44 protein-coding genes, 3 tRNA genes and 1 pseudogene (1 of these 48 running past the window's edge) are annotated in these 57,545 nt (G+C 73.5%); 29 read left to right on the plus strand and 19 right to left on the minus strand.

Annotated elements, in window-relative coordinates; all coding sequences use genetic code 11:
* Positions 1–215: 215 nt before the first annotated feature.
* On the minus strand, positions 216–713 hold the full coding sequence (locus tag ACZ6ZR_RS13045; RefSeq protein ID WP_465642159.1) for an NUDIX hydrolase: 498 nt from the start codon (positions 711–713) through the stop codon (positions 216–218).
* Positions 714–793: 80 nt separating this feature from the next.
* Here ACZ6ZR_RS13045 and ACZ6ZR_RS13050 point away from each other — a divergent pair, with 80 nt between their 5' ends.
* Positions 794–1,684 (plus strand): ATP-grasp domain-containing protein, encoded by an 891-nt coding sequence (locus tag ACZ6ZR_RS13050; protein ID WP_465642160.1) that lies wholly within the window; start codon positions 794–796, stop codon positions 1,682–1,684.
* Positions 1,685–1,696: 12 nt separating this feature from the next.
* Here ACZ6ZR_RS13050 and ACZ6ZR_RS13055 read toward each other — a convergent pair whose 3' ends face one another.
* From ACZ6ZR_RS13055 to ACZ6ZR_RS13070, 4 genes are all read right to left on the minus strand, one after another.
* Positions 1,697–2,227 carry a MarR family winged helix-turn-helix transcriptional regulator gene (locus ACZ6ZR_RS13055; RefSeq protein ID WP_465642161.1) on the minus strand — a complete coding sequence of 177 codons (531 nt, stop codon included), beginning with the start codon at positions 2,225–2,227 and terminating at the stop codon, positions 1,697–1,699.
* Positions 2,228–2,314: 87 nt separating this feature from the next.
* Complete coding sequence (locus ACZ6ZR_RS13060; protein ID WP_465642162.1) at positions 2,315–3,607, minus strand: MFS transporter; 1,293 nt, start codon at positions 3,605–3,607, stop codon at positions 2,315–2,317.
* Between the two features lie 181 nt (positions 3,608–3,788).
* Complete coding sequence (locus tag ACZ6ZR_RS13065; protein WP_465642163.1) at positions 3,789–7,583, minus strand: ABC transporter ATP-binding protein; 3,795 nt, start codon at positions 7,581–7,583, stop codon at positions 3,789–3,791.
* A gap of 171 nt (positions 7,584–7,754) precedes the next feature.
* Complete coding sequence (locus ACZ6ZR_RS13070) at positions 7,755–8,378, minus strand: SACE_7040 family transcriptional regulator (protein ID WP_465642164.1); 624 nt, start codon at positions 8,376–8,378, stop codon at positions 7,755–7,757.
* 212 nt (positions 8,379–8,590) lie between these two features.
* Between ACZ6ZR_RS13070 and ACZ6ZR_RS13075 the strand changes: the two genes are divergently transcribed.
* From ACZ6ZR_RS13075 to ACZ6ZR_RS13090, 4 genes are all read left to right on the plus strand, one after another.
* On the plus strand, positions 8,591–10,231 hold the full coding sequence (locus ACZ6ZR_RS13075; protein WP_465642278.1) for a carboxyl transferase domain-containing protein: 1,641 nt from the start codon (positions 8,591–8,593) through the stop codon (positions 10,229–10,231).
* A gap of 131 nt (positions 10,232–10,362) precedes the next feature.
* Positions 10,363–12,642, plus strand: a complete 2,280-nt coding sequence (locus tag ACZ6ZR_RS13080; RefSeq protein WP_465642165.1) for an acetyl/propionyl/methylcrotonyl-CoA carboxylase subunit alpha — start codon at positions 10,363–10,365, stop codon at positions 12,640–12,642.
* 92 nt (positions 12,643–12,734) lie between these two features.
* The gene (locus ACZ6ZR_RS13085; RefSeq protein ID WP_465642279.1) at positions 12,735–13,709 is read left to right on the plus strand and encodes a hydroxymethylglutaryl-CoA lyase; all 975 of its coding nucleotides are present in this window, start codon (positions 12,735–12,737) and stop codon (positions 13,707–13,709) included.
* An 88-nt stretch (positions 13,710–13,797) separates the two neighbouring features.
* Complete coding sequence (locus ACZ6ZR_RS13090) at positions 13,798–14,988, plus strand: acyl-CoA dehydrogenase family protein (protein WP_465642166.1); 1,191 nt, start codon at positions 13,798–13,800, stop codon at positions 14,986–14,988.
* 87 nt (positions 14,989–15,075) lie between these two features.
* Here ACZ6ZR_RS13090 and ACZ6ZR_RS13095 read toward each other — a convergent pair whose 3' ends face one another.
* Both ACZ6ZR_RS13095 and ACZ6ZR_RS13100 read right to left on the minus strand, forming a co-directional pair.
* Positions 15,076–15,849 carry a bestrophin-like domain gene (locus ACZ6ZR_RS13095; protein WP_465642167.1) on the minus strand — a complete coding sequence of 258 codons (774 nt, stop codon included), beginning with the start codon at positions 15,847–15,849 and terminating at the stop codon, positions 15,076–15,078.
* A 95-nt stretch (positions 15,850–15,944) separates the two neighbouring features.
* Positions 15,945–16,121 (minus strand): hypothetical protein, encoded by a 177-nt coding sequence (locus ACZ6ZR_RS13100; RefSeq protein ID WP_465642168.1) that lies wholly within the window; start codon positions 16,119–16,121, stop codon positions 15,945–15,947.
* Between the two features lie 321 nt (positions 16,122–16,442).
* Between ACZ6ZR_RS13100 and ACZ6ZR_RS13105 the strand changes: the two genes are divergently transcribed.
* A complete protein-coding gene (locus ACZ6ZR_RS13105; RefSeq protein WP_465642169.1) occupies positions 16,443–16,607 on the plus strand; it encodes a hypothetical protein in 165 nt (54 codons plus the stop codon).
* A 1,104-nt stretch (positions 16,608–17,711) separates the two neighbouring features.
* On the opposite strand, the gene ACZ6ZR_RS13110 is transcribed toward ACZ6ZR_RS13105, so the two are convergent.
* Positions 17,712–18,221, minus strand: a complete 510-nt coding sequence (locus tag ACZ6ZR_RS13110) for a universal stress protein (RefSeq protein ID WP_465642280.1) — start codon at positions 18,219–18,221, stop codon at positions 17,712–17,714.
* Between the two features lie 882 nt (positions 18,222–19,103).
* On the opposite strand from ACZ6ZR_RS13110, the gene ACZ6ZR_RS13115 reads away from it, so the two are divergent.
* On the plus strand, positions 19,104–19,988 hold the full coding sequence (locus ACZ6ZR_RS13115; protein WP_465642170.1) for an HAD family hydrolase: 885 nt from the start codon (positions 19,104–19,106) through the stop codon (positions 19,986–19,988).
* Here ACZ6ZR_RS13115 and ACZ6ZR_RS13120 read toward each other — a convergent pair.
* Positions 19,969–20,820, minus strand: a complete 852-nt coding sequence (locus ACZ6ZR_RS13120) for a GNAT family N-acetyltransferase (protein WP_465642171.1) — start codon at positions 20,818–20,820, stop codon at positions 19,969–19,971. The genes ACZ6ZR_RS13115 and ACZ6ZR_RS13120 overlap by 20 nt on opposite strands.
* 1,002 nt (positions 20,821–21,822) lie before the next feature.
* On the opposite strand from ACZ6ZR_RS13120, the pseudogene ACZ6ZR_RS13125 reads away from it, so the two are divergent.
* From ACZ6ZR_RS13125 to ACZ6ZR_RS13140, 4 genes and pseudogenes are all read left to right on the plus strand, one after another.
* Positions 21,823–22,828, plus strand: a pseudogene (locus tag ACZ6ZR_RS13125) (helix-turn-helix domain-containing protein); the annotation flags it as partial.
* Positions 22,829–23,425: 597 nt separating this feature from the next.
* Positions 23,426–24,028 (plus strand): oligoribonuclease, encoded by a 603-nt coding sequence (gene orn, locus ACZ6ZR_RS13130; protein ID WP_465642172.1) that lies wholly within the window; start codon positions 23,426–23,428, stop codon positions 24,026–24,028.
* 115 nt (positions 24,029–24,143) lie between these two features.
* A tRNA-His gene (locus tag ACZ6ZR_RS13135) sits at positions 24,144–24,219 on the plus strand.
* A 108-nt stretch (positions 24,220–24,327) separates the two neighbouring features.
* Positions 24,328–24,774 (plus strand): DUF4442 domain-containing protein, encoded by a 447-nt coding sequence (locus tag ACZ6ZR_RS13140; RefSeq protein ID WP_465642173.1) that lies wholly within the window; start codon positions 24,328–24,330, stop codon positions 24,772–24,774.
* A gap of 132 nt (positions 24,775–24,906) precedes the next feature.
* Here ACZ6ZR_RS13140 and ACZ6ZR_RS13145 read toward each other — a convergent pair whose 3' ends face one another.
* Positions 24,907–25,977, minus strand: a complete 1,071-nt coding sequence (locus tag ACZ6ZR_RS13145; protein WP_465642174.1) for a LacI family DNA-binding transcriptional regulator — start codon at positions 25,975–25,977, stop codon at positions 24,907–24,909.
* A 290-nt stretch (positions 25,978–26,267) separates the two neighbouring features.
* Between ACZ6ZR_RS13145 and ACZ6ZR_RS13150 the strand changes: the two genes are divergently transcribed.
* The 5 genes from ACZ6ZR_RS13150 (at position 26,268) to ACZ6ZR_RS13170 (ending at position 31,962) form a co-directional block, all read left to right on the plus strand.
* On the plus strand, positions 26,268–27,596 hold the full coding sequence (locus ACZ6ZR_RS13150) for an ABC transporter substrate-binding protein (RefSeq protein ID WP_465642175.1): 1,329 nt from the start codon (positions 26,268–26,270) through the stop codon (positions 27,594–27,596).
* 102 nt (positions 27,597–27,698) lie between these two features.
* Positions 27,699–28,673 carry a carbohydrate ABC transporter permease gene (locus tag ACZ6ZR_RS13155; protein WP_465642176.1) on the plus strand — a complete coding sequence of 325 codons (975 nt, stop codon included), beginning with the start codon at positions 27,699–27,701 and terminating at the stop codon, positions 28,671–28,673.
* A 3-nt stretch (positions 28,674–28,676) separates the two neighbouring features.
* Positions 28,677–29,591 carry a carbohydrate ABC transporter permease gene (locus ACZ6ZR_RS13160; protein WP_465642177.1) on the plus strand — a complete coding sequence of 305 codons (915 nt, stop codon included), beginning with the start codon at positions 28,677–28,679 and terminating at the stop codon, positions 29,589–29,591.
* A 38-nt stretch (positions 29,592–29,629) separates the two neighbouring features.
* Positions 29,630–31,099 (plus strand): GH1 family beta-glucosidase, encoded by a 1,470-nt coding sequence (locus ACZ6ZR_RS13165; protein WP_465642178.1) that lies wholly within the window; start codon positions 29,630–29,632, stop codon positions 31,097–31,099.
* 62 nt (positions 31,100–31,161) lie between these two features.
* Positions 31,162–31,962, plus strand: a complete 801-nt coding sequence (locus ACZ6ZR_RS13170; protein WP_465642179.1) for a hypothetical protein — start codon at positions 31,162–31,164, stop codon at positions 31,960–31,962.
* Positions 31,963–31,990: 28 nt separating this feature from the next.
* Here the strand turns inward: ACZ6ZR_RS13170 and ACZ6ZR_RS13175 are convergent, their stop codons facing one another.
* Positions 31,991–32,917 carry a spermidine synthase gene (locus ACZ6ZR_RS13175; protein WP_465642180.1) on the minus strand — a complete coding sequence of 309 codons (927 nt, stop codon included), beginning with the start codon at positions 32,915–32,917 and terminating at the stop codon, positions 31,991–31,993.
* Between the two features lie 127 nt (positions 32,918–33,044).
* Positions 33,045–33,485: a hypothetical protein gene (locus ACZ6ZR_RS13180; RefSeq protein ID WP_465642181.1), complete on the minus strand. Its 441-nt coding sequence runs from the start codon at positions 33,483–33,485 to the stop codon at positions 33,045–33,047.
* A gap of 287 nt (positions 33,486–33,772) precedes the next feature.
* Here ACZ6ZR_RS13180 and ACZ6ZR_RS13185 point away from each other — a divergent pair, with 287 nt between their 5' ends.
* Positions 33,773–35,200 (plus strand): tetratricopeptide repeat protein, encoded by a 1,428-nt coding sequence (locus ACZ6ZR_RS13185; RefSeq protein WP_465642182.1) that lies wholly within the window; start codon positions 33,773–33,775, stop codon positions 35,198–35,200.
* A gap of 16 nt (positions 35,201–35,216) precedes the next feature.
* On the opposite strand, the gene ACZ6ZR_RS13190 is transcribed toward ACZ6ZR_RS13185, so the two are convergent.
* Together ACZ6ZR_RS13190 and ACZ6ZR_RS13195 are read right to left on the minus strand one after the other, a co-directional pair.
* Complete coding sequence (locus ACZ6ZR_RS13190; protein WP_465642183.1) at positions 35,217–35,858, minus strand: histidine phosphatase family protein; 642 nt, start codon at positions 35,856–35,858, stop codon at positions 35,217–35,219.
* 136 nt (positions 35,859–35,994) lie between these two features.
* Positions 35,995–36,963: an SDR family NAD(P)-dependent oxidoreductase gene (locus tag ACZ6ZR_RS13195; RefSeq protein WP_465642184.1), complete on the minus strand. Its 969-nt coding sequence runs from the start codon at positions 36,961–36,963 to the stop codon at positions 35,995–35,997.
* A gap of 156 nt (positions 36,964–37,119) precedes the next feature.
* Between ACZ6ZR_RS13195 and ACZ6ZR_RS13200 the strand changes: the two genes are divergently transcribed.
* The 8 genes from ACZ6ZR_RS13200 to ACZ6ZR_RS13235 all read left to right on the plus strand — a co-directional run bounded on the left by ACZ6ZR_RS13200 (position 37,120) and on the right by ACZ6ZR_RS13235 (position 44,610).
* On the plus strand, positions 37,120–38,328 hold the full coding sequence (locus tag ACZ6ZR_RS13200; RefSeq protein ID WP_465642185.1) for a sensor histidine kinase: 1,209 nt from the start codon (positions 37,120–37,122) through the stop codon (positions 38,326–38,328).
* On the plus strand, positions 38,325–39,026 hold the full coding sequence (locus tag ACZ6ZR_RS13205) for a response regulator transcription factor (protein WP_465642186.1): 702 nt from the start codon (positions 38,325–38,327) through the stop codon (positions 39,024–39,026). The genes ACZ6ZR_RS13200 and ACZ6ZR_RS13205 overlap by 4 nt, the downstream gene beginning before the upstream one ends.
* A gap of 58 nt (positions 39,027–39,084) precedes the next feature.
* A complete protein-coding gene (locus tag ACZ6ZR_RS13210) occupies positions 39,085–40,287 on the plus strand; it encodes a hypothetical protein (protein WP_465642187.1) in 1,203 nt (400 codons plus the stop codon).
* On the plus strand, positions 40,284–41,855 hold the full coding sequence (locus tag ACZ6ZR_RS13215; RefSeq protein WP_465642188.1) for a hypothetical protein: 1,572 nt from the start codon (positions 40,284–40,286) through the stop codon (positions 41,853–41,855). Before ACZ6ZR_RS13210 ends, ACZ6ZR_RS13215 begins: the two co-directional genes overlap by 4 nt.
* Before the next feature lie 8 nt (positions 41,856–41,863).
* Complete coding sequence (locus ACZ6ZR_RS13220) at positions 41,864–43,252, plus strand: AAA domain-containing protein (RefSeq protein WP_465642281.1); 1,389 nt, start codon at positions 41,864–41,866, stop codon at positions 43,250–43,252.
* A gap of 133 nt (positions 43,253–43,385) precedes the next feature.
* Positions 43,386–43,790 (plus strand): hypothetical protein, encoded by a 405-nt coding sequence (locus ACZ6ZR_RS13225; RefSeq protein WP_465642189.1) that lies wholly within the window; start codon positions 43,386–43,388, stop codon positions 43,788–43,790.
* 154 nt (positions 43,791–43,944) lie between these two features.
* Complete coding sequence (locus tag ACZ6ZR_RS13230) at positions 43,945–44,484, plus strand: bifunctional DNA primase/polymerase (RefSeq protein ID WP_465642190.1); 540 nt, start codon at positions 43,945–43,947, stop codon at positions 44,482–44,484.
* 52 nt (positions 44,485–44,536) lie between these two features.
* Positions 44,537–44,610 (plus strand) — tRNA-Lys (locus tag ACZ6ZR_RS13235).
* Positions 44,611–44,729: 119 nt separating this feature from the next.
* Here ACZ6ZR_RS13235 and pgi read toward each other — a convergent pair.
* Positions 44,730–46,382, minus strand: a complete 1,653-nt coding sequence (gene pgi / locus ACZ6ZR_RS13240; RefSeq protein ID WP_465642191.1) for a glucose-6-phosphate isomerase — start codon at positions 46,380–46,382, stop codon at positions 44,730–44,732.
* 220 nt (positions 46,383–46,602) lie between these two features.
* Entirely contained in the window at positions 46,603–48,165 is a 1,563-nt protein-coding gene (locus ACZ6ZR_RS13245; protein WP_465642192.1) for a Na+/H+ antiporter, read from the minus strand.
* Between the two features lie 164 nt (positions 48,166–48,329).
* On the opposite strand from ACZ6ZR_RS13245, the gene ACZ6ZR_RS13250 reads away from it, so the two are divergent.
* Both ACZ6ZR_RS13250 and ACZ6ZR_RS13255 read left to right on the plus strand, forming a co-directional pair.
* Entirely contained in the window at positions 48,330–49,244 is a 915-nt protein-coding gene (locus tag ACZ6ZR_RS13250) for an NADP-dependent oxidoreductase (protein WP_465642193.1), read from the plus strand.
* A 47-nt stretch (positions 49,245–49,291) separates the two neighbouring features.
* Positions 49,292–49,365, plus strand: a tRNA-Lys gene (locus tag ACZ6ZR_RS13255).
* A 23-nt stretch (positions 49,366–49,388) separates the two neighbouring features.
* Here ACZ6ZR_RS13255 and ACZ6ZR_RS13260 read toward each other — a convergent pair.
* Positions 49,389–49,982 carry a hypothetical protein gene (locus tag ACZ6ZR_RS13260; RefSeq protein ID WP_465642194.1) on the minus strand — a complete coding sequence of 198 codons (594 nt, stop codon included), beginning with the start codon at positions 49,980–49,982 and terminating at the stop codon, positions 49,389–49,391.
* 106 nt (positions 49,983–50,088) lie between these two features.
* Positions 50,089–51,741 carry a chitinase gene (locus tag ACZ6ZR_RS13265; RefSeq protein WP_465642195.1) on the minus strand — a complete coding sequence of 551 codons (1,653 nt, stop codon included), beginning with the start codon at positions 51,739–51,741 and terminating at the stop codon, positions 50,089–50,091.
* Between the two features lie 180 nt (positions 51,742–51,921).
* Between ACZ6ZR_RS13265 and ACZ6ZR_RS13270 the strand changes: the two genes are divergently transcribed.
* Positions 51,922–55,134 carry a S41 family peptidase gene (locus ACZ6ZR_RS13270; RefSeq protein ID WP_465642196.1) on the plus strand — a complete coding sequence of 1,071 codons (3,213 nt, stop codon included), beginning with the start codon at positions 51,922–51,924 and terminating at the stop codon, positions 55,132–55,134.
* 169 nt (positions 55,135–55,303) lie between these two features.
* Here ACZ6ZR_RS13270 and ACZ6ZR_RS13275 read toward each other — a convergent pair whose 3' ends face one another.
* Positions 55,304–55,501 (minus strand): hypothetical protein, encoded by a 198-nt coding sequence (locus tag ACZ6ZR_RS13275; RefSeq protein WP_465642197.1) that lies wholly within the window; start codon positions 55,499–55,501, stop codon positions 55,304–55,306.
* 206 nt (positions 55,502–55,707) lie between these two features.
* Here ACZ6ZR_RS13275 and adhE point away from each other — a divergent pair, with 206 nt between their 5' ends.
* Positions 55,708–57,545, plus strand: partial view of a bifunctional acetaldehyde-CoA/alcohol dehydrogenase gene (gene adhE, locus ACZ6ZR_RS13280; RefSeq protein WP_465642282.1) — the 5' portion only. It continues 802 nt past the right edge of the window; 1,838 of the gene's 2,640 nt are visible here — the first part of the coding sequence; it begins with the start codon at positions 55,708–55,710; the stop codon falls past the right edge of the window.

Consider the following 57,545-nt stretch of genomic DNA (forward strand, 5'->3'; position numbering starts at 1 on the left):
GTTCCAGCACTGCCCACTGGGCGTCCGTCAGATCTCCCCGAGCCATGGATCAAGATCATCGCATGACCTTGATCCACTTCTGAAACAGGCCCTAGGACGGCCACCAGTTGAGGCACGGCTGAAGCTTCATGCGGTCCAGGCTACCCCGGTGGCCCGGGCCCGGACAGGGACTTTCCGCCCGGTGTCCCGAGCTGCGGCCGACTGCGGTGCCCGGATCAGCGGTTGGGCACGTACCCGAGGTCGACCGGGGTCACGGTGCCGCGCCCGGCCAGCCAGTCCTGGCGGACCGCGGCCAGCAGCTCGGGCAGTTGCGGGGGCCAGAGGGCGTCGGCGGCCGGGTCGGCCAGCTCGTCCGGGGACCACCAGCGCGAGTCGAGGATGCGGTCGGTGGCGTGCACCGCGCTGACGTCCCCGACGGTGCCGCGGCGAGGGCCCCTGCTGAGGTAGACGTGCTCGTGCTGGCGGACCGGGATGCCGTGCCAGGTGAAGTCGTGCTCCCAGGTGCAGAGCAGCGGGCCGGGGGCCAGGTCGGTCCAGCCGGTCTCCTCCCAGAGCTCCCGGCGGGCCCCGGTGACCGGGGACTCGCCCTGCTCGATGCCGCCGCCCGGCATGGTCCAGTGGACGCCGACCTCGCTGTTGTCCGAGCGGAGCAGGAAGACCGCGCCGCCCGGTTCCAGTACGGCGGTCCGGGCCGCGCGTCGTGGGGTTCGCATCAGGTCACCCTGGCAGACCGCTCCGACCGTGACCACGGCATTTCCGTTGCACCGCCCGCTCCCGGCCCTACCCTGAGCGCATGATCCTCTTCCCCGTCGATCCGCTCACCCCCCGCCGCCCCGATCCGCACTTCCTGCTGGAGGCCCGCCGGGTCACCGAACTCGGCGGCGGCACCGTCCTGTTGGACCACGACGCCCTGCTGGCCGGGGACGTCCGGGAGGCGGTCCGGCAGGTCCCGGCGGGCGGCGGTCCGCTCTGGTACCGGGGGTGGATGATCCCGACGGCCCGGTACGCCGAGCTGGCGGAGGCGCTCACCGCGCGCGGGCGGCCGCTGCTGACCAGTGGCGCCTCCTACGCCGATGCCCACGAACTGCCGGGCTGGTACCCGGTGTTCGAGGGATCCACGCCGGAGAGCGTCTGGCTGCCGGGCGGCCCGGACCGTGGCGGAGCGGTCGACGGGGACGTGCTGGCGGAGGCGGCGCAGCGGCTGGGCGGGCGCGGGCCGGCCGTGGTGAAGGACTACGTGAAGTCCCGCAAGCACGAGTGGGACGAGGCCTGCTACGTGCCGGAGCTGGCGGACACGGCCGGGCTGCTGCGGGTGGTGCGGCGGTTCGAGGAACTCCAGGGGGAGTTCCTGGCCGGGGGTGTGGTGCTGCGACGGTTCGAGGAGTACCGGCGGGGTGCGGACGGCCGGGCGGTGGAGGCCCGGGTGTGGTGGCTGGACGGCGATCCGGTGCTGGTCGGCCCGCACCCGGACCAGCCGGACGCGCTGGTCCGGCCGGAGCTCGGCGGGGTGCAGCCGCTGGTGCGGTCGCTGGGCTGCCGCTTCGTCACCACCGATCTGGCGCAGTCGGCGGGGGACGGGGCGTGGCGGGTGGTGGAGGTGGGTGACGGGCAGGTGAGCGAGCTGCCGCGCGGGGCGGACCTGGGGCGGCTGCTGACGGCGTTGCTCTCCCGCACCGGCGGCTGACGGGGGCTCAGCTCAGCCGGTGGCCGGGGCCCTGGAGACGGCAGGGGCCCGGGACGGGGCGGGGGTTCGGTCCTCGGGCAGGTGGTGACCGCAGGAGAGGAAGACCACGGGGGCGCCGTTCTGCTCCACCATGCGGTCGAGGAGTTCCGCGAGCGCCTCCCGCCCGGGCGCGCCGACCCCGTTCACCAGCGCGCCGATCCGGCGGCGGGCCTCGGCGTAGAAGAGCTCCGCGAGCCCGGTGCCCTCGGGCGTGAGCACGACCCGGACGGCGCGGGCGTCGTCCGGTGCCGGTTCCCGGCGGACCAGTCCGCGCTGCGAGGTGCGGTCCACCAGCCCGGTCAGGCTGGACCGGGCCAGACCGAGCACTCCGCCCAGCTCACCCATCCCGTGCGGCCGGGCCATCAGCACGCAGAGCAGCTGCCCCTGTTGCGGGGTCAGGCCGAGCCCGCGGGCGGACTCGGCGTACACCTCGTTCACCAGGAAGGCGGACCGCACCAGGGTGCTGACCAGGTCCGGCCGCCCACCCGAGGAGGTCTTGGCCATCCGGCCAGGCTAGCACCGGCCGGACGGGCACCGGGGTACGAACTACCGCCCGCACCAACGGAATCCGGGCATCCGGTCCGGAGGTGGTCAGCGCCCGGCCCCGGCCAGCTCCGTCTGGACCTCCGCCGTGCGCCGTGCCGCCGTCCGCTGTGCCGCCGTCCGCTGCGCCGGGACGAACACCCGGCCGGCCGTCGGTGCCGTGCTCCGGCGGGCGACCAGCACCAGCGGGACGCCCACCCCCGCGAGCAGGCCGCCGAGCACCAGCCCCATCCCCGGGTACCCGGCGGTCGCCGCCAGGGCGGCCCCGGCCACCGGGCCGGCCGCCACCCCGAGCGAGGAGCCCGCCCCGGCCAGCACGGCCCACCGTCCGGCCCGGTCCAACCCGGCGGCCAGCGCGATCAGGTGACTGAGCACCAGCGGGTAGCAGGTGTTCCAGAGCACCTCGCCGACCGCGAACGGCAGCACCGATCCGGCGCCGCCCGCCAGCACCATGCAGAGCGCGATCACCGCCGTACCCGCCCCGATCGGCAGCGCCCTCCCGAAGCGGGAGCCCACCGCGCTCGCCACCGTCACCCCGAGCAGCCCGCCACCCAGCGCGGCGGCGAAGACCAGGCCGAGGGTCTGCTCGTCCAGGCCGACCCGGGCGGTGCCGATCTGGCCGCTCACGCCCCAGAGCGCGTTCTGCCCCATCGACCAGAGCAGCATCCCGCCGGCCAGCACGCAGCCCGCCCCCTTCCGGGGCAGGCCGCTGGTGGTCGACGTGCGCGAGGCCCCGAGGCTCCCCGGCCGCGGGCCGATCGCCGGCTGACCGACCGTCAGCCGACCCGTCGTCAGACCGGCCAGCAGCGCCCAGCCCGCGACGGCCGCGAACGGCATTCCGTGCCCGGCTCCGAGCCGGGGCAGCGCCACGAAGAGCACGGCGGCCACCGCCGAGGTGGTGAGCAGTCCGAGTGCCGAGCCGCGCTGGGGGTCGGCCGTGGCGGCGATGCCGGTGGAGGCCACCGCCGTCGCGGTGCCCGCACCGAGACCGGCGAGCAGGCAGCCGGCGAGCAGCAGCGGCAGGTGGTCGGCGAGCGCGGCCGCGGTGCCGCCGAGCACCAGCAGCCCGACCCCGGCCCGGGCCAGCCGGACGGGGCCGAGGCGTCGCACTCGGCCGGCCAGCAGCAGCCCGGCCGAGGCCGAGGCGAGCAGCAGCGCGCTGCCCACCGCCCCGGCCTGAGGGGTGCTCAGCCCGAAGGAGCCGACCAAGCGGCCCACCACGGTCGGCAGCAGGTAGGCGGGCAGGTACCCGGCGGAGAACAGCGCCACCAGCGCGGTGGTGGCCGCCCCGGAGGAGGGGCGGAGGGTGGTGGACCGTGCCTCGCGGGCGCGCGGAACCATGGGCGTGGCCTCTCGACCAGGGCGGACCGGGGTGGTGCTCCCGGCCTCTCGCGCGGTCGCCCGCCCTGTCTACCAGCCCTCCCCCGGGTGACGGCCCGTCAGAACCGTCCCGCAACCGCCGGGCTGCACAGTTGTGGTCCGCCCGAGATCGCTCCGTGATCGAACGACCTTGCCCCTGCTCCTACACCCGCTCCTTCTCGTACTCCTCGAACTCCTCCTGCTGCCCGTGGTGGTCGGCGACGAAGGCGCGCCACAGGCGGGCGTAGGCGCCGTCGAGCGCGAGCAGGGACTCGTGGGTGCCGTCCTCCACCACCCGGCCGCGGTCCAGGACGACCACCCGGTCGGCCCGCTCCGCGGTGGTCAGGCGGTGGGCGATCACCAGGGTGGTGCGGCCGCCGGCCAAGCGGTCGGCGGCGCGGTTGACGGCGGCCTCGGTGGCCAGGTCGAGCGCGGCGGTGGCCTCGTCCAGCAACAGGATGTCCGGGTCGACCAGTTCGGCCCGGGCCAGTGCTATCAGCTGGCGCTGGCCGGCCGAGAGGTTGCGACCCCGGGCGGAGACCCTGTGGTCGTAGCCGTCGGAGAGCCCGGTGATCATCCGGTGCGCGCCGACCGCCTTGGCCGCCGCCTCCACCTCGGCCTCGGTGGCCTCCGGCCGCCCGTACGCGATCGCCTCGCGCACCGTGCCCGCGAACAGGTACGCCTCCTGCGGCACCACGCCGAGCCGGTGCCGGTACTCGGCCAGGTCGAACGCGGACACGTCGGTGCCGTCCACCAGCACCCGGCCGCCGGTGACGTCGTAGAACCGCGCCACCAGCTTGACCAGCGTGGACTTGCCCGCGCCGGTCTCCCCGACCAGCGCCACGGTCTGCCCCGCCGGGACGTGCAGGTCGATGCCGCTGAGCACGTCCGGCCGTCCCTCGGCGGAGCCGTTGTAGGCGAAGCTGACGTCCTGGAAGGTGATCTCGCCGCGCAGCTTGCCGACCGGGACCGGGTCCTCGGCGGGCGGGGTGCTGGTCGGGGTGCGCAGCAGCTCGCGGATCCGGCCGAGGCCGACGGCGGCCTGCTGGTAGCCGTCGAAGATCTGCGAGAGCTGGTTGACCGGGGCGAAGAAGAGGTCGATGTAGAGCAGGTACGCGACCAGCGCGCCGATGGTCAGGGTGCCCGACTCGACCCGGGCCGCACCGACGATCAGCACCAGCGCGGCGGCCGTGCCGGAGAGGAACTGCACGAACGGGAAGTACAGCGAGATGTAGAACTGCGCGCGGTTGCGCGAGTCCCGGTAGGCGAGCCCGCTGGCCTCGAAGCGCCCGGTGTTGACGGTCTGCCGACGGAACGCCTGGACGATCCGCATGCCCGCGACGTTCTCCTGGAGCTCGGCGTTGACCGTGCTGATCAGCTCGCGGGAGCGCTGGTACTGGGTGCTGGACTTGCGGCGGAAGATCCAGGTCGCGACCGCCAGCAGCGGCAGCACGGCGAACACCACCAGGGCCAGGCCCGCGTCGATCACCAGCAGCGCGCCGAAGATGCCGAAGAAGGTCAGCAGGCTGACCACGGCGGTGACCACGCCGGTCTGCAGGAAGGAGCTGATCGAGTCGACGTCGGTGGTCATCCGGGTCATGATCCGGCCGGACAGCTCGCGCTCGTAGTAGTCCAGGCCGAGCCGGTTGAGGTGGGCGAAGATCTTCAACCGCAGGCTGTAGAGCATCCGCTCGCCGGTGCGGCCGCTGACCTTGGTCTCGGTGCTCTGCACCAGCCAGTCGAGCAGCACGATGGCCAGCGCGGCGAGCGAGGCGACCGCCACCCCGGACATCGCGGCCTTGCTGACGCCGTCGTCGATGCCGTGCCGGATCAGGACCGGCAGGCTGAGGCCGGCGGCCGCGTCCAGCGCGACCAGCAGCAGGGCGAGCAGCAGCGGGAGGCGGAACGGGGCGAGCATCCGGCGCAGGTTGAAGTCCGGGTCACCGGCTTCGGCCTGCTCGACCGGGATCGCGGGGGTGTCGGTGGCGGGGGGCAGTGCGGCGACCTTGGCCAGCAGCTCGGGGTCGGCGCCGGGCTTCTTCTCCGCCTTCTCGGCCTTGTCGGACTCGGCCTTGTCGGCCTTCTCGGCCCTGTCCGACTCGGGCTTGCCGGGCTTCTCGGACTTCTCGGTGAGGACGGCCCGGGTGGGCTCCGCCGGCGGGCGGGGCGTGTCGAGGACCTCGTCGGGGTTGCTGATCAGGGCCCGGTAGAGGGGACATCGGGCCTCGAGCTCCTCGTGCGTGCCGAGGTCGGCCAGGCTGCCGCCGTCCAGGACGGCGATCCGGTCGGCGAGTTGGAGGGTGGAGCGGCGGTGCGCGATCAGGAGGGTGGTGCGGCCGGCCGTGACGCCGTGCAGCGCCTGGTGGATCTCGGCCTCGACCTGCGGGTCCACCGCGGAGGTGGCGTCGTCGAGGAGGAGCACGGCCGGGTCGCTGAGGATGGCCCGGGCGAGTGCGATCCGCTGGCGCTGGCCGCCGGAGAGGGTGAGGCCCTGCTCGCCGACCTTGGTGGCGTAGCCGTCCGGCAGCTCCCGGATGAAGCCGTCGGCCTGGGCGGCCAGGGCCGCGGCCTCGACCTGCTCGTCGGTGGCGTCGGGGCGGCCGTAGGCGATGTTGTCCCGGACGCTCTCGGAGAAGAGGAAGCTGTCCTCCGGGACGATGCCGACGCTGGCCCGGACGGAGTCGAGCGTCAGCTCGCGGACGTCGTGCCCGTAGAGGCGGACGGCACCTGACGCGGCGTCGTAGAAGCGCGGCACCAGCTGGGCCACGGTGGACTTGCCAGAGCCGGAGGCGCCGACCAGGGCGAGCGTCTCGCCCTCGGCCAGCCGGAAGCTCAGGCCGCGCAGGACGTGGCCGCTGCCGCCCTCCTCGTGGGCGCCGTAGGAGAAGTCGACCCGGTCGAACTCGATGGCGGGCACCCCGGCGGTGCGGGGCAGCGCGGTGAGGTCGAGGGCGTCCGGGGTCTCCTGGACCTTCGGGCGCAGGTCGACCAGTTCGAGCACCCGCTCGACGCCGGCCCGGGCCTGCTGGCCGACGGTGATGACCATGGTGAGCATCCGGACCGGACCGGTGAGCTGGGCCAGGTAGGTCGAGAAGGCCACGAAGGTGCCGAGGGTGACCTCGCCCCTGACGGCCAGCCAGCCGCCGAGCGCCAGCACCGCGACCTGGCCGAGCGCCGGGACGGCCTGCATGGCCGGGTTGTAACGGCTGCTCAGCCGGATGGAACGGAGCCGGGCGGCGAACAGCTTGCGGGAGGCCGCCTCCAGCTTGGCCCGCTCCTGGGCCTCCTGCCCGAAGCCCTTGACCACCCGGACGCCGCCGACCGCGCCGTCCACCACTCCGGCCACGGCGGCTGCTTCCTGCTGCGCGGCCCAGGTGGCGGGGAAGAGGCGCTTGCGGCTGAGGGTGGCGGTCCACCAGAGGGCCGGACCCATCAGCAGCGCGATCAGGGTGAGCGGCGGGGAGAGCCAGAACATGACGCCCAGGGACATGCCGAACATCAGCACGTTCCCCGTCATCATCGGGAGCATGAAGAGCAGGCCGACGACCAGCTGGAGGTCGGAGGTGGCCCGGCCGACCACCTGGCCGGTGTCGAGCTCGTCCTGCCGGTCCCCGTCGAGCCGGGTGAGCGAGCGGAACAGGTCGGACCGCATGTCGTGCTGGACGTCGATGGCGAGCTGCCCGCCGAAGTAGCGGCGGACCTGAGTGCAGAGGAAGACCACCGCGGCGGCCACCAGCAGCAGGACCGCCCACGGGGTGAGCGGGCGGCTGTGGGAGGTGATGACGTCGTCGATGATCACCTTGGTGATCAGCGGGATGGTGGAGGTGACGGCCATGCCGACCAGCGAGGCGCCGAAGGCGAGCAGCACGCCGCGGCGGTGGCGCCAGCTGTAGCCCGCCAGGCGGCGCAGCCAGCCGGGCGCCTGGTCTTCGGATGCAGATCCGTGAGTCTCACGCATATTTAGGGATACTAACCATTTCATCGCTCGCCCCCCAGTGCTTATCCGGCGGGCCCCTCGGTGCGAACAGCCCGGCGACCGGACTGCTTCCCGGCCCGACCAGCATCACTCCCCGGCGCGGCGCGGCGGACCGGTCGGACGTACTCCGTACGGACCGCCGTTGGACCTAGGTCAGTGGGCCGACTGCTCGGCGGCGGCGGTGAAGGCCCCCTGGGCCAGGCCGTGCAGCAGGGCGGCCATGGCGGTGCGGGACAGGCCGGTGCGGTCGGCGCTGTGCGGGGTGGAGTTGAGCAGGCCGAAGACGGCGTGCACCACGGTGCGGGCGGTCGGCTCGGCGGCGGGCTCGGCCAGCGCGGGGTGGGTGCGCCGGACGGTGTCCACCCAGAGCTCGACGTAGGAGCGCTGGAGGCGGCGGACCTTGCGGCGGTCCTCCTCCTTGAGGTGCAGCAGCTCGCGGTCGTGCAGGGTGATCAGGTCGCGGTCGTCGAGGGCGAACTCGACGTGGCCGTCGATCAGGGCGTCCAGGGCGCCGTCCGGCGTACCGGCGTCACCCGCCCGGCGGCGGCCCTCCTCCAGCAGTCGCTCGCTGATGCCGATGAGGAGGTCGGCGAGCATCGCGTCCTTGCCGGAGAAGTGGCGGTAGAGCGCGGGGCCGCTGATGCCGACCGCCTTGCCGATCTCGTCCACCCCGACGCCGAGGAAACCCCGGGCGGCGAACAGCCGGGCCGCCTCGCGGCGGATCTGGTCCCGGCGCGGGACAGCGGGGGCTGCGGAGGCTGCGGGGACATTCGACATGACACCCATCGTAGACAGTGGGGTTATCCGTGGTTAACCTGAGGCCAGGAGTTAACGCTCATTAACCTGGGGCGGCTCCGGGCCTCGGGCTACCCGCACCGTCGGCCCGGGCCCGTCCGCTCTCCGAGGGCAAGGGAGCTCTGGGGATGGTCCTCTCTACTGCCGGGCTGCATGGACTGCATGGACTGCAGACCGGCCGGGACAGCAGCGCGATGCCGACGTTCGACCCGGCCGCCGCGCCCGCGCCCCGGCTGGAGAGCTCGGCCGACCCGGGCTCGGCCACGTACCGGGCGAACACCACCGCGCACCAGGCACTGGTCGCCGAACTGCGGACGAAGCTCGCGGCGGCCGCCGAGGGCGGCGGCGCCAAGGCCCGTGCCCGGCACACCGCACGCGGCAAGCTGCTGCCGCGCGACCGCGTCGACACCCTGCTCGACCCGGGCTCCCCCTTCCTGGAGCTGGCCCCGCTCGCGGCGGACGGCCTCTACGACGGCGCCGCCCCGGCGGCCGGCGTGATCGCCGGGATCGGCCGGGTCGCCGGGCGCGAGGTGGTGGTGGTCGCCAACGACGCCACCGTCAAGGGCGGCACCTACTACCCGATGACGGTGAAGAAGCACCTGCGGGCGCAGGAGGTGGCGCTGGAGAACCAGCTCCCCTGCGTCTACCTGGTGGACTCGGGCGGCGCCTTCCTCCCGATGCAGGACGAGGTCTTCCCGGACCGCGACCACTTCGGCCGGATCTTCTACAACCAGGCCCGGCTGTCGGCGGCCGGCATCCCGCAGATCGCGGCGGTGCTCGGCTCCTGCACGGCCGGCGGCGCGTACGTCCCGGCGATGAGCGACCAGGCCGTGATCGTCCGGAACCAGGGCACCATCTTCCTCGGCGGCCCCCCGCTGGTGAAGGCCGCGACCGGCGAGGTGGTCACCGCCGAGGAGCTGGGCGGTGGCGAACTCCACTCCCGCACCTCGGGCGTGACGGACCATCTGGCCGAGGACGACGCGCACGCGCTGGCCATCGTCCGGAACATCGTCTCCGGCCTGGGCCCGCGTGCCGCCAAGCCCTGGCCGCTCACCCCGGTCGAGCCCCCCGCCGTGGACCCGGCCGGGCTGTACGGCGCGGTGCCGGTGGACCCGCGCACGCCGTACGACGTCCGCGAGGTGATTGCCCGTCTGGTGGACGGCAGCCGCTTCGCCGAGTTCAAGGCCGAGTACGGGACCACCCTGGTCACCGGCTTCGCCCACATCCACGGCCACCCGGTCGGCATCGTCGCCAACAACGGCGTGCTGTTCGCCGAATCGGCCCTCAAGGGCGCGCACTTCATCGAGCTCTGCGACCAGCGCGGCATCCCGTTGCTCTTCCTCCAGAACATCACCGGCTTCATGGTCGGGCGGCAGTACGAGGCCGGCGGCATCGCCAAGCACGGCGCCAAGATGGTCACGGCCGTGGCCTGCACCCGGGTGCCCAAGCTGACGGTGGTGATCGGCGGCTCGTACGGCGCCGGGAACTACTCGATGTGCGGGCGGGCCTACTCCCCTCGCTTCCTGTGGATGTGGCCGGGCGCGAAGATCTCGGTGATGGGCGGTGAGCAGGCCGCCTCGGTGCTGGCCACCGTGCGCCACGACCAGCTGGAGGCGCAGGGCGAGGAGTGGCCCGGTGAGGCCGAGGAGGAGTTCAAGCGGCCGGTCCGCGAGCAGTACGAGCGGCAGGGCAACTCCTACTACTCGACCGCCCGGCTCTGGGACGACGGCGTGATCGACCCGATGGACACCCGGGCCGCGCTCGGCCTGGCCCTGACCGCCTGCGCCAACGCCCCGCTCGCCCCGGCCCGGCCGTACGGCGTCTTCCGCATGTGACGCTCCGTCAGGGTGGGTGCCGGGGACACCCGGTGTCCGTCCTGACGCATCGGACCGTCGCACTCCCGACCCGCTCACGAATCGCTCAAGACCCGCTCACGACCCGCTCAAGACCCGGAGGAACGCCTCCCATGTTCGACACAGTTCTGGTCGCCAACCGAGGCGAGATCGCGGTCCGGGTGATCCGCACGCTCCGCCGCCTCGGCGTGCGTTCGGTGGCGGTGTTCAGCGACGCGGACGCCGACGCACCGCACGTCCGGGAGGCCGACCTGGCCGTCCGGCTCGGCCCGGAGGGGCAGAGCGACAGCTCCGCCACCGAGACCTACCTGCGGGGCGACCTGATCCTGGCGGCCGCCCGCCGGACCGGGGCCCAGGCGGTCCACCCCGGCTACGGCTTCCTCGCGGAGAACCCGGCCTTCGCCCGGGCCTGCGCCGAGGCCGGGGTCGTCTTCATCGGCCCGCCGCCGGGTGCGGTGGAACTGATGGGCGACAAGATCAACGCCAAGGAGGCCGTCCGGGCCGCCGGGGTGCCCGTGGTTCCCGGCAGCGTCGGGCGCGGCGACGGGGCCCCGAGCGACGCCGAACTCACCGCCGCCGCGGCCGAGATCGGCTACCCCGTGCTGCTCAAGCCCTCGGCCGGCGGCGGCGGCAAGGGCATGCGGCTGGTCCGCGACCCGGCCGACCTGGCCACCGAGCTGGCCGCCGCCCGCCGGATCGCCCGGACCGCCTTCGGCGACGACACCCTGCTGCTGGAGCGCTGGGTGGACCGGCCGCGCCACATCGAGGTGCAGGTCCTGGCCGACACCCACGGCCGGACCGTGCACCTGGGCGAGCGCGAGTGCAGCCTGCAGCGCCGGCACCAGAAGCTGATCGAGGAGGCTCCCTCCGTCCTGCTGAACCCGGAGACCCGGGCGGCGATGGGCCAGGCGGCCGTCCGCGCGGCCGAGGCCTGCGGCTACACGGGGGCCGGCACGGTCGAGTTCATCGTCCCGGGCCTGGACCCCGACGGGCCCGCGCCCGAGGGCGTCATGGACTTCTTCTTCATGGAGATGAACACCCGGCTCCAGGTGGAGCACCCCGTCACCGAACTGGCCATCGCGGTGGGGGCCGACACCCCGGCCCCGGCGCGGCTGGACCTGGTCGAGTGGCAGGTGCGGGTCGCCTCCGGCGAGCGGTTGACGTTCGATCAGTCGGACATCTCCTTCCTGGGCCACGCGATCGAGGCCCGGATCTGCGCCGAGGACCCCGAGCGCGACTTCCTCCCGACGGGCGGTCAGGTCCTGCTGCTGGAGGACCCGCAGGGCGAGGGCGTCCGGGTGGACTCCGGCATCCAGCGGGGCACCGAGGTCGGCAGCCTGTACGACCCGATGCTCGCCAAGGTGATCGCCTACGGCCCGGACCGGGCGACCGCCCTCCGCCGCCTGCGGGCGGCCCTGGCCGACACCCGGGTGCTCGGCGTCACCACCAACGCCGGCTTCCTCCGGCGGCTGCTGGCCCACCCGGACGTGGTGGCCGGACGCCTGGACACCGGACTGGTCGAGCGCACGGTGGAGCAGACACCGGAGCTGCTGGCCTCCTCCTTCTCGGCCGCTCCGGGCGACGCCGGTGGGGGTACCGGTGCTGACAACGGTGCTGGCACCGGTGTGGGTACGGATTCTGACGGTGTGTCCGGCCCTGGCGCCGACGCCACCTCGGCCGGCCCGGCGGCGGACCGCTCCCCCGCCGAACCGCTCTTCCACGCGGCCGCGCTGGCACGGCAGTTGGGCCTCACCCCGGCCACCTCCGCCACGGGCTGGACCGACCCGTTCGCCGAGGCCTCCGGCTGGCGGCTCGGCGGCACCCCCGCCTGGACCGCCCACCGGCTCCGGCTGCCCGGCCAGGAGCCGGTGACCGTGCGGCTCCGGCCCGCGGCCGCCTCCGCCGGCGCGCCCGCCGCCTGGGACGCCCGCCTCGACGGCGGCCCGATCCGGACCGTCCGTGCCGCCCTGGCCCCCGAGCGGCTCCACCTCACCGTCGACGGTCTGCAGACGACCTTCGCGCACACCACCGACAACTCCGCCGCCGGAACGATCCAGTGGCTCGGCCTGGACGGCGACGCCTGGGCCGTGCACCCGTACGACCCGGTGGCCGACCACTCCCGTGGCGGCGACTCCCACCACGGCGCTCTGACGGCGCCCATGCCCGGCACCGTCACCGTGGTGAAGACCTCGCTGGGCGAACAGGTCCGCCGCGGCCAACCCCTGCTCGTCCTGGAGGCGATGAAGATGGAGCACGTGATCACCGCGCCGCACGACGGCACCGTCAGCGAGCTGCGGGCCGGCGCCGGCAGCACCGTCGCCATGGACGAGCTACTGGTCGTGGTCGAGCCCTCCGACTCGGCGGACGCCCTCACCACCGGGGAGGCGTCGTGACCACGGAGCCCGGCCGCACCGCCGACAGCTCGTCGGCCGCCGACACCTCGGCGGCCTCCGCCCCGGGTGAGCGCGAGCCCGACGCGCTCGATCTGGGCCTGCCCACCGTCGTCCCGGCCCCCGGCCTGCCCGTTCGGGTCAGTATCCACGAGGTCGGGCCACGTGACGGCCTTCAGAACGAGAGTTCACTCGTACCGGTGACGGTGAAGGCCGAGTTCATCGCCCGGCTCGCGGCCGCCGGGCTCGGCCGGGTCGAGGCGACCAGCTTCGTCCACCCCAAGTGGGTGCCCCAGCTGGCCGACGCCGAGGAACTGATGCCCCGGCTGGCCGGGCTGACCGACCGTCACCCGGGCCTGCGGCTGCCGGTGCTGGTGCCGAACGAGCGCGGCCTGGACCGCGCGCTCGCCCACCACGCCACCGAGGTCGCGGTCTTCGCCAGCGCCACCGAGACCTTCGCCCGGCGCAACCTCAACCGCTCGGCGGCGGAGGCCCTGGAGATGTTCAAGCCGGTGGTCGAGCGCGCCGCCGAGGCCGGGGTGCCGACCCGCGGCTACCTCTCGATGTGCTTCGGCGACCCCTGGGAAGGGCCGGTGCCCCAGGAGCAGGTGGTCGGGTTCGGCGTCCGGCTGCTGGAGCTCGGCTGCACCGAGCTCAGCCTCGGCGACACCATCGGCGTGGCCACCCCGGGCCAGGTCACCGCGCTGCTGGAGGCGTTCGACCGGGCCGGGGTGGGGGCGGACAAGCTGGCCGTCCACTTCCACGACACCTACGGCCAGGCCCTGGCCAACACCCTGGCCGCGCTGCGCTCCGGCGTCACCACCGTGGACGCCTCGGCCGGCGGCCTGGGCGGCTGCCCGTACGCCAAGAGCGCCACCGGGAACCTGGCCACCGAGGACCTGGTCTGGATGCTGCACGGCCTCGGCATCGAGACCGGCGTGGACCTGCGCTCGCTGGTCACCACCAGCGCCTGGATGGCGCGGCAGCTCGGCCGGCCGAGCCCGTCCCGGGCCGTCCAGGCCCTCGCGGGCAGCGTGGCGGCCGACTCCGCCGGCACTCCCTCCGCCTGAGCACCGCTCCCTCGCCACGTCACCCGGCCGCCCCGGCCCCGACCGACCCCAACTCCGGGCCCTGCGGCCCCGATCCAGGAGGATCACCATGCTCGACCACCGCTTGGACCGCGAGCACGAGGAACTGCGCCGCACCGTAGAGCAGTTCGCCAACGACGTGGTGGCCCCGAAGATCGGGGAGTACTACGAGCAGAACGAGTTCCCGTACGAGATCATCCGCGAGATGGCCCAGATGGGACTGTTCGGCCTGCCCTTCCCGGAGGAGTACGGCGGCATGGGCGGCGACTACTTCGCCCTCGGCCTGGCCCTGGAGGAGCTGGCCCGGGTCGACTCCTCGGTGGCGATCACCCTGGAGGCCGCCGTCTCGCTCGGTGCGATGCCGATCTACCGCTTCGGCACCGAGGAGCAGAAGCGGGAGTGGCTGCCCCGGCTGACCTCGGGCGAGCTGCTGGGCGCCTTCGGCCTGACCGAGCCGGAGGGCGGCTCGGACGCGGGCGCGACCCGCACCACGGCCCGCTACGACGCGGAGACGGACGAGTGGGTGATCAACGGCACCAAGTGCTTCATCACCAACTCCGGTACCGAGATGACCGGTCTGGTCACCGTGACCGCCCTGACGGAACCGATCGCTCGTTCGAGTGAAGACTCGGCTGGCCCCTCGTCAACTCGCGAGATCTCCTCCATCATCGTTCCCACCGGTACCCCTGGGTTCACCGTCTCCCGCAAGTACTCCAAGGTCGGGTGGAACGCATCCGACACCCGTGAACTCTCCTTCACCGACTGCCGGGTCCCCGCGGCCAACCTGCTCGGCGCCCGCGGCCGCGGCTACGCCCAGTTCCTGCGCATCCTCGACGAGGGGCGCATCGCCATCGCCGCCCTGGCCACCGGCCTGGCCCAGGGCTGCGTCGACCAGTCCATCAGCTACGCCGGCACCCGCCGCGCCTTCGGGCGCACGATCGGCGCCAACCAGGTCATCCAGTTCAAGCTCGCCGACATGGAGATGCGCGCACACACCTCCCGCCTGGCCTGGCGGGACGCCGCCTCCCGGCTGCTGCACTCCGAACCGTTCAAGAAGGAGGCGGCCATCGCGAAGCTGTACTCCTCGGAAGCGGCCGTCGACAACGCCCGGGAGGCCACGCAGATCCACGGCGGCTACGGCTTCATGAACGAGTACCCGGTCGCCCGCATGTGGCGCGACTGCAAGATCCTGGAGATCGGGGAGGGCACCTCCGAGGTCCAGCGGATGCTGATCGCAAGGGAGTTGGGCATCAACTCCTGACCCGGCTGCACGGGTGGGGCCGAACGCCCGGCCGGCCCCACCCCGCCACCGACCCCGCCGATCGTGCCACCGTCCGTGCCGCACCCGTCAGCTCGGTACGAGACCCACGTCGATCTGACCGTAACGGAGCAGAGCCAGGTCGAAGGCGGTCGGCGGCACCTGGATCACACCCGAGTAGGGGCCGCTCAGCTCCACCACCAGACTCACCCCGAAGGCGACCGAGGCGCCGACGAAGCACATCAGGACCAGGTTGCGACCGTTGGCGGTGAGCCCGATCACCGGCGGTGTCGCCAGGACGAAGACCGCCCCGACGAACAGTCCACCCAACACCACGTCCGGCACGACGGCCTTGGTGTCCGCCAGGCGTGCCGTCCGCCGCGCGTACACATCGGTCAGGTTCTTCACCACGTCCGCGCGGGCGGCCACTTCGGCCGCCGTGGTGGCCTCGGCGTGCTCGGCAGCCACCCGGGCCCGGTCGATGGCGTGCCAAGCCTCCGCGCTCCCCCGGCCGTGCTGCATCTCGTCCCACTCGTCCCTCACGACCAGCCCGGTGTAGGCCCGCAGCTGCTTCCTCACCTCGGCCCGGTCGACGTCCGCCAGGCTCTTCGCGGTCCAGTACGTCTCGGTCAGTGCCCTGGACTCCGCGAAGGTGTGCTGACGAGCCGTGTTCAGCTGCTGCCAGGCGCCGGCGATGCTGAACCCGGTGAACAGCGCGAAGAAGCCGAGCACCGCCGCACCCGCGAAGGAGAGGGCCTGCGGCGAGGTCTCACCCGCCCTGGAGCGCTCGGTCCGGCCGAGCAGCAGACCCAGCACCAGCGCCAGGAGCGCACCCGCCAGCGAGACCAGTGCCACCGTCCACATCCGACAACCTTCCCCTTCTTCTCGTCCTCCGCCAATCACCGCGCCGACCGGGAGAGTCTCCGGCTACGCCGGGCCGCCGCCGGGCCGACGACCCGTCAGCGTTGCGGTGACCGGGTCCCGAACGCTGCCGCCAGCACGCACAGCACCGGTAGGAGGATCGCCAACAGCAGCACCATCACCTCGTCCATGTCCCAGTCGTCCTCGTCCTCCGGCACCACTGCGGTCTCCGCCCCCAGGTCGAGGCCCGCCACCGTCGCCTGACCTGCAACCACCGCTGCTCCGGCGGGAGTTGCCCCAGCCCCCGGCCCGGAAGGGGCGGCGGGGGCAGGGGCACCGCCGGAGGCAGCACCCGCCTGGCCCGGGGCCGCCGCCGGTGAGGAGCCCCCCGCCACAGCCGTACCGCCCCCGAGGTCCGCCCGGAACGGACTGCCGAGCCATGGATACCGGTCGGCTCCCGGAAGGTAAGGCGCGAGGAAGCCGAACTGCCCCGGCCTCCCCGGCACCCCGTCGGCACTCACCCCTCCGGCCCCGCCCGTTCCGCCCGCGCCGGCCACGCCACCGACCGCATGGCCCGCCTGGGCTCCGTCCCGCCCTTGCCCATCGACCCCGCTCGCCGCGCCTCCGCCCTGCCCGGCGGTGGCGGCGCTGCCACCTACCTGACCGCCACCGCCCAAGGCGCCACCACCCGAACCACCTTGGGTGCCGGACTGGCCGCCACCCGCTCCACCCGCTCCACCCGCTCCTCCGGCACCACCTGAGCCGCCAGAACTGCCAGAGCCACCCGACCCTGCCGAGCCACCCCCCGAAGGAGCCGACACACCGTCATATCCACCCGCCGCCACGGCCGTCACCCGCCGCACCCCCAGCGGACGGCCGTCCTCCCCCACCGCGCCGTCGTCCACCACGCCCTCGGCCCGGACCGTCCCCGCCTGCCGTCCGGGGCTGGCCGTCCCACGGACCACGCACTCCACCGCATGCCCCGGCGCGAGTGAGTCCAGCACCGCACCGTCCGCGCACGAAACCGCCCCGACACCGGGGAGATCGGAGGAGAGCCTGATCCCTTCCACCGACGACTCCCCCAACACCTCCAGCCGGTAGCGCAGTTCGACAGATCCACGGGTCGGCCGCACCGCCCGTGACCGCGAGACCACTCCCGACCCGACGGGCCCTCCGGCCGGCACGAGGGCCATCCCCGACTCCACGCCCCGGTATCCGGCACGGGCCGTCGCCTCCGCTGCGGGCAACCCGGCCGGAGCCACCCCCTCCATCCGCACGGACGACTCCTGCACCCCGGCTCCGGCCACGAACCGGACACTGCACTCGACCGTTCCGAGCGGCGGCACCGCCACCGCACCACTCCCACCGCAGGCCGGGCGCCCACCGGGCACCTGGGGATCGTCGATCCGAGCGGTCAGGCCGTACTCGGCACGGTTCACGATCCGATAGACCCTCAGAATCGTTTCTCCGGCCCTGACTCTGACCGACACGCCCTCCGCCCCGTTGGTGCGCACGGCGAGCGACAGGGCGTTCCGGGCCTCGCCACCTCGCCGGCCCCCATCCGCGCCAACACTGGTATCAACACCGGCGGCCGGACAGCCCAGCAAGGCCGAGCCGACCACAGCCACCACCAACGAGGAGGAGGCCACACCCCCGCGCAGCCACTGCCGCTTCCGCAGTCGCCGCCGATCGGACGGACAGCTGCGCGGGGCGACAGGGTCGGGCCAGGGTCGAATGATCACTCCGCCATGCTTGCCCCGGTCCGGCCCGTCGCACTACATGCCGACGCCGTGTCAGCAAGCAGATTGACTCGATCGGCCCACCTACACCACCCAGCCAGGAAGGAAACCCGCCGGGGCCAGGGCTCAGGGAATGACGATCACAGGCCGGTTCGCCCGGCGCGCCAGCCGACCCGAGACGGATCCGAACAGCTTGCCCAGCAGCCCGTGCGTGGTCCCGACCACGATCGCGTCGGCGGCGTACTCCCTACCGACCTCCTCGATCTCGTGGCAGATGTCCCCGCCCCGCTCGACCAGGATCCAGGGCACGCCGTTGAGGTAGTCCGCGCACGCGAGCTCCAGGCCGAGGATCTCCGTGCGGTGGTCGGGCAGGTCCACGAACACCGGCGGTTCGCACCCGGCCCAGACGGTCGCGGGGAGCCGGTTGGCGACGTGCACGATCACCAGCCCGCACTGGGACCGGCGGGCCATGCCGACCGCGTACGCGAGCGCGCGCTCGCTGGAGAGCGAGCCGTCGAAGCCGACCACCACACCGTGCTGGAAGACCGGGTCGCAGGTCCGCGCGGGCTGAGCCGCGAGCTCCGGTCCACTGGTCCGCCCCGGGACGGCTCCTGCCGCACCGGTACCACCCGCGATCGTTCCGTCCGTCACCGCAGTCCCCTCACTGCTTCCACCACGACCCCCGCCCCGCCGGCCGAGCCACCGCTGGCGCGGCCACAGCCAGCCCCGGCGCACGACGTCCCGGCCCGGGACGGCCGCGGCCCGAAGGCCTGCGGTCCCTCCGGACCGTTCGGCCTCGTAGGTGTCCAGTTCATCCGACATCCCCGACATCCTCGACGTACCCGAACCACCGGGCGCATTCGGGTTCCCAGGGTGCAGCTCCCTCTCGATCCGGGCACCGAGAGCGGCGTCCGCCGGTTCGGGGAGCTCAAAATCGACCATGGCTCAAAGCTCTTCGAGTGAGATGGGCCGACAGAAGGGGGCACTGATGCCCGGGCGACAGGTCCACCCGAGACACCGAACCGGTCTCCGCCGAGCACCACCGAATGTGACCTGTTCCTCTCAGAGTACGACTGGCCCCGGGCCCCGCCCAGCGGCAGAGCCCGTGAACGGCAAGGAATCCCGCGAACGGAGTCGCGCGTTTCCGGTTCTTCACGCCCCACCTTCGAGCCCGTGCGCCAGGGCCTTCGGGGAAGGTTCCCTGGAGCTTCGCCGAGGAAGCCCCTGGACGCAACAGGGCCCCGGTACACCGTGATCCGACTGTCACCGTCCGATTGGCGCACCGGTAGTGCGGCGGTCCCGCCACCTCCGCCCGGCTCTCCCCTATATACGTGCACGTCACGTGCCCCGACCCTCCGGCGACGGAAACGGCGGCACGTTCCAGCCCCCGCCCCCGGCCAAACCTCCGTCCTCGCCGGACGTCCACCGGGCAACCGCTTCCGGCCAATTCGAGTCGGCACGGAGGGTAACGCGGCAATTGCCTGCTGCATACTCCGGCCTGCTGGCAGCATGCACCGCATGCCGCTGCTGCTGCTCGACCTCGACAACACCCTGCTGCCCCGGGACGCCGCCTTCCGCGCCTGGGCCCGGGACTTCCTGGCCGAGCACCGGCTGCCCGCCAACGACCTGGGCTGGCTCACCACCCTCGACGGCGGCGGCTACGTGCCGCGGAGCACCGTACTCGGGGCCGCCAAGCGCCGCTACGGTTTGGACCGCTCGATGGACTTCCTGCTCGGCCACTACCGACGGGGCATCAACTCACACATCCACTGCCCGTCCTCCCACCTCTCCGCGCTCAACGCCGCCAGGTCCGCGGGCTGGCTGATCGGCATCGTGAGCAACGGAGGCACCGACCCCCAGTTGGAGAAGATCCGGCGGGCCGGGCTGAACGCCCTGGTCGACGGTTGGGTGATCTCCGAGGAGGCCCGCTGTCTCAAGCCGGACCCACGGATCTTCGAGATCGCCGCCCAGCGCTGCGGCGTGACGCCCGCCGGCGACTGGACCGAGCAGACCTGGATGGTCGGCGACCACGCTCCCGCCGACATCGCCGGCGCCGAACTGACCGGCCTGCGCAGCGTCTGGCTCCACCACGGCCGCCCGTGGTCCGAGCCCGGCTACCGCCCGACCCTCAGTGCGGCCGGCCTCCCGGAGGCCGTCGGGCTGATCCTCTCCGCCCGGTCCGCCCCGGGCCCCGCGGCCGCCGCACGCCGCGCCGCCACCGCCTCGGCCGCCCGGGCCCGCCACGAGGCCCGCCACGAGGTCCGTCACGAGGTCCGGTCCAGGAGTCGGGCCGGGGCAGCCGACGTCACCCCGCTCCGTGCACCCACCGCGCCGAACGTACCGAGCCGGCCGAACGCCCCCGCCCCTATCGGGCTGCCGAACGCTAGCGCCACCAGCGCGTAGTGCCGCACTCCACGAACCCCAGCTGCTGGTACAGGGGTTCACCGAGCAGGGTGGCCACCAGGGTGAAGACCCGCCCCGGCTGCGCCGCGAGGGCTGACGAGAGGACGGCCCGTCCCAGTCCCATCGAGCGGTGGGACGCCAGGGTCGCGACCCAGTAGACGCCCACCGTCTCGCCGTCGTCGTACGTCATACAGGCCGCGGCCGGTGTGCCCTCGGCCCGTGCCAGCCAGGCCCGGCACCCCGACTCGGCCAGGATCGTGCTCGGCAGCACCACACCGGCGCGCCACGGCTGGTGGTCCTCCAGCGGAAAGCCGTCCACCACCACCCGCTCCAGCTCGGCGAGTTCGGCCGCGGTGCCGATCTCCTCGACCGTCACTCCCGGACGCAGCCGCGCCGGATCCACCTCCACCGCGGGCAGCTCCGGCTCACGGACCATGACCTTCATCGGACGGGTGGGTGTCTGCCCGCCCGCGGTGAAGTCGAGACCGTCGTACGGGTCCTCCACCACCATCCGCGTGGTGCCCCACTTCTCGAACAGCTCGGCCAGCTCAGCGTGCAGGCCCGCCGCCCCGGCTGACAGCCCGTCAGTCACAGCCGTCCCATCCGCAACCGCCCCGTCCGCAACCGCCCCGTCCATACCCGCCCCGTCCGCGCCCGCGGACCCGTAGGGGCGGGTGACCACCACGCGGTGGGGGTCGGTCGGATTCCTGGTGCACCGAACGGCGGCGAAGCCCTGCCTCCGCTCGGCCTCCCAACCGTGGGCGCGGGCTTGGGCCGACCAGAAGGCGGCGGCGTTGTCGTTGGCCTGTTCGAGTCGACCGATCTCCGTCATGTTCCGACCATACGATCACGACCCGCCGCCCCGTGGCCCAAACGGAACACCAGGTCACACCCCGCTCAGGGCCGGCTCGGCCGCCCTCCACCCCACCGACGCATCCGCGCCACCCAGCGCCCACCGGCGCACAAGCTGACGACGCACGCCCCCTTCACGGACCGGCGGTTTTCAGTCAATCTCGTTACCGGCGAGCACCGTTCGGCAAAGTCGCAGACCAGACCGCACGACGCGGCGCGTTCTCCGGCTCCGCCAGGCGGTCGGTCGTGCGGCAACCAGCCATCGAACTCCCCGCCCTCTTCACAGGGGGGTCGACGCCTGCCACGCTTCGTGATCGAATGCATCACGCCAAATTGCCATGTCGACATAGCGTCGGATGGTGAACTTGTCACAACGGTGACGGTCCACCCAGTAGATTCGATCTTGGCGAGCAAGGCGTGCAGGGCGAGCAGTTGGGCACCACGGCACCACGGCACCACCACACCACACCACCGAGGGGGCTGGAGCGCCTTGAGCAGGGTGAGCAGGAGCGACACGGGTCCTGGCGGCGGCCAGCCGTCGGCCGGCTTCACGATCCGCTCGTCGAGAGACACCGCGTCGCACCAGCCCCACCAAGCGCACCCGCCGTATCCGGGTTCGCACCCCGGCCCGCAGTACGGACCGCCGCACGGACAGCAGTTCGGGCACCCGCACGGACAGCAGTACGGCCCGCCGGCCGGCTCCCAGCAGGGCCCCCCTGCCCCCGCCGCCGCCCCGGACCAGCCGCTCCCGCCCCCGCAGCACACCAACTCCGCTGCCCGGCGCCCGGCTTCCGCCCTTGCTCCCCTAGCGGTCAGTCAGTCTCCGCACGGAGCAGCCCAGCTGACGCACAGCCAGTTCCAGCAGGGCCCCGGAAGCCATGGCGGCCACGGCGGTCACACCGCCCACGGATCCTCCGGCTCGATCGGCGCCACCGGAACCGCCGTCGCCGTCGCACCGCCCGCCACCCAGTCCGGCACCGGACTGCTCGGCCACAGCACCGCCCCGCGCAAGCTCTCCGGCCGTCGGCGCCGCGAGACGGTCGCCGTCCTGATCTTCGGCGGGGCCCCGATCTTCGAGAGCTCGATCCCGCTCTCGGTCTTCGGTGTGGACCGCCAGGACGCCGGGGTCCCCCGGTACCGCCTGCTGGTCTGCGCCGGTGAGGACGGGCCGCTCGCCACCACCGGCGGTCTCACCCTCACCGCCCCGTACGGCCTGGAGGCGCTCGCCCGGGCCGGCACCATCGTCGTCCCGGCCTGGCGCTCGATCTCGCAGCCGCCCCCGCCGGAGGCGATCGCCGCGCTGCGCAAGGCCCACCACGAGGGCGCCCGGATCATCGGCCTCTGCACCGGCGCGTTCGTGCTGGCCGCCGCGGGTCTGCTGGACGGCCGCCCGGCCACCACCCACTGGATGTACGCGCCGACGCTGGCCAAGCGCTACCCGAAGGTCCACGTCGATCCGCGCGAGCTCTTCGTCGACGACGGCGACGTCCTCACCTCCGCCGGGACCGCCGCCGGGATAGACCTCTGCCTGCACGTGGTGCGCAGCGACCACGGCGCCGAGGCGGCCAACGCCCTGGCCCGCCGCCTGGTGGTGCCCAACCGCCGCAGCGGCGGAGGGCAGGCCCAGTACATCGATCAGTCTTTACCTGAAGAGATCGGCAACGACCCGCTCGCCGAGGTCGTGACCTGGGCCCTGGAGAACCTCAACCAGCAGTTCGACGTCGAGGTCCTGGCCGCCCGCGCCTACATGAGCCGTCGCACCTTCGACCGACGGTTCCGCACGCTCACCGGCAGCGCCCCGCTGCAGTGGCTGATCACCCAACGGGTGCTCCAGGCCCAGCGGTTGCTGGAGGCGTCCGAGCTCTCGGTGGACGATGTCGCGCGCCGCTGCGGCTTCCGTTCCCCGGTCGCGCTGCGCGGGCACTTCCGGCGCCAGCTCGGAGTCTCGCCGGCCGCCTACCGGACCAGTTACCGGGCCAGGCGTCCGATCCCGACCGGCGGCAACGCGGCCGGGGGCATGGGGCCCGGGACCACCGGCGCTGCGCCGGGCCAGGCCGCCGTCCCCATGACGGTGCCGCCGCAGGCCCACCCTGCGGACCGTTCCGCCATGAGCCCGCACGGAGCGCAGCATCTGACGAACGGTCCGATGCGTCCCCTGGTCCCGGCCCAGGGCGGCCAGGGCAACCAGGCCCCGCAGCACGGCCACCCGCGCCCCGGCGGCGGCCCCGGTGCCAGGCCGCACGCACCGACCGCGCCCGCCGCCGGGTCCGGAGTCGGATCCGGGTCCGCGCAGGGCCAGGCGCCGGGCCACGCGTCCGGCCAGGCGTCCGGGGTCGAGCACGCCCACGCGGCCGCCGCCGAGGAGGGTTACACCAGCCCGGGCCACGGCCAGCCGACGGCCCGTGACCTGGCGCAGGGTCACCGCCCGGACGGCGCACCGGCGTCCGCGCCGCGCTCCGACCGGGCGTACCAGGAGCACCCCGAGCACGCCCAACACGCCGAACGCCCCGCTGCGGGCAGCGGCGCCGAACCCGCTCCGGGGCGACAACTGTCCGGGTCGAGGGATCGCGCCGTAGGCTGAGGGCGTGAATGACCGCCTGGTATGGATCGACTGTGAAATGACGGGGCTCGACCTCGACCGGGACGCCCTGGTCGAGGTCGCCGCGTTGGTGACCGACTCCGAACTCAACATCCTCGGCGAGGGCGTGGACGTCATCATCCGTCCACCCGCCGCCGCGCTCGAGAGCATGCCGGACGTGGTGCGCACCATGCACACGTCCTCCGGCCTGCTCGACGAACTGGAGAACGGCGTGACCCTGGCCGAGGCCGAGGCCATGGTGCTCGCCTACGTCCGCGAACACGCGCCCGAGGCCGGCAAGACCCCGCTCTGCGGCAACTCCGTGGCCACCGACCGGGGCTTCCTCTCCCGGGACATGCCGGCTCTGGAGGGACACCTCCACTACCGGATCGTCGACGTGTCCTCGATCAAGGAGCTGGCCCGTCGCTGGTTCCCTCGGGCCTACTACAACAGCCCGCAGAAGGGCGGTAACCACCGCGCCCTGGCGGACATCCGGGAGAGCATCGCCGAACTCCGCTACTACCGCGAGGCGGTGTTCGTCCCCCAGCCCGGTCCGGACACCGACGCCGCCCGGACGATCGCCGCCAAGTACCAACTCCCGACGACCTGACGGTCCGACGGCCTGACCAGCGGTCCTCGAACATCCGTCAGCGAAACCCTGGCGCGAGCACCCTCTCCGATCCTGTAGAGTTCTTCCTGTCGGAGCGGGAACGCCCCGGCAGATGGTGGGTGTAGCTCAGTTGGTAGAGCACCTGGTTGTGGTCCAGGTGGCCGCGGGTTCGAGTCCCGTCACTCACCCCATCGCCTTCAGGCCCTGGTCTCAACGGACCAGGGCCTGAAGGCTTTTCGCGTTCCGTCGACGGGGGGAAGTACTACCCTCATTTCCTACCGGCTAGTAACATCGCGTCCATGACCATGACCCAGATCGGCCAGCTGCTCGACTCCACCGTCCCCATGGCCCACACCCTCGGCCTGGAGTACCTGGAGACCACCCCCGAGCGCGCCGTGCTCCGCCTCCCGGACCGGCCCGAGTACCGCAACCACGTCGGCGGCCCGCACGCCGGTGCGATGTTCACGCTGGCCGAGACCGCCAGCGGCTGCATCGTGCTGGCCGCCTTCGGCGACCAGCTGGGCCGGGCCGTGCCACTGGTCGTGAAGACCGAGACCGCCTACCTCAAGCTGGCCAAGGGCCCGCTCACCGCCACCGCGACCCTCGGCCGCCCGGTCGCCGACGTGGTCGCCGAGCTGGACAAGGGCGAGCGCCCGGAGTTCGAGGTCACCGTGGACGTCACCCGCGAGGACGGCGACGTCACCAGCACCATGAAGATCTCCTGGACGCTGCGCCCGAACTCCTGACCCGGAGTCAGGCCGGGCCCGGGTGAGCCACCTCACACTCACCCGAGCCCGAGCCCGAGCCCGAGCCCGAGCCCGAGCTGAGCCCGAGCCGAGCCCGAGCCCACGCAGGTGCCTGAGCCCGAGCCCAAGACGTCACGCCGAGTCCCGCACCACCAGCTCGGTCGCCAGCACCACCTGCCGCCGCGCCCGCCCCCGCTCGGCGATCTCGTCGAGCAGCAGCCGTGCCATCGTCCGGCCCATCTCCTCGATCGGCTGCCGCACGCTGGTCATGGCCGGCTCGGTGTGCCGGGCCACGATCGAGTCGTCGAAGCCGATCACCGCCACGTCGTCCGGCACCCGCCGCCCGGCGGCCCGGAGCACCTGCATCGCCCCCGCCGCCATCACGTCCGAGGCGCAGAACACCCCGTCCACCTCCGGACGGCGCGTCAGCAGTTCGCGCATCGCCAGCCGCCCGCCCTCCTCGGTGAAGTCGCCGAGCACCACCAGCTCCTCCCGGAACGGGCGGCCGGCCTCCTCCAGCGCCCCCCGGTACCCGGCCAGCCGGGCCCGGGCCACCTCCATGTCCATCGGGCCGGTGATGGTGGCGACCTGTTCGCAGCCACGCCGCAGCAGGTGCCGGACGGCCATCCTGGCGCCGCCCGCGTTGTCCGCGTGGACGTAGCTGAGCGGCTCCAGGTCGCCGCGGCGCCCGGCCAGCACCGAGGGGATCTCCAGGCTCTCCAACAGGGCCGGCAGCGGGTCGTCCTGATGCACCGACACCACGAGTACGCCGTCCACCCGTTGCGCGGTCAGATAGGCCGAAAGTCGTTCCCGCTCGCGCTGGTTGCGGACCAGGATCAGCAGCAGCTGCATGTCGGTCTCGGCGAGCTCGGCGGAGACCCCGCTGATGATGTCGGAGAAGTACGGCTCCGAGAACAGCCTGGTCTCCGCCTCCGGCACCACCAGGGCGATCGAGTCGGTCCGCGAGGTGACCAGGGTGCGGGCGGCCCGGTTGGGGACGTAGCCGAGCTCGGCGATGGCCGCGTTGACGGCCTCGCGGGCCTTCTCGCTGACCCGGGGGGAGCCGTTGACCACCCGGGAGACGGTGCCCCGGCCGACGCCGGCGAGGGCCGCGACCTCCTCCAGGGTGGGGCGGGCCGTGGTCCGGCCGGCCCCCGGTTCCCCTTGGGGCCCCGTCGGGCGCTGTGCGGTGGTCTGGCTCATCGCTCACCTCGTGGGACGCGTACGTGATCGGGGGTCTCTGCTGCTCATTGTGGCCGGTGGACGTCCCTTCCCGACCGCCCGGTACCGGGTGGTCGGCCCCTGCCGCCCCGCCGGGGCCCGGGACACGCTCCGGCAACGGTTGTGACACCTGCTCTTGACACCCGCCCCTGCCAGCCAGCAACCTTCCGGCATGCCTTCCGTGGGAGCGCTCCCATGCAGCGACTCCCAGACTCTACCGGCCAATTCCGCGCAATACAGCACCCTGCCCCACCCGGACCAAGGAGAACGTCATGCGCCCCACCACCTCCCGCCCCCGCAGAAGCGCCGCGCTCACCGCGACCACCGCCACCCTCGCCGCCACCGCCCTGCTGCTGACCGGCTGCTCCAGCTCCGCCAGTGACACCCAGGGCGGCGGTGATGCCAACGCGAAGATCACTCTCAGCCTGGGCGACTTCGGCACCTTCGGCTACCAGGAGGCCGGGCTCTACGAGGAGTACATGGCGGCGCACCCGAACATCACCATCAAGTACGAGACCGCGCAGGACGGCCAGAAGTACTGGGACGCGCTGACCACCCACCTCGCCGCCGGCAGCGGCCTGGCCGACGTCCAGGCCGTCGAGGTCGGCTACATCGCCCAGGCCACCGGCAAGTTGGCGGACAAGTTCGTCGACCTCGGCAAGACCGACGGGGTGAGCGCGGGGGCCTGGCTGCCGTGGAAGTCGCAGCAGGCGACCACCGCCCAGGGCGCGCTGATCGGCCTCGGCACCGACATCGGCCCGATGGCGATCTGCTACCGCAAGGACCTGTTCCAGCAGGCCGGGCTGCCCTCGGACCGGGAGGCGGTCGGCGCGCTCTGGGCCGGGGACTGGTCGAAGTTCGTCGACAAGGGCAAGGAGTACCAGGCCAAGGCCCCGGCCGGGACCTTCTTCACCGACTCGGCCAGCGGCCTGTTCAACGCGGTGATCTCCAGCAACACCCAGCAGTACTCGGACACCTCCGGCAAGCTGGCCGTCAAGGACAGCGCCACCGTGAAGAAGGCCTGGGACCTCTCGGTCTCCGCCTCGCAGGCCAAGATCAGCGCCGGGCTGCGGCAGTTCCAGAAGCCCTGGGAGTCGGCCTTCGCCAACGCGAAGTTCGCCACCGTGGTCTGCCCGTCCTGGATGACCGGCATCGTCAGCAAGCAGTCCGGCGAGGCCGGCAAGGGCAAGTGGGACATCGCCAAGGCGCCGGTCGCCGCCAACTGGGGCGGGGCCTTCCTGACCGTGCCGAAGGCGGGCAAGCACACCAAGGAGGCCGCCGCACTGGCCGCCTGGCTGACCGCGCCGGAGCAGCAGGCCAAGGTCTTCACCAAGGTCGGCAACCTGCCCTCGACCTCCGCCGGCCTCCAGCTCCCGGCCGTTCAGTCGGCCAAGCTGGACTACTTCGGCGACACCCCGACCGGCCAGATCTACGCGGCCGCGGCCGGTGCCATCCAGCCCGCCAAGATCGGCCCGGACGACGGCACCGCGAAGACCATCATCACCGACAACGGCGTCCTCGACATCGAGGAGCACGGCACCGACCCGGCCAAGGCCTGGCAGAACGTGCTGAAGGCGATCGACGACAAGATCACCAACTGACGCCCGACGCCCACCCGTTCCGAGCTGCCACCCCGGCCGGCCGGCGCCTGACGGCCCGCCGGCCGGGGTGGTGCCCCAGCCACCACCCCGGGAGGACGCCCCGTGGCCACCCCTGCCCCACCCCGTACCCAACGAAGCAGCAACCGGCCGCCGGCGACGTCGAGTTGGCGCTCCCGGTTGTACCGGCTCGACATCAAGGCCGCGCCCTACGCCTACATCGCCCCGTTCTTCCTCTGCTTCGCCGCCTTCGGCCTCGTCCCGCTGATCTGGACCGGCTGGCTCTCCCTGCACCAGGTGGACCTGCTCACCCCGGACGTCATGGAGTGGCGCGGCCTGGGCAACTACACCCGGCTCTGGTCGAGCGAGCAGTTCTGGACCGTGCTGCGGAACACCTTCACCATCGGCGTCCTGTCCACCGTCCCGCAGCTGCTGATGGCCCTGGGCCTGGCCCATCTGCTCAACTACCGTCTGCGCGGCCGGAGTTTCCTCCGGGTCGCGGTGCTGGCCCCGTACGCGACCTCGATCGCGGCGGCCACCCTGGTGTTCGTCCAGCTGTTCAACCCGGACTACGGGATCGTCAACTGGGCGCTCACCTCGCTCGGCTTCGACCGCACCGACTGGTTCGCCGACACCTGGCCCTCCCAGATCGCCATCGCCACCATCGTGACCTGGCGCTGGACGGGCTACAACGCGCTGATCTACCTGGCCGCGATGCAGGCCGTTCCGAAGGACCTCTACGAGGCGGCCAGCCTGGACGGGGCGTCCCGCTGGCAGCAGTTCACCCGGATCACCATCCCCTCGATCCGGCCGACCATCCTGTTCACCGTCATCGTCTCGACCATCGGCGCCACCCAGCTGTTCGGTGAGCCGATGCTGTTCGGCGGCGGGGTCGGGGTGAGCGGCGGCTCCGCGCACCAGTTCCAGACGCTGAGCCTCTACCTGTACGAACTCGGCTGGCCCAACCGCCAGTTGGGCCGCGCCTCGGCGGTGGCCTGGACGATGCTGCTGATCCTGCTGCTGGTCGGCGCGGTCAACCTGCTGATCGCCCGCCGCAACCGCGCCAAGCTGGGAGGCTGAGCGATGAGCACCCTGACCACCCCCTCCGCCGCACCCACCAACACATCCCGGCCGGCCCCCGCCGCCAAGCGGCGCTTCCGGGCCGGGGCCGGGGACCACGACCGGGCGGGGCCGATCTCCTACCTGCTGCTCGGCCTGGCCGCGGCCGTCTCCCTCTTCCCGCTCTACTGGACCTTCGTGGCGGCCAGTCACACCGGTGAGCGGGTCGCCCAGTCCCCGCCCCCGCTGCTGCCCGGCGGCTCGCTCTGGGCCAACATCTCCACCGTCTGGGACCAAGCCGCGATGGGGCAGGCGCTGCTCAACTCGACCATCGTGGCCGGGCTGGTCTCGCTCTCCACGGTGGCCTTCTCCACCCTGGCCGGATTCGCCTTCGCCAAGCTGCCGTTCCGGGGCCGGAACGCGCTGCTCACCCTGGTGGTGGCGACCATGACCATCCCGCCCCAGCTGAGCGTGATCCCGCTCTACCGGATCATCACCGACCTGCAGTGGGGCAACCAGCTCCAGTCCGTCATCCTGCCCTCCCTGGTGGCCGCCTTCGGGGTCTTCTTCATGCGTCAGTTCCTGGCCGAGGCCCTGCCGGTGGAGCTGATCGAGGCCGCCCGGGTGGACGGCGCGCACAGCCTGCGGATCGTCTGGCACGTGGTGTTCCCGATCGCCCGCCCGGCGATGGCGGTGCTCGGCATGCTGGTCTTCGTGCAGTCCTGGAACGACTTCTTCTGGCCCTTCGTGGTGCTCACCCAGCAGAACCCCACCGTGCAGGTCGCGCTCTCCGCGATCGGCGGCGGCAGCGCGTACGACATCAACCAGGCGGTCATCATGACCGGAGCCCTGGTCGGCACCCTGCCACTGCTGCTGATCTTCGCCGTACTGGGCAAGCACATCGTCGGCGGCATCACCGCCGGCGCCGTCAAGAGCTGACCACCGTCAGCTCCCTCCAACTTGGGAGCGCTCCCGCCATGACCGTGACCGAACCCAGTCCGCTCAGCACCGGCCCGGCCTTCCCGCCCGGCTTCGCCTGGGGCGCCGCCACCGCCGCCTACCAGATCGAGGGGGCCGCCGCCGAGGACGGCCGCACCCCCTCGATCTGGGACACCTTCAGCCACACCCCCGGCAAGGTGGCCGGCGGCGACACCGGCGACATCGCCGTCGACCACTACCACCGCTTCCGCGAGGACGTCCGGCTGATGGCCGAACTCGGCCTCACCACCTACCGGTTCTCGCTCTCCTGGCCGCGCATCCAGCCCACCGGCCGGGGCCCCGCGGTCGAACGCGGCCTGGACTTCTACCGCGCACTGGTGGACGAGCTGCTGGCGAACGACATCACCCCCGTCGCCACCCTCTACCACTGGGACCTCCCCCAGCACCTCGAGACCCCGTCCACCAGCGGCTCCGCCGCGGGGGGCGGCTGGCCCGCCCGGGAGACGGCTTACCGCTTCGCCGACTACGCCGCACTGGCCGCCGAGGCGCTCGGCGACCGGGTCACCACCTGGACCACCCTCAACGAGCCCTGGTGCAGCGCCTACCTCGGCTACGGCTCCGGCGTGCACGCCCCCGGGCGCACCGACCCCGCCGACGCGCTCCGGGCGGCCCACCACCTCAACCTCGGCCACGGCCTGGCCGTCGGCGCCCTGCGCTCCGTCCTCCCCCGCACCGCGCAGCTCGCCGTCTCGCTGAACCTGCACCAGATCCGCCCGCTCAGCCAGGACCCCGCCGACCTGGACGCGGCCCGCCGGATCGACGCCGTCGGGAACCGGATCTTCACCGGCCCCATGCTGAACGGCGCCTACCCCGACGACCTGCTGGCCGACACCGCGCACCTGGTGGACTGGGACACCCTGGTGAAGCCGGACGACCTGGCCGAGATCGCCCGGCCGATCGACCTGCTGGGCATCAACTACTACACCCCGACGGTGGTTTCGAGCACCGCCAACGCCGCGCACCTGCCGCGCCACGACGGCCACGGGGCCAGCGAGCACTCCCCCTGGCCCGGCGCCGAGGAGGTGGCCTTCCACCTCGCCCCCGGCGAGGTCACCGCGATGGGCTGGCCGATCGACCCGAGTGGTCTGACCGACCTGCTGCTCGCGGTCCACCGGGCCCACCCCGGCCTGCCGATGCTGGTGACCGAGAACGGCGCCGCCTTCGAGGACCGGGTCGGCCCCGACGGCACCGTGGACGACCAGGACCGGATCGCCTACCTGCACGGCCACCTGGCCGCCGTGGCCCGGGCGGTGGAGCTCGGCGCGGACGTGCGCGGCTACTACCTCTGGTCGCTGCTGGACAACTTCGAGTGGGCGTACGGGTACGCGAAGCGCTTCGGCGCCGTGCACGTGGACTACGCGACGCTGGCCCGCACCCCGAAGGCCAGCGCGCGCTGGTACGCCGAGGTGATCCGTACCGGAACGCTCCCGGCGCGCGAGCAGCAGTGACCTGACGGGGCGTGACCTTCGCGGGTGGGGCGTCGTTCTCTGTTGACGTGCGAGCAAACCACGTGGCGCAGCCGCGAGTCGAGGGACCGGACGGCGAGTGTACGGACTCCGGGGCGGAGGCCGGAGCGGGTGGCGGGGCGGGCGCCGGTGCCGGTGCGGGGCGGGGGCGGCTGCCCCGGCCCCGCACCCGGACCCTGGCGGCCGGTGGCGCGGTGCTCGCCCACGTCTGGGGCCTCGGGCTCGGGGTGGGCACCGCGTACGCCGCGGACGGCTCGGCGGTGGCGGGGCTGCTCGGCCCCGACCTGGTCCAACGGGCGGACGCCCCGGCCCTGTTGGGCCAGCTGACCGGGGTAGCGACCCCGGTGCTGGAGCAGCAGACCGCCTCGGTGGCCAAGGCGTTGCAGGAGCGGATCAAGACCGACGGACTGCCGCTGCCCGGCCAGGCCACCACCGTGCCGGACGCGTTCGCCATCGCGGCGGTGCTGCTCCCCACGGTGCCGCCGCAGCCGCGCGGCGACCAGCCGCGGGCCTCCCGCTCCGCCGCCGAGGACCAGCCGGGGGCTCAGGCGCCCGGGGCCCGGCCCAGGATCGAGACCCCCGCCGCTCCGGGCCCCGCCGCCGGGGCGGTGCGGGCCCCGGCCGGCAGCGGCGGCCCGGCGGCGCCCGTCGTCCGGACGGCCACCGTCCAGCTGCCGCAGGGCGGTTGGGGCCTCGCCGTACCGGAGGAGGAGGTCACGCTGGCCGCCGCCACTCCGGTGGAGACCGAGGGTGAACTGACCGCCGTGCTGGTGCCGATCGCGGCCGGGATGCTGCTCACCGGGGCGGCGATGTACAAGCACAAGGGCCTGCCGCGCGGCCACTGACCACGGGCCGAGGGCGCAGCGCCGGGGGTCAGCGGAAGACGCCGGGCGGCGGGGTCGGGGACGGCGCCGCCGTGGCGTCCGTGGCCGGGAGCGCCCCGGCCGTGAAGTCGGCCAGCCCGCGGCCGTGTTCGATCCGGCCGAGGTAGGAGTCGGAGGCCACCCGGCGGCCCAGGTCGTCCAGCGGGAGCGGCTGCTGGGCGGCCGCCAGGATCAGGTTGCCGAAGCGCTTGCCGCGCAGCACCGCCGGGTCGGCGATCAGGCAGACCTCCGGGAAGGCCGCCAGCAGGGTGGCCACCTGGGAGCGGGCGAAGGGCAGAGCACCGCCGTCGGCGATGTTCACCGCGTACCGCCCGCCGGGGGCCAGCGCGGCGGCCGCCAGGGTGGCAAACTCCACGGTGGCGCAGTGGGCCGGGGTCCGGGCGCCGGAGAAGACGTCGGCGATCACCAGGTCCACCGAGCCCTCGGGGGTGCGTTCCAACACCGCACGGGCGTCCGACCCGCGCACCTTGATCTGCCAGCCGCGCTCCAACGGCAGTTCAGTGCGCACCAGTTCGGTCAGCTCGGGGTCGATCTCGGCGACCTGCTGGCGGGACCTCGGGCGGGTGGCGGCGGTGTAGCGGGCCAGGGTGAGCGCGCCGCCGCCGAGGTGGAGCACGGTGACCGGGCGGCCGGGCGGGGCCGCCAGGTCGATCAGGTGGCCCAGGCGGCGCTGGTACTCGAAGCCGAGGTGGGTCGGGTCGGCCAGGTCGACCAGGGACTGCGGAGCGCCGTCCAGCAGCAGCGTCCAGGCCCGGGCGCGGTCCCGGTCGGGCACCAGCTCGGCCAGGCCGGAGGCGACCTTGCGGGCCAGCGGCCCCTGGGCGTGGGTACGGCCCTCGGCGCCGGTGCTGCTCGCGGGGCCGGCGGCGGCCGGCTCGGTCTCGGTGCGAGCCCGACCGGCCCGGTTGCGTCCCATGCCGGCCATTATCGCCGGACGGCGGGGCGGAGACGGGCACCGGCTCGGCGGCGGCCCGGCACCGGCCCGGCGGGCGCGCAGTGCGGAGCCGCAGGTCAGCGGCCGGGCAGGGAGGAGGAAAGCGGGCTCAGAACGGCCCGAGGCCCCCGGCGGCCAGGGTGCAGGCGGCCTCGCAGAGGGCCGAGCGGAGCACCCAGGGGTCGGTCGGACGGGCCAGCGCGGTGGGGCCGGAGGGCGGCATCACCCAGCGCGGGTCGGTGGCGGGGAGCAGCCGGGCTCCCGGGGTACAGGAGGTGCCGGGCAGGTGCCACTGCCCGGCCACCCCCGCGGGGACGAGGAACGCGATGGCGGTGCCGCCGTCGCTCTGCAGGACCGTGCCGCAGGCGCGGCGCAGGCGCAGGATGTCCACCGTCTCCAGACCGTGCCGGACCGCCACCGTGACGGTGTCGAAGCCGGCCTGGGAGGAGGGCAGGACGGGCACCGCGGGCGCGGCCGCCAGCAGCGGCCGGCGGGCCCTGGGGGTGGCCGGGACGGTGATGTGACGGTACTGCGGAAGTCCGGCGGCCATGGGCCCTCCTGTCTCCTCGTCAACTCGGCGGCCCCGGCCGCTCGCCCGGATGCGCCGGACGGCGTGGGGTCGGCCAGGGGCCGCCATGTATCAGGACAACGCGAAAGGGTGCCGAAAGGCCACGGGCTGACGTACAGCAACCGATGGCGCTTCATGGCATTTCAGAGCAACTCTGTCCGGTTTGTGGCTAATTGACCGTACATCACCCCACAACCGGACGTGTCCGGTCCGTGACAGTCGGTACTCTCTGCGCTGGATCGAGACCCCCCAGCTCGGAGCGCAGCACGATGGCAGCCACGAGACCACCCGTCCCCAACGCCACCATGCGAGCGCTCCGGGGTGACCTCTCGCCCGGCGAGTTCGCGCTCGCGGTCCGACGGGCCGCCCGGGAGATCGGCGAGCACGTCTCCTGCGACGCCCGCTACGTCGGCCGGGTGGAGTCCGGCGAGATCCGCTGCCCCAACTACGCGTACGAGCGGGTGTTCCGGCACATGTGGCCCGACCGCACGCCGGCCGAGCTCGGGTTCATCCCGCGTACGGCGGTCCGCCGCCGCGCGGCCGACCCGCCGTCAGTCCCGGGTCCGAGGCTTCGTCCCGGCGGGCTGCCGCCGCTGGACGACTCGTACCTTCCCGACGAGGAGAACGACGACTTGCGTCGCCGAACCTTCCTGACCGGCGGACCGGCCGCCGTCCTGGCCCCCACCGTGCCGGCCCCCACCGCACTGGCGCCCACCTCGCTGGCCGCCGCCCTCGGCCTGGACCGCCCCGCCCTGGCGGCCCCGCGCTCCGCCGCCCCCGGCCACACCGTGCCGCCCCCGCGCCGGGTCGGCGCCGCCGAGCTGCGCGGCGTCGAGCAGGCCGTCCGGGACATCCGGCTGCTGGACGACGTGCACGGCGCCGACACCCTGTTCGAGCTGGCCGGCCAGTCCCTGCGCAGCGCGTACGTGCTGCTCAACGACGGCGACTACGGCGCCGCCACCGAACGCCGACTCCAGTCCGGCGCGGGCGAGTTGGCCATCTCGGTGGGCTGGCTGGCGCACGACTCGGACCGCACCGTGGAGGCCCGCTCCTTCTACGCCGAGGCGCTGGCCACCGCCCGGATGGCCAACGACCCGGCCCTGGAGGCGCACGTCTTCTGCAACAGCGCCTTCCTGGCCCGGGACACCGGCCGGGCCCGCGAGGCCCTGCGGGCCGCCCAGGCCGGGCAGTCCGCGGCCCGCCGGCTCGACTCGGCCCGGCTGCTCTCGCTGCTGGCCATGCGGGAGGCCGGGGCGTGGGCGCTGCTCCGCGACCGGGGGGCGTGCGAGCGGGCGCTCGGCCGCGCGTACACGCTCTTCGACCAGGGCGAGGCAGAGGCCGACCCGGAGTGGATGACCTTCTTCGGCGAGGCCGAGATCGCCGGGCTGGAGTCCCAGTGCTGGTCCGCGCTGGAGGTCTGGGACCGGGCCGGGCTGCTGGCCCGTCAGGCGGTGGACCTCCAGGAGCCGCACTTCGTCCGCAACCGGGTGCTCTACACCGCCGAGTTGGCGCACGACCGGCTCGGGCTCGGCGACCTGGCCGGGGCCGCCGCACACGCCTCCGAGGCCACCGCGCTGCTGGGCGAGGTCCGTTCGGCCCGGATCCGGGCCATGCTCTCCGGGACGGCGCGGCGGCTGCGGTCGCACCGGGCCGTCCCGGAGGTGGCGGCCTTCCTGGCCGCGTACGAGGCCGCCTGACGGCGGGTCGGTTCCGCTACTTCCCGAGGTGGGACTGGTCGTTCCAGAGTTCGACCGCCGGGGCGCCGTACTCCCAGGAGAGGACCGAGAGGGCGGCGGTGCCGAGCTTGAACCGCTGCGCGTACTCGGGCGGCAGGCCGAGCCAACGGGCCGTCATGATGCGGAGCAGGTGACCGTGGGCGAAGACCACCACGTCGTGGTCGGCGCAGTGCATGGTGGTGGTGTCCGGGTGCGGGGTGCCGTGCTCCTCGTGCAGGCTCGCCAGGAAGGCGTCCACCCGGGCCGCCACCTCGGACAGCTTCTCGCCGCCGGGCACGCCGTCCCGCCAGATCAGCCAACCGGGCTGGTCGGTGGCCCGGATGTCCGGACCGGTCCGGCCCTCGTACTGGCCGTAGTCCCACTCCAGCAGCTCCTCGCGGTCCACCGCGCGGGCACCGAAGCCGGCCAGCTCGCAGGTCTCCCTGGCCCGGGAGAGCGGGCTGGTGTACACGGTCGCGTCCGGCAGTCCGTTCCACGGCGCGGCGGCCAGCCGGACCCCGAGGGCACGGGCCATCTCGCGGCCCTCCTCGGTGAGCGGCACGTCGGTGCGGCCGGTGTGCTGGCCGGTGACGGACCAGGCGGTCTCACCGTGGCGGACGAGCACGATACGGGCGGGCATGAGCGGCTCCTCACAGACTCGTTGGCATTCTCCCCGGCCAAGACGGGCGCCGGCCGGCCTCGCCATCGAGTCGCCGGCACCCCATGATCCCCCACCACCGGATCCGGCGCGGCCGCCGGGCCCGTCCACCGCCGGCTCAGCCCCGGCCCGGCTGGACCATCTTCCGGCCGGCCGTGCTGCCACCGTCCACCGCGACCGAGGCACCCGTCATGTAGGGGAAGTCGTCGGAGGCGAGCCCGAGCACCGCGCCCGCGATCTCCTCGGCCTCGGCCATCCGCTCCAGCCCGTCGATGTTCAGCGGGCCGAACGCCTTCTTGTACGCCGCCCACCCCTCGTCGGGGATGCCCGGCGGGCGGACGAAGGGGGTGTCGGTGGTGCCGGGCAGCAGGGCGTTGACCCGGATCCCGCAGGGGCCGTAGGCGAGTGCGGCGGCCTTCACGATGCCCTGCACCGCCCGCTTGCTCGCGGTGTACGCGGCGCTGGTCGGCCGGGCCTGTTCGGCCGCCGAGGAGGAGGTGCAGATGATGACGCCCCGCCCGGCCCGCAGCATGTGCGGGACCTGGTACTTGACGGAGAGGAAGACGCCCCGGGCATTGGTGGCCTGGACGTCCTCCCACTCCTCGAGGCTCAGCTCGTGCGGCACCTTGCCGCTGCCGATCCCCGCGTTGTTGAAGGCCACGTCGATGCCGCCGTACCGGCTCGCGATCCGGTCCACGAAGCCCTGCACCTGCTCGGCCACCCGCACGTCGGCCTGGACGTAGCTGGCCTCGCCGCCCGCCTCCCGGATCTCCCGCTCCACCTGCCGCCCCAACTCGGCCCGCCGGCCGCAGAATCCGACGTGCGCACCCGCCGCCGCGAAGGCCCGGGCGGTGGCCCTGCCGATGCCCGAGGTACCGCCCGTGACGAGCACCGACCGGCCCTGGAACCGCCCGTCCCGCAGGCGCGCCCCGGCCGGCGCGGCGCCCGCCGGCCGGGCGCCCGTGCCGAGGACCGCGCCCGCCGCGCCCAGGACGGCCGCGCCCCCGAGCAGAGACCGCCGCCCCAGGGCGCCACCCTTCGAATCCTCGTTCCCACCGGTGCCGCTGTCGTTCGAGTTCGTCTCCATGGCGACCACGCTCGCAGTCCGGACCGGGTGTCCGGCTCGGCCCACGGGCCGGACCTCGCGGCCGGTGGGAGGAGCTGCCCTCCTCCCACGGCAGGACCCCGGGCGCACCGCCACCCGCCTATCGTGAGGCGGGTGAATCGATCAGGCGTTGAGCTCGTGTTCGACCAACGGTTCGCCGCGCTGCGGGCGTTGGCGCTGGTCGGTGTCCTGATCGGCGACCTCCTGCTGGTGCACCGGCCCTCCGGGCCCCGGGACCTGGCCCTCGCCGCCGCCGGGGTCGCCCTGTGCGCGGCCGCCGCGCGGTGGGCCTTCGGCTCGCTGCTCGTGCTCTGCGGCCTGCTCGTCGCCGCGCACGCGCTCGGCTCGGACATCGTCCCCGCCCTCAAGGTGCTGGCGGCCGTCACCCTCTTCGAGCTGACCGTCCGGGAGCAAGGCCGCCGCCCGGCAGCCGGGTCGGCGGTGCTGGCGCTCGCCGTCGCCGTGAACCGGCTCGCCGACCTGCCCGCCGAACTCCCGTCCGTGCTCTACAAGATGGGCATCGTGGCCGGCCTGCCGCTGCTCCTGGGCGGGTACGTACGGACCGTCCGGGACGCCGCCCGTACCGCCCGTGCGCACGCGGCGCAGCAGGCGGCCGGCGCCGGGCAGCGGGTGCTGGCCGCCCGGGCCGCCGAACGCGCGGCCGTCGCCCGCGAGTTGCACGATCTGGTGGCCCATCACGTCTCGTCGATGGTGCTGCGGGTCGGCATCGCCCGGCACGTCATCCCCGCCACCGTCGACGCCCGGGTGACCGAGGTCTTCGACGACCTGCACGCCAGCGGCAGCGAGGCGCTGGCCGACCTGCGCCGCCTGGTGGCCGTCCTGCGCGACCCGGACAGCCTCGCCGGCGCCGGTGCGGCCTCCGCCCTGGTCACGCCGGGGGCCCTGCCGGCCGCGCTGGAGTCCGTCCTCGAGAGCGGCCGCCGCACCGGACTGACCGTCACCGCCGCCGTGGACCCGGCCCTCGCCCACCTCGACGCGGTCCGCGCCCTCACCGTGCTCAGGCTGGCCCAGGAGGGCCTGGCGAACGCCGCCCGGCACGCCGGCACCGGCGCCCGGGCCGAGTTGACCGTCCGGACGGCCGAGGACGACGCCGTGCACCTGACGCTCCAGGACGACGGTGCGGGCCGTCCCGGCCGGTCCGCCCCGGGCCCGTCCGGGCACGGACTGATCGGCATGCGCGAGCGGGTGGCCCTGTTCGGCGGCCGCCTGACGGCGGGCCCGGCCGCCCGGGGCTGGCTGCTCACCGCCACCCTGCCCGCACCGGTCGTCCCGGCCGTCTCACCCACCCCGCCCGCCCCCGTACGAGTCCCGGAGCAGACCCCGTGATCCAGATCCTGGTGGCCGACGACCAACAGCTCGTCCGGATGGGCCTGCGGATGCTCTTCGAGCAGGCCCCGGACATCGAGGTCCTCGGCGAGGCGGAGAACGGCGCGGAGGCGGTCCGGCTGGCCGAACGCCTGCGCCCGGAGGTCGTCCTGATGGACCTTCGGATGCCCGTCCTGGACGGCATCGCCGCCACCCGCCGCATCCTGGCCGCCCGCCCCGCCACCCGTGTCGTCGCGCTCACCACCTTCGACGACGACGAGCACCTGTACCCGGCGCTCGCCGCCGGGGCCTGCGGCTTCCTGGTGAAGGACACCCGGCCGGCCGAGCTGGTCGAGGCCGTGCGCCGGGCCGCGGACGGCGAGGCCCCGTTCAGCCGGGCCGCGCTCGACCGGCTGGTCAGCCACGCCGTGGGCGCCCGGGCCGCCGGGCCGCCCGGCACGGGCACCCCGGAGGCGGCCGACAGCACCCCGCACCTCACCCCACACATCACCCCGCGCGAGCGGGAGGTGCTCGGCCTGGTCGGCAGCGGCCTGTCCAACCGGGAGATCGCCGAGCGCCTGCACCTGGGCGTCACCACGGTCAAGACGCACGTCGCGAACCTGATGGCGAAGACCGGCCGGGACAACCGCATCCGCCTCGCCGTCCTCGCCGTGGCCGCGGGTGTCACCCCGGACCAGCGACCGCCGGCCACGCAGTAGTCCGGGTTGCCCGTCCTGCCCCGGAGTGTCGGCGGGGAGTGCGAGACTGGGCCGCACCATGAACGTCTCGATCCAAGGGCAGGCGGAGCCGGTCGCGCGGCGGCTCCGTGAACTGCGCGGCCCGGCGCCGCAGCGCAGCCTCGACGCCCGGGCGCTGGCCGCGCTCGCGGCCAATCCGGGGTGTCGGCGGCGGGCTGTGCTCGATGCGGCGGGGGTGGACAAGCGGGCGGTGGCGGAGCGGTTGGGGCGGCCGGCGCCGTTCGGGCAGTCGCCGTTCGCGATCACCCGGGGGAACGTCTTCGAGGCCCGTCTCAAGGACGACGGCTACGCCGCGCTGCTGGCACCGCTGCGGGCCAGGCTCGGGCTGCCGCCCGAGGGGAGCCCGCTGAACGTCCCCGACCTGCTGCCGCGCTCCGCCCCGGCCACCCGGGCGGACCGGACCCGCCAGGTGCTGGCCGAGGCGGCGGACCTGGACGGCTGGACGCTGCTGGACCACCCGATGCTCCGCCTCACCGTGGCCGGCACCCCCGCCTACCTGGAGCCGGACGCGGTGCTGGTGCACGGCGGCCGCTGCACGGTGGTGGAGATCAAGTCCTTCCCGGTGATCGACGGCGCCGCCGATCCGGCCAAGGTCGGCGCGGCCGCCCGCCAGGCGGCGGTGTACGTGCTGGCGCTGCAGCAGACGGCCGCCGAGCTGGCGGGCGTGACGGTGGAGCAGTCCCCGTACGCGCAGCAGGATTTGCCCGGCTCGCCGGAGCCGAGCGTGCTGCTGGTCTGCCCGAAGGACTTCTCCAACCGGCCGACCGCGAGCAGCGTGGACGTCCGCCGCGAGCTCTCGGTGACCAGGCGTCAGCTGGCCCGGCTGACCAGGATCGAGGAGCTGCTGGACGCGCTCCCGCCCGGCACCAGCTTCGACCTGGCGCCGGACCGGGCCGGGGTGCCGACCAGGCCGGCGGCCGAGCTGGGCAGCGCGGTGGAGGCGGTGCCGGCCAGTTACGGCCCGGACTGCCTGGCTGCCTGCGAGTTGGGCTTCCTCTGCCGGGCGCAGGCCCGCGGCTCGGGTGCGGTGGAGCAGATCGGCCGGGGCGTACGGGGCGAGTTGGGCACCCTGCGCACGGTGGAGGAGGCCCTCGCGGCCGCCGAGAAGGGCAGCCCGGACGGCACCGACGAGGCGGCCGCCAGGCTGGCGCACGCCGCCGCGCTCCGCGCCGAGGCGCTGTGCGCGGCCGGGGCGGGCACGAGCACGAGGGTGTCCCGGTGAGCCTGTTGGACACCCTGGCCCGGCTGGAGGCCGTCCGCAGCGGCCATGCCGAGCCGCTCGCCACCGTCCGGCACCGGCACCTGTCGGAGCGTCCGATGGTGCTGGTGCCGCTGGCCACCGCCGGTGAGGCGGGGGCGCCGCTGGCGGTGCTGCTGGGCACCGACCGGGAGCGGCCCCGGCTGCTGCTGGTGCCGCAGCCGCTCAACCGGGACATGCGCTTCGCGTTCCTGGCCGGCTTCGCGGCCGAGCTGCTGCCGTACCTGGAGTCGTACGCCGGTGAGGTCGAGCTGGTCGAGCGGACCGAGAAGGACCCGGAGACCGGCGAGAAGACCCAGTCCTTCCGCGAACTCTGCGCTGACGCACCGCAGTTGATCGTGCCGAACTCGGGTGCGGTGCAGCACCTGGCGCTGATCGGCCGCTCCACCCGGTTCCGCCGGACGGCCTCCGACCCCGATCCGGGCCCGTACCCCGCGCCGACCCAGGTGCCGCTGCTGGGCCGCTGGCTGACGCACTTCACCGAGCGGGCCCAGGTGCCCGGCTCTTCGCTGCTGCTGTCGGCCACCCAGCTGCTGGCCCGGCACTGGGCGACCGGCCAGAGCCTGCTGGAGGACCAGCACCTCGGCGCCCGGCTGGCCTGGCACGGGCCGCCGGCCGGGACGTCCGGTGCCGAGCTGGCCGAGCGGGTGGAGACCGAGCGGGACGCCCGGGGCGTGCCGGTGCACCCGCCGGCCGGGCCGGCCACCGATCCGGTCTTCGACGCCAAGGTGCTCGCCCCGGCGATCGCCCGGTACGACCGGGCGCTCGCCGCACCGGCCCACCGGGACGGCCCGGAGGCGCGGTCGGCGCTCGAGCGGGCCACCGAGGAGCTGCACACGGTGCTGCTCGGCGCCACCCTCCCCACCTGGCACGACGTCTGGCGCGGCCTGGACCTGCTGCGCGAGCTGCCCCCGGCGGCCCATCTGACGGAGCGTTGGGAGAGCGACCGCTGGTCCTTCACCAACCACCGGGACAGGCTGGCGGCCGGCGAGCCGCCGCAGCCCAAGCAGGACGACGCGGTCACCGCCGCCCGCAAGCTGGCCCAGCGGGAGCGCGAGCAGGCCAAGGTGGACGTACAGGAGGCGCTGGACGACCCGCTGGCGATGGCCGGGCACCGGCTCTCCGGCGAGGCGTTCAGCGGCGAGGTGGTCGAGGTGGTCCCGGAGTACGCCACCGTGGGCAAGACGCTGAAGCCCCGCCCCCTGCTGGTGCTGCGCACCACCGACCGGCCGCACGCCGACGTGGGCCGCGAGGTGCACCGGGCGAACGGGCCCGCGGCCCAGAAGGCGGAGATCGTGGCGGCGGCCGAGGGCAGCGTCACCGTCCGGGTGCTGAACGGGATGGGCCGGAAGAAGGAGCCCGAGCCGGGCAGCCTTCCCGAGCCGGGCGAGCGGGTCACCTTCACGCTCTTCGAGCTGACCGCCCGTCAGTCCGCCCCGCTCCCCGAGCCGGAGGACACCCCGTGGACGCACGGCGGCCCGCCCGGCGGCAGTGCCGACCCCGTGCCTACCGCGAGCGAAGAGTGGGAATGACCACCAGCATGACCATCGACCTTCCGGCTCCCGCGGCGGAGGCCCCTGCCGCCGTCACCGATCCGGGCGCCGCCGCCGACTCCGCCGTGGCGGCGATCCTGGCCGCCACCGTCACCCCCGCCCCCGGCGGGCCGCGGGGCGTGGTGGTGGACTCCCCGCCCGGTGCGGGGAAGTCGACGCTGGTGGTCCGGGCCGCCAAGGACCTGGTCGCCGCCGGTGAGCGGCTGATGATCGTGGCCCAGACGAACGGTCAGGTGGACGACCTGGTCGGCCGGTTGGCGGAGAAGGCACCGGAGCTGACGATCGGCCGGCTGCACGCGAGCGACGCCAAGCCCGGCCCGGAGCTGGCGGCGCTGGAGAACGTGACGGCCTCCTCGAAGGTGGCGGAGCTGCTGGAGCAGGACGTGGTGATCTCCACCGCCGCCAAGTGGCAGTGGGTGAAGGCGGAGCAGCCCTGGCGGCACGCGATCGTGGACGAGGCGTACCAGATGCGCTCGGACGCGCTGCTGGCCGTCGCCGGCCTGTTCGAGCGGGCGCTGTTCGTCGGCGACCCGGGCCAGCTGGACCCGTTCACGGTGGTCGGCACCGACCAGTGGGCGGGCCTGTCGTACGACCCGTCGAGCAGCGCGGTGGTGACCCTGCTGGCGCACAACCCGGCGATCCGCCCGCACCGGCTGCCGGTCTCCTGGCGGCTGCCGTACTCGGCGGCGCCGCTGATCTCCCAGGCCTTCTACCCCTACACCCCGTTCCGCTCGGGCACCGGCCCGGACGACCGGCGGCTGACCGCCGCCACCGCCGGGGACGGTTCGGCACTGGACGCCGCGGTGGACGAGGCCGCCGAGCACGGCTGGGCGCTGCTGGAGCTGCCCGCCCGGCACACCGTGCGGACCGACCCGCAGGCGGTGCAGGCCACCGCCGCGGTGGTGCACCGCCTGCTGACCAGGGGGCTGACGGCGCACTCGGAGCAGGGCTCGGCCCCGCTCACCCCGGACCGGGTCGCGGTCGGCACCGCGCACCGGGACCAGGCGGCGGCAGTACGGGCCGCGCTGGCGAAGCTCGGCGTGCCGGTGGACCACGCGGCCGGCCCGGCCGTCACGGTGGACACCGCCAACCGGCTGCAGGGCCGGGAGTACGACGTCACGGTGGTGCTGCACCCGCTCTCCGGCCGGCCGGACGCCACCGCCTTCCACCTGGAGACGGGCCGGCTCTGCGTGCTGGCCTCCCGGCACCGGCACGCCTGCATCGTGGTGGCCCGGGCGGGCATCCCCGAGCTGCTGGACGAGCACCCGTCCACCGAGCCGGTGCAGCTGGGCGTCACGATGAAGTTCCCGGACGGCTGGGAGGCCAACCACGCGGTGCTGGCCCTGCTGGCCGAGCACCGGGTCCGCCTCCGCTGAGCCCCGGCGGAAGGCAGCAGCGCGGGGGCGCACGGGAGGGGAATAGCAACCCGACGCGCACCGTTCCGCTACCGGCCGTCCCCGCGCGACAATGGGACGGCAGCCACCCACCACACCCCGGAGGTGTCCCACCATGCCCGACGCCGGTGCTTCCCGCCCCGACGCTGCCGACCTCGTCGCACCGGACGCTCCGCCAGCCGTGCCCGCGCCCGCCCGTCGGCTGCGCCCGGTCCAGCTGCTCTTCGAGCCGCAGGCCGACGAGCCCGAACCGGAACGGTTCTTCGACCTGGAGTCCATCGCCGACCCGGCCGAACTGCTGCGCCGGTCGACGGAGTTGACGCTGGCGTTCCGGACCGCCGCCGAGCGGGCCGCCGACTTCCAGGCGATCGCCGCGGCCCAGCTGGCGGACACCCGCCGCTTCGACGCGCTCTCCCCCGCCGACATCGCGGAGCGCGCGGACTGGACGCCTGACTACGCGACCAAGATGGTCGAGTACGGCCGCTCGCTGCTCCGCCGCCAGCAGTCCGGCGAGCACTGAGCCGAGCCGGGCGCTGAGCTGAGCCGGGTGCGCGGCCCCGACTTGCAGGCCGGTGGCATATGCGGCCGGGAAGGGTACGCCCCCACCCCGCCCGCTGTCCGGCGAACGCCGCATTCCCTCCGTACGGCGACCGCCCCGCGCCATCCTGCTGTGCGTGGACATCTGGACGTATCAATCCGTGGAGTACGTCACGGCCGCCGGCGAGGCCTGGCTGGCCACGGCGAGCGAGTACCCGCGCAGCATGCGTGCCCTGTGGGAGTCCCGCCCCTGGGCCCCGACGGTGCTGCCCTGCGGCCGTGCCTTCGACGTGATCAGCATGCCGGCCCTGTTCGGCCGGACCGTGCTGGACGAACTCTGGGCCTCCGGCCCGGGCTGCGGCCCGGTGGCCTCGTACCGGGGCCGGACCCTGCTGTTCGTGCAGCCCGGGGCCGCGCCCCGGCTGCGCACCCTGCTGGCCTGGGAGGAGTGGGCCCGCGAGGTGCCGCCGCTGCTCTGCCACGGGCTGGGGGACGCGGTGACGGTGCCGCCGATCCAGCGCATGCTCGACGCACCGGCCTCCCCCGGGCAGGGCGCGGGCCGGTGGATGGTGGCGCCGGACTCCCGGGAGCCGTGGCTGCCGGGGGCGGCCACCGTGCTCTGGGCCTGCGTCCGGGCCTCGCGGGTGCGGGGGGCCGCGCAGGCGGACGAGGGGTGAATTGGATTTTGGTTCCGCCCGAACACGCTGCTAAGGTTTTCCACGTCAGCAGGCGCCGCTAGCTCAGTTGGTTAGAGCAGCTGACTCTTAATCAGCGGGTCCGGGGTTCGAGTCCCTGGCGGCGCACAGACAGCAGAAGGCCTCCCATCTTCGGATGGGGGGCCTTCTCGCATGTGGTCACACCGGGGCCGCGGGGCACCTGCAACCGACCCACCGTGGGCCAGTTGCAGGTGCTGCCTCAGGCGTCAGCGGCCGCGCAGGGAGCGGTACTTGGCGACCAGTCCGGCGGTGGAGCTGTCCAGCTGGTCGGTGCCCTCGCCGGTCAGCAGCACGGGCTCGATCTTCTTGGCGAGCACCTTGCCGAGCTCGACGCCCCACTGGTCGAAGGAGTCGATGTTCCAGACCGCACCCTGGACGAAGACCTTGTGCTCGTAGAGCGCGACCAGCTGGCCGAGCACCGAGGGGGTGAGCTCGCCGGCCAGCAGGGTGGTGGTCGGGTGGTTGCCCTGGAAGGTCTTGTGCGGGACCAGCTCGGCCGGGACCCCCTCGGCGGCGACCTCCTCCGGGGTCTTGCCGAAGGCCAGCGCCTGGGTCTGGGCGAAGAAGTTGGCCATCAGCAGGTCGTGCTGGGCGGCGGTCGCGCCGGAGAGCTCGGCGACCGGACGGGCGAAGCCGATGAAGTCGGCCGGGATCACCTTGGTGCCCTGGTGCAGCAGCTGGTAGTAGGCGTGCTGGCCGTTGGTGCCGGGGGTGCCCCAGACCACCGGGCCGGTCTGCCAGGTGACCGGGTTGCCCTCGCGGTCCACCGACTTGCCGTTGGACTCCATGTCGAGCTGCTGGAGGTAGGCGGTGAAGCGGGAGAGGTAGTGCGAGTAGGGCAGCACCGCGTGCGCCTGGGCGTCGAAGAACGCGCCGTACCAGACGCCCAGCAGGCCGAGCAGCAGCGGGACGTTCTCGGCGGCGGGGGCGGTCCGGAAGTGCTCGTCGACCAGGTGGAAGCCGTCCAGCATCTGTCGGAAGTTCTCCGGGCCGATGGCGATCATCAGCGAGAGGCCGATGGCCGAGTCGTAGGAGTAGCGGCCGCCGACCCAGTCCCAGAACTCGAACATGTTCGCCACGTCGATGCCGAAGTCGGCGACCCCGGCGGCGTTGGTGGAGAGCGCCACGAAGTGCTTGGCCACGGCCTCCTGGCCGGCGCCGAGCTGCTCCAGCAGCCAGCCGCGGGCCGAGGTGGCGTTGGTGACGGTCTCGATCGTGGTGAACGTCTTGGAGGCCACGATGAAGAGGGTCTCGGCGGCGTCCAGGTCGCGGACCGCCTCGTGCAGGTCGGCGCCGTCCACGTTGGAGACGAAACGGACCGTCAGATCGCGCTGGGTGAACGGGCGGAGCACCTCGTAGGCCATCGCCGGGCCGAGGTCGGAGCCGCCGATGCCGATGTTGACCACGTTCTTGATCCGCTTGCCGGTGTGGCCGGTCCACTCGCCGGAGCGGACCCGGTCGGAGAAGGCGGCCATCCTGTCCAGCACCGCGTGCACGGCCGGGACGACGTTCTCGCCGTCCACCAGGACCTCGGCGCCGCGCGGGGCGCGCAGCGCGGTGTGCAGGACGGCCCGGTCCTCGGTGGTGTTGATCTTCTCGCCGCGGAACATCGCGTCGCGCAGCCCGGCCACGTCGGTGGCCTCGGCCAGCTCCCGCAGCAGCTCCAGGGCCCGGTCGTCGACCAGCTGCTTCGAGTAGTCCACCAGCAGGTCGCCGACGGTCAGGGTGTAGCCCGAGCCGCGCTCCGGGTCGGCGGCGAACAGCTCGCGCAGGTGCGTCTGACCGAACTCCTCCCGGTGCTTGGCCAGCGCCGTCCACTGCGGCAGCCGGTCCAGGGGGGTGCGGTTCTGCGCCGTCATCGCTTGCTCCTTGAGTATCCGGATCTCGGTTACCGGCAGGGCCCTGCGAGAGGGTGGCGCGAGGTCCGACGGTAGCTCTGTGGTGCGCCGACTCCGTTGACGGCCTGCCCGGGTCAGCCTACTTCGCGCGACGGTCCGTCAGGTGACGCGCCACTGGCCGGGACGCATACTCCGCCACCTCCCGGCGTGTACCCACTTCCGTCTAGTGCCGTGCACGGCACTAGGTCCTTCGGGAGCGCAGGTCCAGACGGCGCATCACCTGGTCGGCGATCTCCGGGTCGCCGCCCGGCTCGCCCCGGGCCACCAGGACCTCGCGGCGGGAGGCGGCGATCATCTCCTGCTCCAGGTCGGCGGCGGAGCGCAGCTGGTCCCAGCGCTCGCGGGCCTCGGCAGCCTCCTCCTCGGCGTAGCGCTCGGGGCAGAGCCGGGCCAGCCGGTCGTGCTGGCGCTCCCTCAGCACCTCGACCACCTCGGGCTGGAGGTCGCGCTCCTCCTCCAGTTCGCCGAGCCGGACGAGTCCGGCCTTGGCGGCCCGCCACCACATGTGCTTGACGGCCTCCTCGTGCTCGTCCGTGCCGCCGCCGAGGCCGAGCACCCGGACCATCAGAGGGAGCGTCAGGCCCTGGACCAGCAGGGTGAAGAGGACCACCGCGAAGGCGCAGATGACGATCTCGTTCCGGCCCGGGAAGTCGCGCGGGATGGCGAGCGCGAGGGCCACGGTGGCAACCCCGCGCATCCCGGACCACCAGAGCACCACCGTCTCGCCGACGCTGACCGGGGTGTCCTCGTCCGCGTTGCTGACCCGTCTGGAGATCCAGGCGGCGGGCAGCAGCCAGGCCAGCCGCACCAGCACCACGGCGGCGATCACCCAAGTGGCGTCGCCGAGCATGCCGCGCCAGGCGCCGCCGACCTCGTCCAGCAGCGGGGCCAGCTCCAGTCCGATCAGGCCGAAGGCCACGCCGGTGACCAGGATCTCGACGATCTGCCAGAACGCGTTGCCGACCAGCCGGTACGCGACGTCGTCGGCGTCCTGGGCCCGGTCCGCCAGGTAGAGGGCGCAGACCACCACCGAGAGCACGCCGGAGCCGTGCAGTTCCTCGGCCAGCACGTACGCGGCGAACGGCACCAGCAGGTTGAGCGCGACCTGCTGGGTGGGGTCGTCGAGCATCCCGGCCAGCCTGGCGTTCAGCCAGCCGAGCCCGGCGCCGACCACCACCGCGACCACGGCCGAGAGCACGAAGCGCAGCCCGATCCCCTCGGCGGAGAGGTGGCCCTCGGTCACCGCCTCGATCGCCAGTGAGTAGATGACGATCGCGGTGACGTCGTTGAACAGGCCCTCGCTCTCCAGCACCGCGACCAGCCGCCGGGGCAGCCCGACGCTGCCGGCCACCGCGACCGCGGCCACCGGGTCGGGCGGGGAGACCAGCGCGCCGAGCGCGATGGCGGCGGCCACCGGCAGGCCGGGCAGCAGCCAGTGGAAGGTGCCCGCGACCACCGTGGTGGTGACCACCACCAGGCCGACCGCGAGCAGCAGGATGGAGCGGGCGTTGGCCTTGAAGTAGCGCACCGAGGAGCGCCGGGCGACGGCGAAGATCAGCGGCGGCAGCACCAGCGGGAGGATCAGCTCCGGGTTGACCTCGATGTCCGGGATCTGCGGCACCAGGGCGAGCACGATGCCGATCCCGGTCATCAGCACCGGCTGCGGCACCCGGGTGATCCGGGCCAGCGGGATGGTCACCACCGAGGCGAGCAGCACCAGGAAGAGCAGGCTGAGCTGTCCCACGGGGGTGGCGTCCTCTCGGGCGGGCGACGGGTCGCCGCTCAGCATAAATCTGACAGTGCGACAGGCGCGCGCGGCGCGCCCCTCGGCCGGGGCTTGACTTCAAGTCCGCTTCATCTCCGAGAGTGGCTCCTGACGGACCGTCCGTCCGGAGGGGAGACACGCACATGCTGGCGACACTGTTCCGCGAGCCCGGTGGACCCGAGGTGCTGGAGGTGACCGAGCTGCCGGTGCCCGAGCCCGCGCCCGGCGAGGTGCTGGTGCGGGTGCTGGCCGCCGGCATCCAGCCGGCCGACACCGCCATCCGCTCGGGCTGGGCGCCCCGGGGCCTGACGGTCGAGTACCCGGCCACGCCGGGCAACGAGTTCGCGGGCGTGGTGACGCGGCTCGGCGCGGGCGTCACCGGCTGGTCGGCCGGGGACGAGGTGCTGGGCTTCCGGCTGCTGGGCGGCCACGCCCAGTACGTGGCGGTGCCGGCCGAGCAGCTGGTGGCCAAGCCGGCCGGGATGGGCTGGGCGGAGGCCGGCTCGCTCTCCGCCTCCGGGCAGACCGCCCACGTGGCGCTCTCCGGGCTCGGGGTCACCGAGGGCGACACCGTCCTGATCCACGCGGCGGCCGGCGGGGTCGGCTCGGTCGCCGTCCAGCTGGCCCGCGCCTGGGGCGCCACCGTGATCGGCACCGCGAGCGAGCCCAATCACGACTACCTGCGGTCGCTCGGCGCGATCCCCGTCACCTACGGGGACGGCCTGGCCGACCGGGTCCGCGCCGTCGCCCCGGACGGAGTGGACGCCGCCTTCGACGCGGCCGGGCGCGGCGCCCTCGAACCCTCCCTGGAACTGGTCGCCGACCGCTCCCGGATCGGCACCATCGCCGACCCGGCCGCCGAGGGCCTGGGCGTCCGCTGGCTCTACGGCCCCCGGTCCGCCGCCCGCCTCGCCGAACTCACCGCCCTCTGGGAGGAGGGCTGCCTGCGGCTCACCGTCTCGGCCTCCTTCCCGCTCTCCCGGGCGGTCGAGGCCCACCGCCTGGTGGAGGCCGGGCACGTCCGCGGCAAGGCGGTCATCCTCCCCTGGGGGGAGTGAATTTCCGATCCGGGCTGCTGACCGGGTAATGTTCTCTTCGTCAGCAGGCGCCGCTAGCTCAGTTGGTTAGAGCAGCTGACTCTTAATCAGCGGGTCCGGGGTTCGAGTCCCTGGCGGCGCACAGACAGACGCAAGGCCCTTCACTCAGGTGAGGGGCCTTCCGTCGTCTTCAGGCTGCTCTGCAGCTGACCTGTGCTCAGCAGACCGGACCGCCAGCCTCAGCACAAGCCACCACAACCCATACAAGATGGCTGCGTTGAACAACACGAAGGCCGAGGCTGACCCGATTCGATCTCCCCAGGCTCGGGTCGGATCCGTCAGTATGTCCGGCAGGACGCCGGTGACCACGATCAACCAGAAGTAGAAGACAACCCGCACCGCGGATGCGCTCCACGACCGCAACGGGACTAGAAGCACCGCTTTGCGGAGCCTGCGCGCCAACGGGGCCCTCGCCACCGGATCAGTTGCTCGGGGCCCAACAGCATGGATCTGTCGAAAGACCATTTCCAGGGAGCGTGCGGCCTGGCCGTGCAACACGTCGGGCCGAGCACCTGGACGCACCTCACCGTATGCCTTGACCCATTCGACTAGGAAGCCTGCGTAGAGCTGCGCCTCCTCGATCTGTTTACGGCGACGCAGCTCTGCGCTGTGGCGGGTGCGCCACTCCCCACTCCATCCGATCAACAGAGCAACGACCGGAGTGAGTGCTGCAATCAGGAGATCTCTCAGGACTTCCATCGGGCCCTCCGCCGACGGTCCCCCTAGAAACGTTACGACTCACCTGCCGAGGGTGCAGGGTTACCCAGCATCAGCCGGGTCCCCCTGCCACCTCATCCGCTCGGGCTCACGGCCAGTAGCTGTCGAAGTTCTTGGAGAACTCGCGGGTGCCGTTGTACTGGTCCCAGTTGATGGACCAGGTCATCAGGCCGCGGAGGTCGGGCTGGGGGCCGCTCCGGGGGACGTAGCTGCCGCAGTTGGTGGCCTTGGTGAGGCAGTCGAGGGCCTTGTTGACCTCGGCCGGGGCGACGTAGCCGTTGCCGGCGTAGGTGTTGGCGGGCATGCCGATGGCGACCTGGGAGGGGGCCAGCGGCGGGAAGACGTTGTTGGCGTTGCCCGCGACCGGGAAGCCCTTGAGCAGCAGGTCGGTCATCGCGACGTGGAAGTCGGCGCCGCCCATGGAGTGGTACTGGTTGTCCAGGCCCATGATCGAGCCCGAGTTGTAGTCCTGGACGTGCAGCAGGGTGAGGTCGCCCCGCATGGCGTGGATGACGGGCAGGTAGGCGCCGGCGCGCGGGTCCTGGCCGCCCCAGGGGCCGGAGCCGTAGTACTGGTAGCCCAGCTGGACGAAGAAGGTCTCCGGGGCCATGGTCAGCACGAAGTCCTTGCCGTACCTGGCCTTGAGGGTCTTCAGTGCGGAGATGAGGTTCACCACGACGGGCGTGGTGGGGTTCTTGAAGTCGTTGTCCCCGGTGGCCAGCGAGAGCGAGTGGCCCTCGAAGTCGATGTCGAGGCCGTTCAGGCCCCACCTGTCGATGATGGCCGAGACCGAGCTGACGAAGGCGTCGCGGGCGGCGGTGGTGGTGAGCTGCACCTGGCCGTTCTGGCCGCCGATCGAGATCAGGACCTTCTTGCCCTTGGCCTGCTTCGCGGCGATGGCCGCCTTGAAGTCGGCGTCCGACTCGACGCCGGGGCACTCGCTGACCGGGCAGCGGTTGAACCGGATGTAGCCGGAGGTCACCGAGGTGGGCTCGCCGAAGGAGAGGTTGATGACGTCCCAGGAGTCCGGGATGTCGGCGACCTTGGTGTAGCCGGCGCCGTTGGCGAAGCTGGCGTGCAGGTAGCCGACGAGCGCGTGCTTGGGCAGGCCGCCGGGCGGCGGGGCGGTCGGCGAGGAGGAGGTGGACGGGGAGGGGGAGGGCGAGGCGCTGGCCGACGGGGACGGGGACGGGGAGACCGAGACGGACGGGCTGGGGCTCGGGCTCGGGGCGCCGGGGCCGTCCAGGGAGAGGTCGTCGGCGTAGTAGGTGCCCTGGCCGTACCAGCCGTGGGTGTAGACGGTGGCGCTGGTCTGGCTCGCGCCGGTGGTGAAGCTGACCGAGAGCTTCTGGTAGGCACCGCCGGTGCCCGGCGTCCAGGTGGAGGCGGTGGTGCCGCCCTCCACGCCGAGGTAGACGTACGAGCCCTTGACCCAGCCGGTCAGCTGGTACGTGGTGTTCGGCGCGACCTGGACGGTCTGCGCGCACTTGGCGATGTCGCCGGCCGAGGTGGCGCCGGCCAGGGCCGAAGTGCCGGTCCGGGCCTGGTTGGTGACGCTTCCGAGGCCGGACGAGCAGGTCCAGGGGGAGAGGTTCCCGGACTCGAAGCCGCCGTTGGCCAGGTACTCGCCCGCGCTCGCGGACGGTGCCAGGGAGAAGGTGAGGGCGACGGCTCCGGCCGCCGCGGTGGCCCAGGCGGTCGCTCCGGCGACCAGCCTTCTGGTGGTACGGGGAGTGCGCATGTGGGGGACGCTCCTGCCTCGTTCTGTGGGGGTGTCCAAGTCGGTGCGGGGGAGCCAGAATTGGACTGGACCACTGAAGCGGCTCGGCCGCCCGGGTGTCAATGGGTTCCGACCGGGCAGCGCCCGGCAGCGCAGGCCTTCGGGTTGCGGCCCCGGAGGGGCCACCGTTGCATGAGAGGCATGACCGCCGCCGGATACCTCCGCTACCCCCACCTGCGCGGCGGCCTGCTCACCTTCACCGCCGAGGACGACGTCTGGGCCGCCCCGTTGGCGGCGGACGGGGAGGTCGGCCGGGCCTGGCGGGTGAGCTGTGACCGGACCAGGGTGAGCAGTCCCCGGCTCTCGCCGGACGGCGCGACCATCGCCTGGACCAGCTGGCTGACCCTCACCCCCGAGGTGTGGAGCACCCCTTCGGCCGGTGGCGAGCCGGCCACCCGGCTGACGCACTGGGCCAGTCAGGACACCCGGCTGCGCGGCTGGCTGCCGGACGGGGAGCTGCTCGCGGTGACCTCGTACCACGAGCCCTTCGCCCACTACACCTGGGCCTGGGCGCTCCCGCCGGACGGCTCCCCCGGCCGCCGGATGCCCTGGGGCCCGGTCGGCGACGCGCAGCAGGACGGCGAGCACACGGTGCTGCTGACGGCCACCGCCCCGCACGAGCCGGCCGCCTGGAAGCGGTACCGGGGCGGGGCCACCGGGCGGCTCTGGCTGGGGAACCGTCAGCTGCTGCCCGAGCTGCCCGGGCACCTGGCCTCGCCGATGCCGATGGGCGACCGGATCGCCTTCCTCTCCGACCACGAGGGCGTCGGCAACCTCTACTCCTGCCGCATCGACGGCACCGGCCTGCGCCGCCACACCGACCACGCCACCTACTACGCCCGGGAGGCGGCCACCGACGGCACCCGGATCGTCTACCAACACGCCGGTGACCTCTGGCTGTTGGAGGACCTGGAGGCCCCGCACCCGCGCCGCCTCCAGGTGCCGCTGGGCGGTTCGCGGACCGGGCGCCGCCCCTACCAGGTGCCGACGGCGGGTCAGGTCAAGGACCTGGCCTGCGACGCCACCGGGCGGGCCGGCGTGCTGACGATCCGGGGCAGTCTGTACTGGCTGGCGCACCGGGACGGCCCGGCCCGGGTGCTGGCGGACACCCCGGGGGTGCGGGCCCGGCTGCCGGTGGTGCTCGGCGCGGAGGGGCGGATCGCCTGGATCACCGACGCGGAGGGCGCCGACGCGGTGGAGATCGCGCCCGCCCCTGCGAAGGGTGCGGCGGAGGGCCCGAACCGGCGGCTGGCCGGCGGGCGGCTGGGGCGGGTGCTGGAGCTGACCGGTTCGCCGGACGGCCGCACCCTGGCGGTGGTCGCCTCGGACGGGCGGCTGCTGCTGGTCTCGGTGGCGGACGGCACCGTCACCGAGGTGGCCGCCTCGCGGCACGGGCCGGTCGGCACGCCCGCGTTCTCCCCCGACTCGCAGTGGCTGGCCTGGGCGCAGCCGGTGGCGGGCCGTTCGCTGCGCTCGATCCAGCTGGCCCGGGTCGCGGACCCCGAGCACACCGTGGACGTGACCGGCGGCCGGTTCGAGGACGAGCACCCGGTCTTCACCCGGGACGGCCGCTTCCTGGTCTTCCTGTCCTGGCGCGGCTTCGACCCGGTGCACGACGTGCACACCGGGGACCTCTCCTTCCCGCTGGGCTGCCGCCCGTACCTGGTGCCGCTGGCGGCCGACACCCCGTCACCGTTCGCCGCCCCGGCCGAGGGCCGCCCGCCGGTGGGGCTGGATCCGGAGCGGAGCAGCGGGGACGGCACGGTGACGGTGGACGAGCAGGGGCTCTCCACTCGGCTGGTGCCGTTCCCGGTGACCGCGTCGAAGTACTCGGCCACCGCCTCGGCCCGGGGCGGGGTGCTCTGGCTGCGCTGGCCGATCGCGGGCGCGCTGGGGCAGACCTTCGCCAACCCGGCCGACACCTCGGGCCGCCCGGTGCTGGAGTACTTCGACCTGGCGCACGGCACCCGGGCCACGGTGGCCGAGCAGGTCGAGGGGTACTCGGTCTCCGGGGACGGCCGGTCCGTGCTGGTGTTCTCCAACTCCACCCTGCGACTGCTCCAACTCCCGTCGGGCAGCCAGCCGTTGACGGTCGACCTGCGTCGGATCACGCACACCGTGCACCCGGCCGAGGAGTGGCGGCAGTCCTTCCGGGAGGCGGCCCGGATCGTGCCGGACCAGTTCTGGGACGAGGGCATGTGCGGGCTGGACTGGCCCCAACTGGTCGAGCAGTACGCCCCGCTGGTCGACCGGGTGGCCACCCCGGACGACTTCGCCGACCTGCTCCGGGAGCTGCTCGGCGAGCTCGGCACCTCGCACGCGTACGTCACCGCCGCCCGCCGCAGCGAGGGCGCCATCCTCGCCCAGCAGCCGATGGGCCTGCTCGGCGCCGACATCCGCCGGGCCGCCGACGGCCGCTGGCTGGTCCACCGCATCCTGCCCGGCGAGTCCTCCGACCCGCGCGCCCGGGCCCCGCTGGCGGGCTACGGGCTGCGCGACGGCGACGAGTTCACCGCCGTCGGCGGCCGGGCCCCCGATCCGGTGCGCGGCCCGGCCCCGCTGCTGGCCGGGGCCGGGAACACCACCGTGGAGCTGACCTTCCGCACCGCCGCCGACGGCTCCGAGCGCCGGATCGCGGTCACCCCGCTGACCGACGAGCGGCCGATCCGCTACCAGGACTGGGTGGCCAAACGGCGTGAGCTGGTACGGGAGTTGAGCGACGGACGGTGCGGCTACCTGCACATCCCGGACCTCGGCGGCTCGGGCTGGGCCCAGTTCAACCGCGACCTGCGGCGCGAACTCGACCATCCGGCGGTCGTGTTGGACGTGCGGGGGAACGCCGGCGGGAACGTCTCCGAGCTGGTGCTGGAGAAGCTGAACCGCCGGGTGCTGGCCTGGGACCACGCGCGCGGGCGGCTCCCCGTCCGCTACCCCCGGGACGCGCCGCGCGGGCCGCTGGTGGCGCTGGCCGACCACGCGACCAGCTCGGACGGGGACGTGATCATCGCCGCGATCCGGCTGCTGGGCCTCGGGCCGGTGGTCGGGACCCGGACCTGGGGCGGGGTGGTCGGCATGACCGGGCGTCACACGCTGGGGGACGGGACGCAGATCTCGGTGCCGAAGAACGCCTCGTGGTTCACCGGCGGCATCGGGTGGTCGGTGGAGAACCACGGGGTGGCGCCGGACGTCACGGTGGTGCGGGGCCCCCACGAGTGGGCGGCGCACCTGCACACGGAACTCGAGACCGCCGTCCGGCTGGCCCTCGACCTGCTGGCCGAACACCCGGCCGCCGCACCCCCACCACCGGACACCCCACGCCCCGACCTCCGCCGCCCACCGCTTCCCCCTCGCTAGCCGGGGGTGCGAGGAACGTACGTGGTGATGCCAGGGGCGCGAGGAACTGCGCGCAGGGGAACGGCAGCACGTGCAACTGGCTGACGGAGCCTCGGTTGCAGATGAGCCGCCTTCCGATTCGCGCAGTTCCTCGCGCCCCTGAGGTCGCTGCCCGGCGGGCGTCAGCCGCTCAGTCCCAGGGGTCGCCTTCGGCGGTCATCTGGTCGGCGGCGCGGCGGTCGTCGTCGGTGGATTCGATCCGCTCCATCGCGGAGCGCTGGGGGGTGTCGGCGAACGCGTCGGCCGCCTCGTCGTGGGCGATCCGCTGGCGCTCGTTCGGGTCCAGGGTGTCCTGGGCCTTGTGCCGGAACCTGTCCAAGATGCCCATGCTGTCCTCCTCGGGTCGGTCCGCACTGCCACCGTACGCCGCCACCTGCCCGAACGACTCCCGGAGATGGAGCCCTTGGTCCCGCGGAAGAACGATCCAAGGCCCGTAGCCCACTGATCATCCCCAGACGGAGGGTGGAGCTGTCAGCCGCCTCCGGCAGCGCCGCCGGGGCCGCCACGCAGCACTCGTCCCCCGAGGTGAGCGAGATGACCCGCCAGAAGTCCGCAGCGACCGAGACCCCTGCTCCGTCCGAGGCCGCCACGGCGGTCGACATCCTGGTGACCAACGGTCAGGAGGCCCTGCGGGAGTACGCGGGCTTCACCCAGGAGCAGGTCGACCACATCGTGAAGAAGGCCTCGCTGGCGGCGCTGGCCGCGCACACCCGGCTGGCCGTGATGGCGGTGGAGGAGACCGGGCGCGGGGTGTTCGAGGACAAGGCCGTGAAGAACATCTTCGCGTGCGAGCACGTCACCCATTCGATGGCCGGCATGAAGACCGTCGGCGTGGTCCGCCGGGACGAGATCGACGGCATCGTGGAGATCGCCGAGCCGGTCGGCGTGGTCGCCGGCGTCACGCCCGTCACCAACCCGACCTCGACCACCATCTTCAAGGCGCTGGTGGCGCTGAAGACCCGCAACCCGATCGTCTTCGGCTTCCACCCGTCGGCCCAGCGGTGCTCCGCCGAGGCGGCCCGGATCGTCCGGGACGCGGCGGTCGCGGCCGGGGCGCCGGCCCACTGCGTGCAGTGGATCGAGCGGCCCTCGATGGAGGCCACCGGCGCCCTGATGAACCACCCGGGGGTGGCCACCATCCTGGCCACCGGCGGGAACGCGATGGTCAAGGCGGCGTACTCGTGCGGAAAGCCGGCCCTCGGGGTCGGGGCCGGGAACGTGCCCGCGTACATCGAGAAGAGCGCGGACCTGCGGCGGGCCGTCAACGACGTGGTGGTCTCCAAGTCCTTCGACAACGGCATGATCTGCGCCTCGGAGCAGGCGGTGATCCTCGACGAGGAGATCTACGGGCCGGCGATCGCCGAGTTCCGCGGGCTCAAGGCGTACGTGGCGACCGAGGCGGAGAAGGCACTGCTGGAGGCGTACGTCTTCGGCGTCGGCGAGGGGCGCGACTGCGCGGGCGCCAAGCTGAACGCGGCCGTGGTCGGCCGGTCCCCGGAGCAGATCGCCGAGGCGGCGGGCTTCGAGGTGCCGGCCGGGACCTCGGTGATCCTGGCCGAGGTGGGCTCGGTCGGGCCGCAGGAGCCGCTGACCCGGGAGAAGCTCTGCCCGGTGCTGGCGGTGCTGAAGGCGGGGAGCCGGGAGCAGGGGCTGAGGCTGGCCACCGAGATGGTGGAGTTCCACGGGCTGGGCCACTCGGCGGCCGTGCACACCGAGGACGAGGCCTTCGCCGAGGAGTTCGGACACGCCGTCAAGGCCTGCCGGGTGATCTGGAACGCGCCCAGCTCGCAGGGCGGGATCGGCGACGTCTACAACGCCTTCATACCCTCGCTGACCCTGGGTTGCGGCTCGTACGGGGCCAACTCGGTCTCCGGGAACGTGACCGCGCTCAACCTCGTCAACATCAAGCGGATCGGGCGTCGCAACACCAACATGCAGTGGTTCAAGGTCCCGCCGAAGGTCTTCTTCGAGCGCAACTCCGTCAAGTACCTGGCCGACATGCGCGGCGTCCGCAAGGTCGTCGTGGTCACCGACCGGACCATGGTGGAGATCGGGCACCTGGAGCGGGTCCAGCAGGTCCTGAGCCGCCGTCAGGAGCCGGTCGAGGTGCGGGTGGTCGACTTCGTCGAGCCCAACCCGAGCATCGAGACGGTGGAGAAGGGCGCCGAGCTGATGCGCGGCTTCCAGCCGGACACCATCGTCGCGCTCGGCGGTGGCTCGCCGATGGACGCGGCCAAGGTGATGTGGCTGATGTACGAGCACCCGGAGACGGTCTTCGCGGACCTGAAGGAGAAGTTCTTCGACATCCGCAAGCGCGCCTTCACCTTCCCCGACCTGGGTGAGAAGGCCAAGCTGGTCTGCATCCCGACCAC

The sequence above is a fragment of the Kitasatospora sp. NPDC088742 genome, assembly GCF_055584905.1.

Bases quoted from the DNA above. Each gene is read 5' to 3' on its own strand.
- ACZ6ZR_RS13145 (WP_465642174.1), bottom strand. From the start codon at position 25,977: ATGAGCCAGACCACCGCACAGCGCCCGACGGGGCCCCAAGGGGAACCG.
- ACZ6ZR_RS13070 (WP_465642164.1), bottom strand. From the start codon at position 8,378: ATGTCGAATGTCCCCGCAGCCTCCGCAGCCCCCGCTGTCCCGCGCCGG.
- ACZ6ZR_RS13095 (WP_465642167.1), bottom strand. From the start codon at position 15,849: ATGTGGACGGTGGCACTGGTCTCGCTGGCGGGTGCGCTCCTGGCGCTG.
- ACZ6ZR_RS13220 (WP_465642281.1), top strand. From the start codon at position 41,864: ATGACCATCGACCTTCCGGCTCCCGCGGCGGAGGCCCCTGCCGCCGTC.
- ACZ6ZR_RS13175 (WP_465642180.1), bottom strand. From the start codon at position 32,917: ATGGGACGCAACCGGGCCGGTCGGGCTCGCACCGAGACCGAGCCGGCC.
- ACZ6ZR_RS13270 (WP_465642196.1), top strand. From the start codon at position 51,922: ATGACCGCCGCCGGATACCTCCGCTACCCCCACCTGCGCGGCGGCCTG.
- ACZ6ZR_RS13060 (WP_465642162.1), bottom strand. From the start codon at position 3,607: ATGGTTCCGCGCGCCCGCGAGGCACGGTCCACCACCCTCCGCCCCTCC.
- ACZ6ZR_RS13120 (WP_465642171.1), bottom strand. From the start codon at position 20,820: ATGACGGAGATCGGTCGACTCGAACAGGCCAACGACAACGCCGCCGCC.
- ACZ6ZR_RS13160 (WP_465642177.1), top strand. From the start codon at position 28,677: ATGAGCACCCTGACCACCCCCTCCGCCGCACCCACCAACACATCCCGG.
- ACZ6ZR_RS13275 (WP_465642197.1), bottom strand. From the start codon at position 55,501: ATGGGCATCTTGGACAGGTTCCGGCACAAGGCCCAGGACACCCTGGAC.
- ACZ6ZR_RS13140 (WP_465642173.1), top strand. From the start codon at position 24,328: ATGACCATGACCCAGATCGGCCAGCTGCTCGACTCCACCGTCCCCATG.
- ACZ6ZR_RS13180 (WP_465642181.1), bottom strand. From the start codon at position 33,485: ATGGCCGCCGGACTTCCGCAGTACCGTCACATCACCGTCCCGGCCACC.
- ACZ6ZR_RS13065 (WP_465642163.1), bottom strand. From the start codon at position 7,583: ATGCGTGAGACTCACGGATCTGCATCCGAAGACCAGGCGCCCGGCTGG.
- ACZ6ZR_RS13225 (WP_465642189.1), top strand. From the start codon at position 43,386: ATGCCCGACGCCGGTGCTTCCCGCCCCGACGCTGCCGACCTCGTCGCA.
- pgi (WP_465642191.1), bottom strand. From the start codon at position 46,382: ATGACGGCGCAGAACCGCACCCCCCTGGACCGGCTGCCGCAGTGGACG.
- ACZ6ZR_RS13260 (WP_465642194.1), bottom strand. From the start codon at position 49,982: ATGGAAGTCCTGAGAGATCTCCTGATTGCAGCACTCACTCCGGTCGTT.
- ACZ6ZR_RS13185 (WP_465642182.1), top strand. From the start codon at position 33,773: ATGGCAGCCACGAGACCACCCGTCCCCAACGCCACCATGCGAGCGCTC.
- ACZ6ZR_RS13055 (WP_465642161.1), bottom strand. From the start codon at position 2,227: ATGGCCAAGACCTCCTCGGGTGGGCGGCCGGACCTGGTCAGCACCCTG.
- ACZ6ZR_RS13080 (WP_465642165.1), top strand. From the start codon at position 10,363: ATGTTCGACACAGTTCTGGTCGCCAACCGAGGCGAGATCGCGGTCCGG.
- ACZ6ZR_RS13250 (WP_465642193.1), top strand. From the start codon at position 48,330: ATGCTGGCGACACTGTTCCGCGAGCCCGGTGGACCCGAGGTGCTGGAG.
- ACZ6ZR_RS13075 (WP_465642278.1), top strand. From the start codon at position 8,591: ATGCCGACGTTCGACCCGGCCGCCGCGCCCGCGCCCCGGCTGGAGAGC.
- ACZ6ZR_RS13150 (WP_465642175.1), top strand. From the start codon at position 26,268: ATGCGCCCCACCACCTCCCGCCCCCGCAGAAGCGCCGCGCTCACCGCG.
- ACZ6ZR_RS13190 (WP_465642183.1), bottom strand. From the start codon at position 35,858: ATGCCCGCCCGTATCGTGCTCGTCCGCCACGGTGAGACCGCCTGGTCC.
- ACZ6ZR_RS13090 (WP_465642166.1), top strand. From the start codon at position 13,798: ATGCTCGACCACCGCTTGGACCGCGAGCACGAGGAACTGCGCCGCACC.
- ACZ6ZR_RS13045 (WP_465642159.1), bottom strand. From the start codon at position 713: ATGCGAACCCCACGACGCGCGGCCCGGACCGCCGTACTGGAACCGGGC.
- ACZ6ZR_RS13115 (WP_465642170.1), top strand. From the start codon at position 19,104: ATGCCGCTGCTGCTGCTCGACCTCGACAACACCCTGCTGCCCCGGGAC.
- ACZ6ZR_RS13165 (WP_465642178.1), top strand. From the start codon at position 29,630: ATGACCGTGACCGAACCCAGTCCGCTCAGCACCGGCCCGGCCTTCCCG.
- ACZ6ZR_RS13050 (WP_465642160.1), top strand. From the start codon at position 794: ATGATCCTCTTCCCCGTCGATCCGCTCACCCCCCGCCGCCCCGATCCG.
- ACZ6ZR_RS13265 (WP_465642195.1), bottom strand. From the start codon at position 51,741: ATGCGCACTCCCCGTACCACCAGAAGGCTGGTCGCCGGAGCGACCGCC.
- ACZ6ZR_RS13210 (WP_465642187.1), top strand. From the start codon at position 39,085: ATGAACGTCTCGATCCAAGGGCAGGCGGAGCCGGTCGCGCGGCGGCTC.
- ACZ6ZR_RS13195 (WP_465642184.1), bottom strand. From the start codon at position 36,963: ATGGAGACGAACTCGAACGACAGCGGCACCGGTGGGAACGAGGATTCG.